Source organism: Paramaledivibacter caminithermalis DSM 15212 (assembly GCF_900142245.1).
Classification (GTDB): Bacteria; Bacillota; Clostridia; order Peptostreptococcales; family Caminicellaceae; genus Paramaledivibacter; species Paramaledivibacter caminithermalis.
Genome location: NZ_FRAG01000009.1, coordinates 57672 through 106495 on the forward strand (window position 1 = coordinate 57672; position 48824 = coordinate 106495).

Genomic DNA, 48824 nt, shown 5'->3' on the forward strand with positions numbered 1-48824 from the left:
TTCACGAAATTTGTGTTGGATTTCTTGTGGGACTTTGTTGTAGCATTATAGTTGCAGTCGTGTCAATATTTTTTGTAAAAGGAGAAGTGATATTAAGCTTTGTAGTAGGCATTTCTATGTGGGCAAATATGATTACAGCAGCAACGATTGGAACGTTGGTTCCATTGATATTTAAGAAAATCGGGGTTGATCCTGCCGTAGCTTCTGCTCCATTTATAACTACTACAATAGATATAACAGGTTTATCAATATATTTTACACTAACTACTATACTTTTGACAAAAATAGTATATTAACTATTTATAAACCCTAAGATATTTTAAAAGTAGAACTTTTGTTTATTTGTTTGGTGGGTTATAATAGTTAGGTTTTTTATAGTAAACAAATACAATACATTCTTTTAATGACAAAAATTTCTTGAATATATGCACCACCCCATTGTAGAAAATAATTATAAGGGCTCTAGATTATGAATAAGACCTATAGAAGGGGGTATAATGGTGTATAATAACAATCTTTGGGAACTATTTCTTATGACTGGGGATATTAATTATTATTTGGAGTTTAAAAATCATCAAGCTCAAGACATATTTTTGAATGATGAGGATGATGATAATGATAATGATGTTAATGACTTAGAAAATAATTCTTTGAGGTGATGTAATGATATATAAGACCGATGCAGTGGTCTTAAGAAAAAATAAGATATCTGATTCCGATGTTATCCTCACACTATTTACTAGAAAGCTTGGTAAAGTGAGGGCAGTTGCTAAGGGAGGAAGAAAACCTAAAGCAAGATTATCACCTGCTTCGCATATTTTTGTTTTTGGAGAGTTTATTATATCAAAGGGGAAGGAATTAGATAGGATTTCATCTGTAGATATACATGAATCATTTTACAAAATTAGAGAAGATTTATCGAAGCTCGCTTATGCCTCTTATTTTGCCGAGCTATGTGATTCTGTAATTGTAGAAGGAGCTACAAATAATAGATTAATGGATACCTTTTTAAAGGTTTTGAGTTTAATCACTTATAAGGGTGAAGATTTTGAGCTTATAAAATTAGCATTTCAGTTAAAGCTGCTAAATTATTCTGGTTTTAAACCAGAGCTAACTAGATGTGTAAGCTGTGGAAATATGACCTTCAAAAAGGTAGGATTTGATATATATCAAGGTGGATTAATATGTGATGATTGCTTTTTAAAATATCATAAAAATGCCATATTGATTAATCCAACCATGGTAAAGGTTATGAATTATTTACTTAAGGCTGATATAACAATTTCTGTTAAAATAAAGTTAAAGCCTTCAATGATAAACCAGCTGAATGGGATTATGGATAGATACATACAATTGCATCTTGAGAGAAGGACCTTTAAAAGTTTAGAATTTTTAAATACTATAAAAAAAACTAATTAAAGAGGTGAGCTTTTATGGAATTTACACTTGAACAAGTGGATGAGGTTAGGGAAAGAACTGGTGTTTCTTATGGAGAAGCTAAGGAAGCATTATTAGAAACAGATGGAGATGTTTTAGAAGCTATAATACTTATCGAATCAAATCATAAAAAAAAGATAAAAAGTAACATAAGCAATAGAGGGAATGAAGTTTTTGAAAAACTCAAAGAATTTGTAAAAAAGGGAAATGTAACAAGAATTATTTTAAAAAAGAATGGAGAAACCATAATGAATATTCCTGTTACGGCAGGAACTGTTGGGGCATTGATATTCCCTCCTGCAACGGTGACAGGCATTTTAGTTGCTCTTGCAACAGGATGTAGATTAGAAATAGTAAAAGAAGATGGTGAAATAATTGATATAAATGATATTACTGAAGATGCCTTGATTAATGTTAAAGATAAAGTTGAAGAGGCAAAGGATAAATTTACTAAGAGGAATAAGACAGACAAAATGGATGCGGAATAAATATAAATTAACTCATTTTACTGTTTACAAATTATATACAATATGATAAAATCAATAAAAAATATTGAGTGCGATGATGGAGAAGAGTAATTAGATTAATTATTATAGAGAGTCGGTGGTGCTGGAAATCCGATATAATTGTTTGATGAAGGGAGCTCCTAAGCAATACATTATAAAGTGAGCGTTTTAACGTTAACTAGGGTGGAACCGCGGAAGTAAACCTTTCGTCCCTTTTTTAGGGATGAAGGGTTTTTTTATTATTAGTGTAGTTTAAACATTTTTAAGTATAAATAATAAATTCAACTATTTTTTAGGAGGTATAAACATGGCAAAAAAAGAACGTAGTACTATGGACAAGATCGTTTCATTATCGAAGTCTAGGGGCTTTATTTTCTCAGGGTCTGAAATATATGGTGGACTTGCAAACACTTGGGACTATGGTCCTATTGGAGTGGAGCTTAAGAATAATGTTAAGAAAGCATGGTGGAAAAAGTTTATTCAAGAATCTGAATATAATGTTGGATTAGATGCTGCTATATTAATGAATCCTCAAACTTGGGTTGCATCTGGTCATGTTGGAGGATTCAATGATCCTCTAATGGATTGTAAAGAATGTAAAGCTAGATATAGAGCTGATAAGTTAATTGAAGATCATTTAGCACAAAATAATGAACCAGATGTTATAGTCGATGGCTGGTCTAATGATGAAATGGAAAAATATATCAAAGAACAAGGAATTAAATGTCCAGAGTGTGGTAAAGCAGATTTTACGGACATAAGACAGTTCAATTTAATGTTTAAAACCTATCAAGGGGTAGTGGAGGATTCCCAAGCAGAAATTTTTTTAAGACCTGAAACAGCACAGGGTATATTTGTGAATTTTAAAAATGTTCAAAGAACATCTAGAAAGAAAATTCCCTTTGGAATTGGTCAAATTGGAAAATCTTTTAGAAATGAAATAACTCCAGGTAATTTTACCTTTAGAACTAGAGAATTCGAACAAATGGAATTGGAATTTTTCTGTAAACCAGGTGAAGATTTAGAATGGTTTAAATATTGGAAGGAATTCTGTAAGAACTGGCTTTTAAACCTTAATATGAAGAAAGAAAATATTAGACTTAGAGACCATTCAGAGGATGAATTATCTCATTATAGTAATGCTACAACCGATATAGAATATAAGTTTGCATTTGGTTGGGGAGAACTATGGGGAATTGCGGATAGAACTGATTATGACCTTAAACAGCATATAAAACATTCTGGAGTTGATTTAAGCTATCAAGATCCAGTAACAAATGAAAAATATGTACCTTATTGTATTGAACCATCCCTTGGAGCAGATAGGGTGACGTTAGCATTTTTGATAGATGCTTATGAAGAAGAAAAACTTGAAGATGGAAGTGAAAGGGTAGTTCTTAAGTTTCATCCAGCATTGGCTCCATTTAAAGCAGCTATTTTTCCACTAACTAAAAAACTGAGGGAACCAGCATTAGAAGTGTTTAATAAGCTTTCTAAGAAATTTATGGTTGACTATGATGAAGCAGGAAGTATAGGAAAAAGATATAGAAGACATGATGAAATAGGTACCCCTTTATGTATTACTATTGATTTTGATACATTGGAGGATAATACTGTAACAGTAAGGGATAGAGATACAATGGATCAAATAAGAATAAAAATTGATGAATTAGAAGATTATATAAATAAAAAAATTGAATTTTAATAAAATAATTATGGATAGCATTTATGCTATCCATTTTTTAAAATAGAAAAGTTTTAAATCTTTGAACTTACAACCGAAAATTATTTATTAGACAAATTTATCATTATGACATACATATAGATTTTCCATAGTAAAACTTAACTTATACATATAAAAATACACAAAAATTTGCGAAAATAGGAGACAAATAGCACTGAATAGTATATAATATATAAAAAAAGTATAACACATAATCGAAAAACGAGGTGATTAGTATAGAATATAGTAGCCGACAAAGGAAGATAATAGAAATAGTAAAAGATAATGAACCTATAACTAGTGAAAAAATTGCTGAGATTTTAGACTTAACCAGAGCTACTTTAAGACCAGATCTTGCTATTTTAACAATGTCGGGAATTCTTGAAGCGAGACCTAAGGTAGGATATTTTTATACTGGTAAATCTGAAAATCAGGAAATATTTGATAAAGTTAAAGAAATAAAGGTTGGAGAAATAAAGTCTATTCCTGTTGTTGTAGATGAAAAAACATCGGTTTATGATTCTATTGTATCAATGTTTTTAAATGATGTAGGAACGATATTTGTTATTTCAGGCGGATATCTAACAGGTGTTGTATCAAGAAAGGATTTTATAAAATCTTGTATAGGGGGAACCGATATAAATAAGGTTCCAGTTGGAATTATAATGACTAGAATGCCAAATATAGTTTTGGCCTTTGAAGATGAAACTGTATTGGATGCTGCAAAAAAAATTATTGAACATGAGGTAGATAGTTTACCAATAGTTGAAAAAGAAATAATAAAAGGCAAAGAATATTTTAGAGTGATAGGCAGGATATCAAAAACAAATATTACTAGGCTATTCATTGAAATCACAAATATATAAACTAATAGTCTGACAAGTTATAGGAGGATATAGATATGAGTGATAAATTGTACATATATGTCTTATCGGATTCAATAGGTGAGACTGGTGAACAAGTTGCTAAAGCAGCAGCAGCTCAATTCAAAGATATAGACTATAGAATTAAACGATTTCCATATATTTCAGAAAAAGAACAAATACTAAATATAATACAGGAAGCTGCTGGTTTAAACTCCATAATAGTTTTTACAACAGTAATTGAAGAAATAAAGGAAACAATAATAATAGAATGTGAGAAGAAGGATATTGAATATGTGGATATTATGTCACCGCTGCTTGGTTCATTTCACAATGTTTTAGGCAATGAACCAGTCCATGTACCAGGTACGATGAGAAGATTGGATGAGAGGTATTTCAATAGAGTAGCTGCAATTGAATTTGCTGTCAAATACGATGATGGAAAGGATTCAAGGGGAATAAAGAAGGCGGATATAGTACTAATTGGTGTTTCAAGGACTTCAAAAACACCATTGAGCATGTATTTAGCCCATAAAAACATAAAAGTTGCTAATGTACCATTGGTACCAGAAGCACCATTGCCAAAAGAGCTTTTTGATATATCGCCTAAACGAATTATGGGTCTTACTGCTAATCCAATAAAGTTAAATGAAATAAGACAGGAAAGATTAAAGTCTTTAGGACTCAATAATAATGCTTCCTATGCTAATTTAGATAGAATTCTTGAAGAACTTGATTATGCAGAAAAGATTATGAAAAAACTTAATTGTCCAGTTATTGATGTTTCAAACAAAGCTGTTGAGGAAAGTGCAAGTATAATAATGGAAATTATGAGAGAAAACGACTTAATATAAAAAATTTATAGGGGGAATATAGATATGAAAAAATATGTATACTTTTTTGATGAAGGAAGTAAAGAAATGAAATCTATACTTGGTGGTAAGGGTGCTAATTTGGCTGAAATGAGCAAGATCGGATTACCAGTTCCAGCAGGGTTTACTATTACGACTGAGGCATGTAATAAATATTATGATGATGGTAAAAAAATAGATGATAGTGTGAAAGAAATGATTTTTAATAATCTTTGCAAGTTGGAACTAAAGACCAACAAAAGATTAGGAGATTATAACAATCCATTATTAGTATCAGTAAGATCTGGTGCAGTTATTTCTATGCCAGGTATGATGGATACAGTATTAAATCTTGGCTTGAACGATGAAGCCACAGAGGGCTTGAGTAAAATAACAGACAATCCAAGATTTGCTTATGACAGCTATCGTAGATTTATTCAAATGTTTGGAGATGTTGTATTAGGTATAGAAAAATATAAATTTGATAAAATATTGGATTCAGTAAAGGAAGTAAATGGTATTGAAGAAGATATAGATCTTACTGTTGATAATTTAAAGGAAATAGTTAAAAAATATAAGGAGTTAGTAAAGAAGGAGACAAGAAAAGAATTTCCACAGGACCCCAAGGAACAATTGATGATGGCAGTTACAGCAGTTTTTGAATCATGGAATAATGCAAGGGCAATTGTATATAGAAATATCAATGAGATACCTCACCACTTAGGTACAGCAGTTAATGTTCAATCCATGGTATTTGGAAATTTAGGTGACACATCAGGGACTGGAGTAGCATTTACAAGGAATCCTTCAACGGGTGAGAAAAAGATTTTTGGAGAATTTTTAATAAATGCCCAAGGAGAAGATGTGGTTGCTGGTATTAGGACACCAAAAGCTATTGAAGAGTTAAAAAATATTATGCCTGAGGTTTATGAACAGTTTATAGAAGTAACTAAAATATTAGAACGACATTATAAGGATATGCAGGATATTGAGTTCACTATCGAAAAAGGCAAGCTTTATTTATTACAAACAAGGACTGGAAAAAGGACAGCAAAGGCAGCTATAAATATTGCTGTTGATATGGTAGATGAAGGGTTAATTGATAAGGAAACTGCCATAATGAGAATAGATCCACAACAAATTGATCAATTATTGCATCCTACATTTAAGACAGAAGAATTAGAAAAAGGCAAAAACATAGCAAAGGGATTACCAGCTTCTCCTGGAGCTTCAACAGGAAAGGTATATTTCAATTCAGAAGATATTATAGAAGCTGCAAAAAGAGGAGAAAAGACAATTCTTGTGAGAATTGAAACATCTCCCGAGGATATAGAAGGAATGGTAAATGCTGAAGGAATACTAACAACTAGGGGAGGTATGACTTCCCATGCAGCAGTTGTTGCAAGAGGAATGGGTAAATGTTGTGTAGCTGGTTGTGGTGAAATAAAGGTTGATGAAAATAATAAATTATTCAAAGCTGGTGATGTAGTAATTAGAGAAGGTGAATACATTTCATTGAATGGTAATACAGGCATGGTATATAAGGGGATTATTGAAACACAGGAAGCTCAGCTGATTGGAAGTTTTGCTCAGATAATGAAATGGTCAGATGAGGTAAGAAGATTAAAGATTAGAACGAATGCCGATACACCAAAAGACTCTGAAACAGCAGTTAAATTTGGAGCTGAAGGAATAGGCTTATGCAGAACAGAGCATATGTTTTTTAAAGATAATAGAATCTTGGCTGTTAGAGAAATGATAATAGCAAAAACAACAGAGGATAGAGTAAAAGCCCTTAATAAACTTCTTCCATTTCAAGAAGAAGATTTTATTGGAATATTTGAGGCCATGGGATCTAGACCTGTGACAATAAGGTTACTTGATCCCCCGCTACATGAGTTTTTACCTCATAAGGATGAAGACATAAAAGAGCTTGCAGAAGAATTAAATATGGATATAAAAATATTGAAGGAAACTATAGAAGATTTAAAGGAATTCAATCCGATGTTGGGACATAGGGGGTGCAGACTTGCAATTACTTATCCAGAGATTTATGAAATGCAAGTAAGAGCAATTATTTCCGCTGCTATCAAGGTTATTAATGAAAAGGGTATAGAGGTAAAGCCAGAAATAATGATACCGCTTATTGGACATGAAAAAGAGCTTGAAATTATTAAAAACCTTGTTAATGAAACGGCTAAAGAAGTAATGAATGATGCTAAAACACAATTAAATTATAAAGTTGGTACTATGATAGAAATACCTAGAGCTGCTTTAACTGCTGATGCTATTGCCAAGCATGCTGAGTTTTTCTCCTTTGGAACTAACGATTTAACGCAAATGACCTTTGGATTTTCAAGGGATGATTCTGGTAAATTTATTAATGAGTATAGACAAAAAGAGATTTTTGAAAAGGATCCATTTGCTAAATTAGATCAATCTGGTGTTGGAAAATTAATCGAAATTGCTGTAGAGCTAGGAAAGACTGAAAGAGATGATATTAAGCTGGGAATATGTGGAGAACATGGCGGAGATCCAGAATCTATAGATTTTTGTCATAGGATAGGTTTGCATTATGTTTCATGCTCACCATTCAGAGTACCAATTGCAAGATTAGCTGCGGCACAAGCTGCTATAAGGAATAAATAGAGAACCAAGGATATAATTCCTTATAATATATTTTAAAAAGACATGATTTACCTAAAAAGGTTATCATGCCTTTTTTGTTTGTAATAAAAACTTAATGAAGATTTATGAAGGATTTTTCGTCAATATTGTTGTATATATACATATATATTTTAGAAAGAAAAATATTATATCATTTAAAAAAATATATAGTAGTTATTGTTTTTTTGATATATTGGGAATATTAAAAAGAGGGGTATTTTATGAATATCAGGGAGATAACTGAATCTATTGAACAAAATACTTTATCTGATTATGCATGCAAGTCAAATTACAGCAGGGGAAGAAAGTTTACTGAAGAAAAATGTGATGTAAGAACTGATTTTCAAAGAGATAGAGATAGGATAATTCACTCAAAGGCATTTAGAAGATTAAAACATAAGACACAGGTTTTTTTATCACCCGAAGGTGATCACTACAGGACTAGGCTTACACATACCTTGGAAGTTGCCCAGATTTCAAGGACAATTGCAAGAGCTTTAAGATTAAATGAAGACTTAACTGAAGCTATTGCCCTTGGACATGACCTAGGGCATACTCCCTTTGGACATTGTGGTGAACATGTTCTTAATGAGATACATAGTGATGGATTTAGACATAATGAACAAAGCTTAAGGGTAGTAGATAAGTTGGAGAAGAGAGGATATAAAAATACAGGCTTAAATCTAACCTATGAAGTAAGAGATGGCATACTTAATCATACAGGAGAAACTGATCCATCAACCCTAGAAGGACAAATAGTAAAGCTAAGCGATAGAATTGCATATATAAATCATGATATTGATGATGCTATTCGAGCTAGGGTATTAAAAATAGATTCATTACCTAAAAAATGTACCGAAGTTCTAGGTTTTACCCATAGGGATAGAATAAATACGATGATTAGAGATGTAATTAATAAAAGCTTTGAAAAAAACATTATAACAATGAGTGATGAAATCCATTATTATACAAATGAATTAAGAAATTTTATGTTTGAATATGTATATTTAAATAAAGAAGCAAAGAAAGAAGAGGAAAAAGCTCAAAGTTTAATCATAGAATTATATAATTATTTTTGCAAAAAACCCTTTAAACTACCTCGTGAAATATATGAAGAAATAAAAACTGCAAATGAAATTGAAGAAAAAGTAAAGGATTATATTGCAGGTATGTCAGATAGATATGCTGTAAATAAGTTTTTAGAAATATATGTTCCTAAGTACTGGGTTTAGCTCTAAAATAGAAGAGTATACCCTTAGTAAAAATCTTTATAAAATTACTTTTATAAAGATTTTTAGAAATAAGAAGGATATTAATAAATTATGTCGAATATTGGAACTATGGAAAAAAAATTAGATATAGATTATATATTAGAAAAATTAAATTTTTTGAAAGGAAATCATTAACTAATAGAGAAACATAATGTATAGGGTTTTTGTTAGGTGTGATTCAAATGTCAATGAGGTATTCTGAACAATTGATTGAAGAAGTTACTCAAAGAAATGATATTATTGAAATAATATCCGAGTATGTTAATTTAAAAAATGCAGGAAAGAATTATAAGGGGCTATGTCCTTTTCATAATGAAAAAACACCATCCTTTGTAGTTTCAAAAGATAAGCAATTGTATCATTGCTTTGGATGTGGTGAAGCTGGAGACGTTATAAGATTTATAATGAAGATAGAAAACCTCGACTTTATTGATGCCTTAGAATTATTAGCTGAGAAATGTAATATTGATTTATCAGAGTACAAAAATAATAGTTATAGTAGTGAAAAAATAAATAAAAGAAATCAATTATATGAAGTTAATAGAGAAGCAGCATTATACTTTTATAGAAATTTGATAAGAACTAAAAACGAAGGCATAAATTATTTATTAAATAGAGGTTTAAGTATAGATATTATTAAAAAGTTTGGACTAGGTTATGCTATTAATGATTGGGAAAAACTAAACAAGTATTTACTAGGTAAGGGTTACAAGCAAGAGACTATTCATGAAGCAGGTTTAGTTATAAGTAAAAATGGCAGAAGATATTATGATAGATTTAGAAACAGAGTTATTTTCCCGATAATTAGTACCACAAAAAAAATTGTTGGGTTTGGTGGGCGAGTTTTAGATGATTCGTTGCCCAAATATCTTAATTCGCCAGAGAGTGCTATATTTAATAAAGGAAGAACCTTATATGGTCTTAATCTAGCTAGGAATGAGCTTGGTAAAGAGAAAAGGCTTATAGTAGTTGAAGGATATACAGATGTAATCACTTTGTATCAATATGGAATAAAAAATGCAGTTGCAACACTAGGAACATCATTAACAAAAAATCATGCTGAGCTATTTAAGAGATATTGTCAAGAGGTAATTATTGCTTATGACTCTGATTCAGCAGGTGAAGCAGCAACAATAAGAGGTATGGACATATTGGATGAGGTTGGATGTAAGGTTAGAATTATAAGGCTTAGTGATAAAATGGACCCTGATGAGTATATTAGAAGCTTTGGAGCAGATACTTTTAAAGCTCAAATTAATAAAGCACAACCTTTGATTGACTATAAGCTTGATAAAATAAAAAGTGAGAATGACTTAAATACGAATGAAGGAAGGATTAATTTTTTAAATGAATCAATAAAGATAATTAAATCTTTAAAAAGCCCTGTGAAAACAGATATTTATGTAGAAAAACTATCTAAAGATGCAAGAGTAGCACCAAATGTTATAAAGTCGGAAATTTATGGTAATAATAGGGATAAAAAAAATCAATATAAATATAATAAAAACAATAGAGTTTTTGGATTTAAAACTAATAAAAAGCATGAAAAAAATTTTGAACCAGTAATAAAATTGGAAAAAAATGGTTCGATAGAAATAGAGAAAAACATCATATCTTTATGCTTATCAACCAAAACTAATTATAAAAAAATATCTTCAAAAATTAATGATAAAGACTTTTTAAATAATAATACAAAGAATATATTTTGTATAATAAGTGATATTTATGCAAATAATGAAAAAATTGATTTTATGTCCCTTGTTGATAGATTAGATATAGAGGATACAAAGCTGTTAAAAGAACTAGAGCAGCGTGTTGTACCTTTTGAAAATTTAGATAAAACTATAAATGACTTATTAATTTCATTAAAACATTTTAAAATAAAGAATGAGATTGAATTAACTAAGGAAGAAATTATGAAATTAGAAAAAATAAAATACAAGGATGAAAGGAATGTAATGAAGATAAAGGAATTATGGAAAAAATTAGATTTGTTAGGAAAAGAGTTAAAAAACATAGGGAAAAATCAAATAGATTTGAAGGGAGGGAAGTCATATGAGTAAACAAATTAAGAATAAAAAGATTGAGTCTGTAACTAAACTTGTTGAAAAAGGTAAAAATAAAGGGAATCTTACCTATACCGAAATAATGGATACTTTAGAAGATATTGATTTAGATAAGGATCAAATCGAAGAAATTTATGACTCATTGACTTCTATGGGAATTGAAGTAATAAGTGAGAAAGATGATATTATTATAGATGATGATGTTGACAATACACAAGTTAAAGAAGAATCTAATTTTGATTTAACTTTACCAAAGGGAATTAATATAGATGATCCAGTTAGAATGTATCTGAAAGAGATTGGTAAAGTTCCTTTACTTACTGCAGAAGAAGAAATTGATTTAGCAAAGAGAATGGAAAATGGCGATGAATTAGCTAAGAGAAGATTGTGTGAAGCGAATTTGAGGTTGGTTGTAAGTATAGCCAAGAGATATGTTGGTAGAGGCATGTTATTTCTGGATTTAATTCAAGAAGGCAATCTTGGACTTATTAAAGCTGTTGAAAAGTTTGATTGGAGAAAGGGATATAAATTTAGTACTTATGCAACATGGTGGATAAGGCAAGCTATAACGAGAGCTATAGCTGATCAAGCAAGAACAATAAGAATACCTGTTCATATGGTTGAAACAATAAATAAACTTATAAGAGTGTCTAGACAATTGTTACAGGAATTAGGAAGAGAACCATCTCCAGAGGAAATAGCTAAGGAAATGGATATGACAGTTGAGAAGGTTAGAGATATTTTAAAGATTGCACAAGAGCCAGTTTCGCTGGAAACACCTATTGGTGAAGAGGAAGACAGTCATTTAGGTGACTTTATACCTGATGATGATGCACCTGCACCAGCAGAAGCAGCTGCATTTTCCATGCTTAAAGAACAGCTAATCGAAGTTTTAGATACTCTAACTCCTAGAGAACAAAAAGTTTTAAAATTAAGATTTGGGTTAGAAGATGGAAGAGCTAGGACTTTGGAAGAAGTTGGTAGAAAATTTGATGTAACTCGAGAAAGAATTAGACAAATAGAAGCAAAGGCCTTGAGGAAACTAAAACATCCTAGCAGGAGCAAAAAGTTAAAGGATTACTTAGAGTAAAACCAAATAATATTTTGTTTATAAAGATTCGCTTAATAGCGAATCTTTATCGGTCTAACCAGTATTGTTGTTGATTGCCATATTGAATTTTTCGTTTTTTTTCTTCCTTTGGTTCTTTTTTATCTAGTTTATCTTGAATATAATTCATAATTTGGTCTGCTTCTTCTTCCCATTCATGGGTAGATCCACCCCAACTAAAGTGTACCATATTGGATTGTGGTACTTTGTTCTTTTTTTTATCTGTTTTTTTCTTTTTCATAAAGTCACCTCTATAGTTATTATTTATTCAAATTAAGATTTTTATTATTTATTTATAGATTTTCAAAAAATAAGGATAAAATATTATATAGGAATTTAAGTAAAGACTTTAATTTATACATATCCAAAACGCCCAGAAACGTTGCATATTTGTACATGTATAAATTAAGTTTTACTATGCAAATTTTATAGATAGAGATAAATAATTTAATTCATCTTAAGTTTTACTATTGGAAATATATATTTGATTTTAAACAGAAATGAGGAATAATAATGAAGCTTACTCCAAGATTAAAAATTATAGCAGATTTGGTTCCAAAGGGAAATGTAGTTGCAGATATAGGAACAGATCATGCATATTTGCCTGTATATTTAATTAAAAATAATATAGCTAATAAGGTAATTGCTATAGATATTAATGCTGGGCCTTTAGATAATGCAAAAAAAAACATAAAGAGATACAATCTACAAAATAATATCGAGACTAGAATCGGTAGTGGTTTACAGCCAATAAGACCTAATGAAATTGATGCAGCAATAATTGCAGGTATGGGTGGATTATTAGTAATAGATATTCTAGAGCAGAGCAAAGATGTGTTAGAAACAATAGATACTTTGATTTTACAGCCGATGGTTGCACAGGATGAGGTTAGAAAATGGCTTCATAAAAACAATTTTAAGATTGACAATGAAAAATTAGCTAAAGAAGGAAATAAACTATATGAAATTATGGTTGTAAGTAAGGGTGAGATGTATATACAGGATAGCATTTATTATGAAATAGGTATTAAATTGATAGATAATAAAGACCCTTATCTATGCCAATTCATTGACGAGAAGTTAAAGAAATATTATGATATATTAAAGAATGTAGAAGAACAAAAAACATTAAAGGCAAAAGAAAAATTATTAGAATGCCAAACAAAAATAAAAAAGCTTAAGGAAGTGAAGGAATGTCTGTAGAATGTAGGAATATAATAAACATTATGGAAAATATTGCTCCTGCTTTTTTAGCAGAAGAATGGGATAACGTAGGACTTCAAGTTGGAAATCCAAATAGAGCAGTCAAAAGAATAATGATATGCCTAGAATTAAATGGTAAAACTATGGATGAGGCTGTAGAAAAAGATATAGACATGATAATTACCCATCATCCATTAATATTTAAACCTCTTAGAAAACTAGTAACCTTAGATCCAATTGTTAGGATAGTGAATAAATTAATAAAAAATGATATTAATTTATACTGTGCCCATACTAATTTGGATATTGCAATTGGTGGAACAAGTGATTACTTAGCTCAATTATTAAACTTAAAGGATGTAAGTCCCCTTAGTATTACTCATAATAAAAAATACAGTAAACTTGTTGTCTTTGTTCCTGAAGATAGTATTGAAGATGTAAGAGAAGCTATAAGTCAGGCTGGTGCAGGTAATATTGGGAATTATAGTCATTGTACTTTTCAAACTAAAGGTATAGGTACTTTTAAGCCTTTAGATGGAGCAGTTCCTTACATAGGTAATATCAATGAACTAGAAAAGGTTAATGAATGCAGATTGGAAAGTATAGTAGCAGTGGATACTATAAATGATGTAATCAAAGCCATGCTTAAAGTACATCCTTATGAGGAAGTTGCATATGATATTATACCATTAGATAATAGGATAGAATCCTTGGGACTCGGTAGAATTGGATATTTAGAAAATCCTAAGAAATTAAAGCAGCTTGCATTAGAGCTTAAGAATGTTTTAAATGCTGATCAGATAAAGATGATTGGTGATGAGTCGATGGTTATAGAAAAAATTGCCATTTGTACGGGTAGTGGTAGTGAATTCATTAAGGATGCCTATAAAAATAAATGTGATTGCTATATTACTGGAGATATAAAATATCATGATGCCCAGTTTGCAAAAGAGTTAGGACTTAATGTTATTGATGCAGGACACTATGAAACAGAAAATATAATTTGCAGCTCATTAAAAGAAAGATTAATAACTGAGCTTGAAAAGAATAATTATAAGCTTGAAGTTATTATATCAGAGCTCAATATTAATCCTTTTAAGATTATATAAATAGAAACGCTGTAGGTTGAAAGTTGGGGGGGTTAAATTCAAATTTTTAGGTATCCAAAAATCTTTTATCTTATATATATTTACCTTGATAACCTATAACCTACAACTTTCAACTCCAAAGCGTCATCTGAGGCTTATTTGGTAAAATTTACACTTTGACACAAATCAATATCTATGGTAACATATATTTTGTCGTTAAAAATAAATATTACGAGTAAGTCAGATGGTCGCGTTGCCAATATTGGCAATGAGGAAAGTCCGAGCTCCATAGGGCAGGGTGCTGGGTAATACCCAGTGGAGGCGACTCTAAGGAAAGTGCAACAGAAATATACCGCCTATATAGAAGTTGGAGGATGGATGCTAGAGGTTAGATTTAATCTCTAACGTCCAACTGCTAACCTCTATTTGGGTAAGGGTGGAAAGGTGAGGTAAGAGCTCACCAGAGGCTAGGCGACTAGTCTGCTCTGTAAACCCCATCTGGAGCAAGACCAAGTAGGGACTAAAAAAGGTGGCTGCCCGTTGCCGTCCCGGAGGTAGGTCGCATGAGTCTACTGGCGACAGTAGACCTAGATAGATGACTATCTAATACAGAACTCGGCTTATAGACTTGCTCGTTTAAACCTGATAAACACTAGCTTAAAGGCTGGTGTTTTTCTAGTTATAGACTGTTTTTTGCAATGTCTATAGCCGAGTTCAATCAATTTCGTATGTACTTTGAACAAGTATATTCAATTATAATTTAATGATACTACAAAATATATTTATAGGTCAATGAAAAAAGGACATGATATTCATGCCCTTTAATTAATATTCTACATTGCAGCTAGTAAATCAGAAAGGTGAGAAGTATTCATTTTTGAATAGATAGATAAGGTATCAGCACTTTTATGACCAGTAAACTCCATAATTTTCTGTGATGCAATATTTTTCTTTGCTGCAATAGTACAGAAGGTATGTCTAAAGATTCTAGCAGTAATTTTAAAATCCTTATTTATACTTGCAAGATTTACATATTTATTAATTACGCTATTAAAGGCAGTCTTCGATAATTGGTTTCCTTGTCTAGATATAAATACATATTCTTTTGTTTTATCAAATGTAGCATTATATAGCTGTAATAATGCATCTACTAATTTAGGATGCATAGGGAGCAAGGAATAAGTATTTGTTTTTTCCCTATATATTTTTATCTGTTGGGTTGTAAAATGGATATCACTCCATTTTAGATTTGTAACTTCTGTTCTTCTTGCTCCTAAGTAGCGTAAACATGCAAAAATAGCTATGTCTCTGTATTTATTTCTATCATTTGTGTTTTCAATTACCTTAAATAAATGGTCAAGTTCATGCTCTTCTAAATAATTTGGAACAGATTTATTTTGAGATTTTTTATATTTTAGTTTGCTTGCTGGATTATAGTCAAGAAGTCTATCGTCGTATAAGAAGGAGTAAAAGGAGCGAAGAGAAAACACTCTTCTATCCATTGTGGCAGCTTGTATTTCCTTATGCTCAACTTGCTTTCTCAAGTGAGCTAAATATTGATTCAGGTCGCTTAGACGAAGTTGTTGAATGTATCTTACTCCAGTAAAATTTGATTTTACAAAATTTTTAAATATATTTAAATCAGTTGTATAGCAAACAATAGTTTGTTTTGAATTATTGTTTGCGTATAGATAATTCATAAAGAAGTTAATAGCTTGATTTATAGTAGTTTTTATATTAATGTTATTATTTATCACGATAATTCCTCCAATCTGTTAATAATGTCTTTTATTTTATTTGTTTTTATGGTATAATTTTGTTAATATATTATTATTTGATATTTTTAAAATTACATATTTTGTATATAAGTAAGATATTTACTGGCCAGCCCCTTACAATTTTAGTATAACACCTAAAATTTCATGTAGTGGAGAGTGGGTCTTTTTTTATACAAAAATTGATGAAAACATTGATTTTATGGGAATAAAAATTTTTATAATTTTCTACTTGACTTTCAATAGTGTAAATATATATATTTGTCTTTTTTTCAATTCATTGATGATTTTATATTATTTATAATTTCTCCAACATTTTGGCATATAGCTTTAGTGAAATTTCTAGAGCTATATGCTTTTTTATTTTAAATACTTGAAGTCAATATAGATAAATTTATATAAAAAGAGTATGTAAATATAATTTATTAATTGACTATGTTAACCATAGTATTAGGGAGGTATTTTATATGGTTTTTATATCAGGCATGAATATAGTGGCAGCATTTTTGATTATACATTGTGTAGTTTCCCTATTACCACAATATCAAGATAAACATTTAAAAGTGGCCAGAAGAATTTACTATTTAATTTGGATAGGGACTTATATTACTCAAGTTTTTGAATTGTGGGGATATCATGATTCTGTAATGAAAAATATAATAATGTATATTATTATTGCAGTAATCTTTTTTATAATAGCAATAATAATAGATTTCTTTGCAGTAAGAGCTAAGAATATTTGGGATATAATAGATAAAATTAGTAGGATAAAAAGAAAATAAACTTGACATTAACTAGAAAGATTGATTTTAATAATGAAGGATAAATTGGTTTCATAACTTTAAAAATGGTATCTAAAATTTTTATAAACTCATAGTAATTCTCCTTAAAGGCACTCACTAATAAAGTGAGTGTTTTTTCAAAAAAGACTTGAAATAAAAATAAATAATTCTGTTTAATGTTAGTACCTTAAAGGAACTTAGAAATTAAAGATTATAGAGGGAGGTAGTTGCAATGGAAACAACAATAATTAGCATTGACCATGGTAACAAACAAATCAAAAGTGAATATGGTATTAAATATGACACAGGTTATACAGTTATGGAAAAAGAACCTGTTACAAATAAGAATGTTCTTAAATATAACGGAGAATATTATGTGATAGGAGAAGGTAGGTTTTCAGTGATGAACGATAAGACGATAGATGATAAATTCTTTATACTATCATTGAAAGCGATAGCATTAAATTTGAAAAAATGGAATAAGCAACATGCAGATATTATTTTAAATGTTGGTTTACCACTAATACATTATGGAGAATTAAAAGAAAAGTACAAAAAATATTTTATGAGGAAAGATATAGAATTTGAATATGAAAATGTGCATTATAAAATAGACATTACAGATGTTTTTGTATGGGCTCAAGGATATGCAGCAATGATATCAAAATTTCACGATTATAAGAATACTCAACTGACAATTATAGATTTAGGGGGATATACAACTGACCTATGCAGAACAACAAGTAAAGGATTGCTGATAAATTCATCATGTAACTCAATTCCATTTGGCATTATTCATCTAATCAATGATATAAAGAAAGAATTTTTTCAAAAGGGAATAAATTTAACAGAAGAACAAATAGAAGAAATAATCAAAGGGGAAGCAGATACATTATTTATTAGTAAAGAACTTTATGCTTTAGTTAATAAAAAGGTGGATACTTTTGTTGTTAACTTATTATCTAAAATTAATGAATTAGGATATGTTACAACAATAAATCCTGTCCTTTTTGTTGGTGGGGGAAGTCAACTGCTAAAAAAACACATTGAGCAGAAAACAGATAATATTGGATATGCAGAATTCATGGACGAATTTTCAAATATATATGGATATTCTATTCTAGGAAGACAAGCACTACGAAGGGTGATTTAAATGAGTATACAAAGGATAAATTTAGCCTTCAATTTAGATGATAAAGACTCTGAAAAAGCATATAAAATAATAAAGGCTAACAAAGGAAATATGACTAATTTCGTTGTAAATATAGTACTTGCCGAAGATACTAGATTAAATGAAAAGAGAATAATTAAAGAAGCAGTTAGAGAGGTTTTGGAAGAGGTTAATTGGCAAATTAAAAGTGATAACAGTATAGAAGAAAACTTAGAAGAAAGCAACCTGCCTGACGATGTTCTTGATATTTTTAATAACTTATAAAATTTTGGAGTAGTGAGGTAAATCACTGCTCCTTTATATTTTTTAGAAATTATTGTTTTCCCCTATACACTAAAATAATCATGGTAACATTTTGACGCTTAAAAAAATGTCCTGAATCACATAAAATAAAGGGATTTAGAGATTTGACTAATATACATATTATATATTAACACATACTTAAACATTATGTAGATGCAGATAGGATTTTTTAGCTATTAAAAAAGATAGCCGATATGGCCATCTTAACTTAAATTATTTCAGGATTATCCATATATATTTGCCTTTTGATAAGTGTGTAGAGGTATTGTAAGCATAAATTGTGCTCTTTTTGAAGTTTCAGCCAAGTGGCTTCTCTAGAAATTCTTAGCAATGATTGCGTTAAGATAAATAATAATTGTTCTTGTTTGTCAGGAATATTTTGTGATTTTGTTATAATTGCCTTTGTTTTATTATATATAAGTTGGTCCAGCTTATGAAGTACTGGTGTGCAGTTAAGGCAATTCTCTATTGTTATTATATTAAATAATTGTAAATCTACTTTTAGTTTCTCCATATGCAACACATCCTTTCTTTTATTATTGAGGCATTATAAAAAATGATAAAAAATAAAGTCAAGAAAATTTTTGAAAAGAGTTCTTATGATGAACCTGATACTTTAGTAAAGAACTTTACATGAACGTTAAATTGGACTATAAATGGCTTTTAAACGTAAAATATGAAAAAAGTGATTTTAGAAATGGTTTCCATTAATATAGAGAGTTAAATAGAATAAATCTAAATCCCATTTTGGATTTTAGAATTGAAAATAGAAGTAAATGATATATTATAAAATTTCTATTTAATCATTGTTTATATAGTGATTTTATGATAATATTTTGGTTTTGCAGATAATGTGTTATAATCGTAGATGTTAAAACAATTGGGAACAAAATACATGATATAGATATATCAATTTAGGGGGATAAAATTGAACTATACAGAATATCATGCAAAATATTATGCAAATGAATTAATTAGAAGGAACTCATGTAGCACCGTAGAGAAGTTATCAATGTCATTGTTTGATGCTACCGTTGATTTAAATCCACACCAAGTTGAAGCAGCTTTATTTGCTTTTCGCTCTCCTATATCCAAGGGAGTAATATTGGCAGATGAAGTTGGTTTAGGAAAAACCATTGAGGCAGGACTTGTGATGTGTCAATATTGGGCTGAAAGAAAAAGAAAAATATTAGTAATTTGTCCATCTTCTTTGCGTAAACAGTGGAGTATTGAATTAAAAGAAAAATTTAATTTGCCTAGTACTATTTTAGAAACGAAAACATATAACGATGAAAAGAAAAATGGTAGTATTAATCCTTTTGAACAAGATAAAGTAATGATAGTATCAACACATTTTGCTAATAGAAAAAAAGAGGATATAAGACTTGTAAACTGGGATTTAGTAGTGATAGATGAAGCACACAAGCTAAGAAATGTTTATAAAAAGAATAATAAGATGGGAAATGGAATTAGGTGGGCTGTTGAAGATAAGAAAAAAATTCTTTTAACGGCTACCCCATTACAAAATTCATTGTTGGAATTATATGGGTTATCTGTATTGATTGATGAACATATTTTTGGCGATATAAAATCATTTCGCTCACAATTTATAAATCAGGGTGAAATAGCACAGTTAAAAGAAAGATTAAAAACATTTACTCATAGAACTTTAAGAAAAGATGTTCTTGAATACATAAAATATACAGAGAGGCATCCACTTACACAAAAATTCAGAGCAACAGATGAGGAATATGAATTATATGAAAAAGTATCGGAGTTTTTACAAAGAGAAGATACATATGCCATACCTAAAAGTCAAAGAACATTAACAACTTTGATTCTTAGGAAATTGTTAGCCTCTTCAACCGAAGCTATTATTGGTACATTAAAGACTATAAAAGATAGGCTTATCAAAATTAAAGATGGATTTGAGACAGAGAGTAACTTGTTTGAAGATTATATAGATGATGAAGATATTTTATGTCAATTACATGAGGATAATGAGGATAATGAAGATATTGAAAATGATAATATTGGATTACAACAAAGGATAATAAATATAGAAAAAATAGAAAATGAAATCAAAGAAATTGAAAAGTTTATTAGTTTAGCAAGAAAAATAAAAATAGATACAAAATCAAATGCATTGCTTAAAGCTATTGAAATAGGTTTTAATAAACTTGAAGATATGGGAGCTAATAGAAAGGCATTGATTTTTACAGAATCAAGAAGAACACAAGAATATATTAAAAATTTTTTAGAAAACAGTGGCTACAAAGATAAAATTGTAGTGTTTAATGGAACAAATACTTGTAAAGAAGCAAGAAATATTTATATTGAATGGCTTGAAAATAATAAAAATACAGGAAAAATTAGTGGCTCAAAATCGGCTGATAAAAGGGCATCTTTGATTGAATATTTTAGAGATAAAGCCGAAATCATGATAGCTACAGAATCAGCAGCTGAAGGGGTTAACTTACAGTTTTGTTCACTAATCATCAACTATGATTTACCTTGGAATCCACAACGAATAGAACAGAGAATAGGAAGATGTCATAGATATGGACAAAAACATGATGTTGTCGTAGTTAATTTTTTGAATGAAAGAAATGCTGCTGATAGAAGAGTTTATGAGCTTTTAGAGAATAAATTTAACTTATTTAAAGGTGTGCTTGGTTCATCAGATGAGGTTCTTGGTAGTTTAGAATCAGGAGTAGATTTTGAAAGAAGAATTTTAAATATATATCAAAACTGTCGAAATCCAGAAGATATAGAGAGAGAATTTAACTTATTACAAAAAGAAATGGAACAAACAATTAATTCAAAAATGGAAGAAACTAAGAAAAATCTACTTGATAATTTTGATGAAGATGTTCATTTAAGATTAAAAGTGCAGCTAGATAAAGCAAAATTGTTTCTAGATAGATATGAAAAATTATTTTGGAGATTAACAAAATATGAATTAAAAAACTTTGCGGAATTTGAAGATGAAAAATTAACTTTTAATCTTTACAAGAATATTAAAGGAGCATTTGTAAAAGGTAATTATAAATTAATTTCTAAAGATAAGAATAAGAAGAATATTGATGGTAATTACTTATATAGAATATCTCATCCAATTGGAGAATATGTAATCAATAATGCATTGAAAAGAGACTTAAAAAAATCAAAATTAATATTTGATATTACAAATCATAGAACAAAAATATCGGTTATTGAACAGCTAAAAGGTAAAAGTGGTTCTTTAATTTTAAGTAAATTTACTATAGATTCTTTTGAAAGAGAAGAATATTTATTATTTAATGGATATTTAACTTCAGGAGAAATACTTCCCCCTGAAGTATGTAAAAAGTTGTTTGAATGTGGCGCAAGTGTCGATAAATCAAATGTTACAAATAGTTATGAAGAGAGATTGTTAAATGATTCTAAGCAACATGCAAGAGCAATATTAAATGAAGTTATGGAGATTAATCAAAAATATTTCTTAGAAGAGCAAGAAAGATTTTATAAATGGGAAGAAGATATGATTTTAAGTGCTGAAAAAGCATTAGAGGACACAAAGGCTCAAATTAAGTTGTTGGAAAGACAAGCTAGAAGAGCTATATCATTAAAAGAACAAAATGATTTAAATAAAAAAATAAAAGAACTAGAAAGGTTAAAACGAAAGCAGAGAAGAGATATTTTTGATATTGAAGATGATGTTAAACAAAAAAGAGAAGAATTAATTGAAGCTCTTGAAAAAAGAATGGAACATAAGACCAATTTAGAAACATTATTTATTATAGATTTTGAAGTGAAATAGAAAGTGAGGAATACTTATGAGTGATAAACTAAATAAGTTTAAAGAATTGCTTAGAACAATGTTTGAAATGGATAAGGCTGATTTAGATTTTGGTATTTATAGAATTATGAATCAGAAAAGAGATGAGATTAACAAATTCTTAGATGAAGACTTATTACCCCAAGTAAAAGATGAGTTATCTAAGTTGGGAAGTAAAGATGTAGAAGATAAAAAGAAAGAATTAGAAAAATTAAAAATAACTTTAGAAGATGCTGGGGTAATTGCAGAAGAAACTCCAAAATATCAAACGCTTAAAAATGAAATAGAAAGTAGTATTGATATAGCTTCTTTAGAAAATGAAATATTCTCTAGTTTAACTAATTTCTTTAGCAGATACTATAAAGAAGGAGATTTTATATCAAAAAGAAGATATAAAGAAGGCGTTTATGCTATTCCTTATGAAGGTGAGGAAGTCAAACTTCATTGGGCTAATGCTGACCAATACTATGTTAAATCCAGCGAAAATTTTAGAGATTATACATTCAAATTAGATGATAGTAAAATTGTACATTTTAAAGTAGTAGAAGCATCTACTGAAAAAGATAATAACAAAACTCAAGATGGTGAAAGAAGATTTGTTCTAAATGAAGAAAAGTTTATTGATATTATTAACGGTGAATTAGTAATTTATTTTAATTTTGTAATAAGACCTAAAGGTGAGAAGAGAGAAAAAATTAATGAACAAACAATGAAAAAATTATTAGAAAGCATAACAGCTAATTCACCATATAAAGAATTTATTGGTTTATTTGTTAATAGACCTACTGAAAAAAATAAAAAAAGAACATTACTTGAAAAACATTTAAATGATTATACAGCTAAAAATACTTTTGATTATTTTATTCATAAAGATTTGGGTGGATTTTTAAGAAGAGAATTAGATTTTTATATCAAAAATGAAGTAATGTTTATTGATGATATAGAAGAAGATGAACAAAAGGTAATAAAATCTATATCAAAAGTGAAAGTAATAAAGAAAATAGGGAATAAAATAATTAAATTTTTAGAGCAATTAGAAAACTTTGAGAAAAAATTATGGGAAAAGAAAAAGTTTGTTATAGAGACTAATTATTGTATTACATTGGATAAAATTGATGAAAAACTTTATCCTGAAATTATTAATAATAAAGAGCAGATAAAAGAATGGAAAGAGCTATTTGCAATTGATGAGTTAGATGGATATAGTGAAGAATTAAACATTGATTTTCTTAAAAATAATCCATATCTAGTTTTAGATACAAAGTTTTTTAATATAGATTTTAAAGAAAAACTATTATGTAGCTTTGAAAATTTAGATAAAGAAATTGATGGTTTATTAGTCCATAGTGATAACTTTCATGCATTAAACCTGTTAAAAGAAAAGTACGAGCAACAAGTGAAGTGTGTTTATATTGACCCACCATATAATACTAATGCGAGTAAAATTGCTTACAAAAATGGATATGAACATTCAAGCTGGATATCTTTAATGGAAAGCAGATTAAATTTAGCTAAGGAATTTATGGCTCAAAATGGAATAATTCAGGTTGCAATTGATGATTATGAATTTAGATATTTAAATTTGTTAATGGAATCTGTTTTTGGTCGCAATAATATGATTTCTAATATTGGGATTCTTACAAATCCTAAAGGACGTGACCAAGAATTTATTGCTCAAGCTCATGATTATACTATTATGTATGGTAAAGACAAGAGATATTCAGAGACATACAACTTTGAGCTTTCTGAAGAAGATATGAAGGCTAAATACTCTAAAGGAGAAGGTAAAGAATCCTATAGAGAGTTACCTTTGAAACGAACTGGTAGTGGGAAATGGCGTGAAGATAGACCATATATGTTTTTTCCATTTCTTTATGATGAAAAGAAAGATGTAACATCAATTATTCCAAAGGAAGAATATGATAAGATTTATGACAAATATACAGACTCTTTTGATGATGTTTTTCTAATGGAATTAAAGAATAAATATGAAATGAAAGGTTTTATATTTATTTTACCAATGGACTCAAATGGTTCATATTTGAGATGGAGATGGGGATATGAGAGCTGTCGTAAAGGTATTGAAAAGGGCTCTTTATTTACGAAAAAGACAATTTCTGGGAAATATAATATTTATGAAAAAAATATGGGAGATGCTTATTATACGCCTAAATCACTATGGATAGGTGAAAAATATGATGCATCAAGTAAAGGAACAAATTTATTAAATTCAATAATACCTAATAATCCATTTGATTATCCTAAGAGTTTATATACAGTTGAAGATAATTTAATAATAGGAAGTAATGATGATTCATTAGTTCTAGATTTCTTTGCAGGTTCTGGAACTACAGGGCATGCTGTAATTAATTTAAATCGTGAAGGTAAAGGGAAAAGAAAATATATTCTAGTGGAAATGGGTGAATATTTCAATACTGTTACAAAACCTAGAATACAAAAAGTAGTATATTCAAAAGATTGGAAAAATGGAAAACCTGTATCGAGAGAAGGTTCTTCTCATATCTTCAAATATATAAAATTAGAATCTTATGAAGATACATTAAATAACTTACTTGTAAGAAATGATATAGATAGATTATTATTAGAATCAAACAAAGATTTTAAAGAAGATTATATGCTTTCATATATGCTTGATGTAGAAACAAAAGGAAGTAACTCTCTTCTTAATGTTGATAAATTTAATAATCCGTTTAGATATACATTAAATATAGAAAGAAATCTTGAAACAAAGAAAGTGAATGTGGATTTAGTTGAAACATTTAATTATTTGATTGGACTTAAAGTAAATAGAATAGAAAAAACTCAAAAGTTCAATGCTATATCAAGTAATAAAGGTGAAGGAACAAATAGCGTAAAGTTAGAGCAAAGTAAAGAAGGGGATTATCTATTCAAAGAGGTAGAAGGATATTTGCCATCAGGTGAAAAAGCATTAATAATTTGGAGAACATTAACAGGAGATTCTGTTAAAGATAATGCAGCACTAGATGCATATTTCTTAAAGAAAAGATACAGTACATTAGATATGGAGTTTGATTATATTTATGTAAACGGAGATAATAATTTACCTAATTTAAAAGTAAATGAAGACAAGTGGAAGGTTATTTTAATAGAAGATGAATTCCATAAAAGAATGTTTGAAGAAAAAGGACTTTAGGGGGTGAGCATCTTGTTAGAAGTAAAGTTTTATAATCAGTTAGTTCTCTACAAATATTTTTTAAAACTCTTTAATGTAGATGATTTTTCAAAATTAAAAGATGCTCTTAAAGCTCCTTCATTAGAAGAATTAGATGAAAATAACATAAGTAAGATTTATCATCAAATGGTATTTGAAAAATTATTCAGTTCTGAATTAAATAAGGATATATTGCTACAATATGACCAAAATATTGTAAAACATACTTTTAGAATAAGTAGAAAAAGAGAAGAGAAAATTAAGTGGAAATATTTTCAATACTTATCACTACTTTTTACAGAGATTTATTTAGATAGATATTTTAGTGATAAGTCTGCATTATTAAAGAGTTTAAATGAATTTGTAGATGAATTTAATAATGATTTGCCTAAAAAACAACATATAGAGAAATACACTGAACGAGATTTATCAAAATTAGCATTTTGGAATGCAACAGGGTCAGGAAAAACATTATTGATGCATATTAACATATTGCAATTTATGCATTATGCACGTAAATATGGTAAGTCAAAAGATATAAATAAAATAATATTATTAACTCCAAATGAAGGATTATCAAATCAGCACAAAAATGAATTTGAACTATCAGATTTAAAAGCCGAATTATTCAGTCAAGATTTATTTGGTTTTAGTATAAAGGAAGAAATTGATAAAATTCAAATTATTGATATTCATAAGATAAAAGATGAAAAAGGTGTAAAAACTTTTTCTGTTGAAGCATTTGAAGGGAATAATCTAGTCCTTGTAGATGAAGGTCATAGAGGTTCAAGTGGAGACGATTGGAAAGAAAAGAGAGATAAACTATGCGAAGAAGGTTTCTCATTTGAATATTCCGCAACCTTTGGTCAGGCAATAGGTGCAGCAACAGGCAAGAAAAAAGAAATTCTTAGACAAGAGTATGCAAAATGTATTTTATTTGATTACTCATATAAGTTCTTTTATGAAGATGGTTATGGAAAAGATTACAAAATATTTAATATGCAAGATGATAATGTAGAAGAGCAGCGAAATCTATATCTTACAGCATGTGTATTGTCATATTATCAACAATTAAAATTGTTTAAAGACAAAAGAAAGGAGTTTATTTCATACCGTATAGAAAAGCCACTATGGATTTTTGTAGGAGGCAAAGTTACAGCAGTTAGGACAGAACGAGGAAAAAAAGTATCGGATGTAGTAGATGTGTTATTGTTCTTGTCAGAGTTTATTAAAGAAAAAAAAAGAAGTATAGAGTATATTGAGCGATTATTAAATGGTAGGTCAGGTTTATTAAGTAGCGATAAGAAAGATTTGTTTGAAAATAATTTTGATTATTTAATTAACAAAGAAGTGACTGCTCAAAAGACCTATGACGAGATTTTAAAGGAAGTCTTCCTTACCATAAGTGCAGATGTTAACCTTCATATAGATAATTTAAAAGGTGCAGATGGTGAAATTGGGCTTCGTGCAGGTGATAATGATTATTTCGGAGTAATAAATGTTGGTGATGTAAATAATCTGCTTAAATTATGTGAAGAAAATGAATTATCTACAGATACTAGGGACTTTTCTGATTCGTTATTTAAAAATATTAATGATAAAGATTCTAAGATTAACATATTGATAGGCTCCAAAAAATTCTCTGAAGGATGGAGTAGTTGGAGAGTTAGCACAATGGGGCTTATGAATATTGGTAAAAAGGAAGGTTCTGAAATAATACAATTATTTGGTAGAGGAGTTAGATTAAAAGGTTATAATTTTAGTTTAAAGAGAAGTAGCGAGATTGATGAAATAAAAGAGAAAAGGCCAAAGTTTATAGATTATATAGAAACTCTAAATATTTTTGGTATACGTTCTGATTATATGGCGCAATTTAAAGAATACTTAGATGATGAGGGTGTACCTACAGAGGAACCTGTTAAAATTGTAATACCTACAATATCTACTTTTGATAAAAATAAAAAATTGAAAACTTTACAAGTGAAAAAAGGATTGAATTTCAAGAAGAATGGACCAAAGCCTGTTTTAGATATGCCTACTGCGTATATGCAAAATAACAAAGTTGTTCTTGACTGGTATCCACGAATACAAGCTATACAGAGTAGACAATTAAAACAACAATCTATTGCTAATATGGAGATGTATTATTTAGAGGATAAGAACTTAGCGTTTTTAGACTATGATAAAATATATTTTGAGATACAGAATTTTAAGAATGAACGTTCATGGTACAATCTTATTATTCATAAGGACAAAATAAAAGAAATATTAAAAGATAAGTCATGGTATAAACTTTTTATACCAAAAGAAGAACTTGAATTTTCAAGTAGAGGATTTAAAGATGTAGAAAAATGGCAAGAGATTGCAACTATATTAATGAAAAAGTATATAGATAAATTTTACAAAACTAAGAAAAAAGAATGGGAATTACCACATCTTGAATATGTTGAAGTAAATGAAAGTGATAAGAAATTGATTGAGGATGAATATAGGTTCGAAATTAATAGAGATGAGACAGCTTTAATTACTAAAATAAATCAATTAAAAGAAGCTATAGAACAAGGTAAGTTAAAAGACTTAGATTTTAAGAATTTCAATCAAGGAAGGTTTTATCCTTTTGCTTTTGAGGAACATTTATTTAATCCTTTAATCCATATAACTAAAGGAACTACAACTATTAAAGTAAAGCCAGTGCATTTAAATGAAGGTGAAAGAGATATAGTTTTACTATTAAAAGATTATTTTGAGAAAAATAATGATTTCTTCAAAGATAAAGAATTGTATCTTTTAAGGAACAAAGCTGGAAAAGATGGTGTAGGTTTCTTTGAAGCAGATAATTTTTATCCTGACTTTATTTTATGGATACTTTATGATAAGAGACAATATGTAACATTTATTGACCCAAAAGGACTAAGAAATCTAAAAGGTGAGACAGATGTAAAGATTGAATTTAATAAAACTATTAAAGATATACAAGAAAGATTAAAAGACCAAGATTCAAATATTACTTTAAATTCATTTATTATGTCTGTAACACCATATGAAGATATTAGTTGGTGGGGAAAGGGTATGACCAAAGCTGATTTTGCGAAGAAGAACGTATTATTCATAGCTGATAAAGAGAAGGCTATAGAGCAAATGCTAAGAAAAATAATTTCATAATTATACAATCTGCTAGAGAAATATCTTTAGCAGATTTTTCATTTTTTGGACCTGACAAGTCATGAAATGTGCGCTATTATTTATAATGTAAAGAATAATAAAGAAGGTGGTTTGTTGAATCAAGGAAAATTTATATCAAAATTTAAAATAGATTTAGAAAAAGAATTTGGTGCTGTAAAAATAAAGGATAACAATATCTTTTTAAGGATAAAGAATACAGAGGTATGTTGCAGTTTACAAGATGTATATAGGGATTATATTATATCGGGTGATTATAATAATGTAAAAGATAGGTATATAGAACTAATATGGGATGTAATATCTAAACAACATTATAAAATAAACCTAGATGTAATTTTTCCAGTTTTACGTCCTTGTACATTTGGTGGAGATAATGCTGGAAAATTTTACAGAGAGAAATTTGCAGAAGATATAATGATATATTTTGTAGAAGATAAAGATGAATTATGGAAGTATTTAACTTTGAAAGAAATAGAGGATAGTGGATATAGCGTTGAGGAGATAAAAAATAAAGCGTTTCAAAATATAAATAAGATTACCAATTCATTAAATGTCTTAGATGAAAATATTAGAATTTATTCGTTAGCATTTGATAATCAATTGGGGTCATCTATTATACTATCAGAAAAGTTTAGGAAACAATTAGATAAAATCGGTAAAGATTTGCTGGTTGCCATTCCAGCACAGGATGCTCTTTTGGTCAGCAAATATACTTATCAAAATCGTTATATAATGAAAAATCTAGTGAAAGTTGAAATTGAAGAGAAGTATAGGATATCAAATAAATTATATAGATATAAAAATAATAAAATAATGTTAGTTAAGGATAAAAATGTTAATTTACAATTGGTCAAATAATAATATATTACATTTATGCTGCAATTACATAAAATATGCTTACAATGCTTGTGTAAAGCCATATCATATAAATAAAAGAAGAGGTGATTTCAAATGAAATATACATTAAAAAATAAAATGATGGATATTATTTTAACCCTTGTAACTGGGGTGATTACGTTTTGGGTTCTTGTGCATATATCTTCCAGCTACATACCAGAGATTAGCGAATACTGGAAACCTGCAGCTATGGTAGTTGCTCCATTTGGATTAAAAGAAGTTATTGAAATTTTAAGAGAAAAAGATATTTCCTTAGAAACATAGTCACAGCTAAACTGTGGCTATTTTAAAAATAAGGAGAGTTTTTAGTATATGAGTGAACAAATCTATTTAATAAATGCAATGCTATCTATAGTATTGATTGTAACTTGTGCAATAATAGATAATAAATACATTAGTTCAAGAGATAGTAAAGATGCTAAAATTCAATTAGAAATTGATTTATCAAATCCATTCCAGTTACTATTACTGATTATAAGTTTGATGATAATTTTGTATATTAAGTATTTAACTATTATAATTACATTTTTATATGCAGGATGGATAATAATACAAATAATAAAATTCAAAAACCAAAACTAATAGCTTGAAACTAGATAATTAAAATAACTATAATCCATATATCACAGAATATGGAGGGATGTTATGAATTATACTAAAGATTATAAAGAAGTTACTTTATCTATTGGAATGGTGAAGTTTTTAAATAAGCTCATTAAATATCATACAAATATTTTGAAACAAGTATATGATATAACAAAAGAAGATTATTGTATAAATCAAATTGAAATATGTGAAATATTATTACTAAAGTTATTTTTATATACACTAAATCATAAAAAGGAAATCTCATTAACACTAAATGTTAAAGAAGCAAAACTTTTAAATGATATTTGTTTTAATTATTTTGAAATTAATTACACAATAGTTAAAACTGATGAAGTTATGTTGAAAGAATTAAGAAAATTTTATAAAGTTATAATCAATTAAGTGGAGGAGCTTAGATGCTTCTCCTTTTATATTTTAAGAACAAAGATTATGTGAACATATTATACAAATAATAACTATGTACGTCTTATATGTAAGTATATAAATATCTATAATGCTTATTCAGTTCATTTATGTACATTATATAAAATTATTGATTATTAGCAGAGGCTCTGATGAAAATTCAGAGTTTTTTATTTTACAAAAAAAGACAACGTAATAATTGGAAAATGAAAATGAAATTTCTTATAATGCATGCACTTTACCAAAAAGGGGTGTATGCATATGTTAGAGTTTTTAAATTTAATAAAATATAAAAAAATACAAGATTTATTTCCAGAGAACATAAATGAAAATTCAGAATTTAAATGCCAAATATGTGGTAAGAAAATGAGTACATTTCATTCTAATCATCTAAAAATACATAATATAATAAAAAATGATTATATAAAGAAATATGGATTTCCAAATAGGTATCATGAGCAAAAATATATATTAAATATGATAATAGATAAAATTTATTCACTGTATATATCCAATACAAAAAAATGGATATATTTAGATAGTATGAGTCGTAGTTATATTACTGTTCAAGAAAGAAAATTTCACAAAGGAGATGTTTTTAGGCATTTAAAAGGAGATAATACATTGGGAGTATTTTCTCTTGAAAAGTGTGCTAAATGGATGATATTTGATATAGATGCTTATTATTCTATATTAGATGCACAGGAGGTAGCATTTAGTATAAAACATTTTTTACAAGGATATATTCCAGCAGAACAAATTCATATAACCTATTCTGGAAATAAAGGATATCATATAGAATTATTTTTTGATAAATTTGTTGCAATATCTGATTTGATAGAGGTATTTTCAATAGTTCTAAATGAAATATGTATAGAGCGATTTGAAGGGGTAAATGTAGAGTTAAGACCAGAATTAAAAGGCGTTAATGGAAAGGGTATAAAACTACCATGTGGTATCAATCATGCAAATGAAGATGAATCGAAAAATTATTGTTCTTTTATGAATGATTTATTTAAAGAAGTAGAAAATGAAGTGGAGTACATATTAAATATTGAAAAAACGGACCATAGAATAATTGACCAAATCATTGAGGATTATAAGTTCATTGATAAAGTAGAGTATGGAGATAAATATTTATACAATAGAAAAAAAGTAAAGCATAAAGATAATGATGGAAATGGAAATACTTTTTTTAAATCTGAAGAAATGTTTATAAACAAAGATATTTGTGTTGAAAATTATAATCATATTACCATTCAAAAATATTTAAAAGAAGGTCTTTCACAACCAGGAACAAGGCATGATATTAGTTTTTTAATTGCTATATATCTTAAAGATAAAGGGTATTCTAGAGAAGAAAATGAAAAGAAATTATTGGAATGGAGCATTAAACAAGTAGAAAAAGGCATGTCTAAATCTTCTAATGTAGAGATAATGAGAGAAATAAAAAACATATCTAATTATGTATATAATCCTAAGAATAATTGTCATTTATCAAGATTCAAAAAAGACGTTTGCATAACAAAATCTGATTTATTGCTGTTTGAACAGTTAAATAAAAATTCCTTGGGAACAGGAAAGCGTGTAATTAATCATCAAAAAATATTATATGCCCTTATTGTACATAGTAAACGATATAAAGAAGATAATGGACAGTTTTATATGACATATACTCAAATACAGAAGTCAACGGGGATAGGGAGTAGAAATACTATTTGCAAATGTATTACAGATTTATATAAATGGGGATATATTACAATCATCTCACGAAATACAAAAATCAGAGAAAATTCTAAAAGAAATAAAGCAAATGTCTACTGCATTAATCAAAAGGATGTTGAATTAGATAGCAACATTTTTAAGTTATGCAATAATAAAGATTTATGTGATAATTGTTTTCTATGTATGATAAAGAAATGTTATAATACAGGGGATTTAAATAAAGTTGTTACTAGGCGTATAAAGGATAAAATAAAAAAACTTAATGATGATAATTGTGTTATGAATAATAAGAGTATAGATTAGGACTAGTATAACATATATTAATGCTTATTCAGTTCAGTTATGAACATTTGTTTCAAGGGTAGACTTAAATAGCATTAAAATTTCATACCTAATATAATAAAAGGAACTACACAAGATAGTTCCTTTTGTATTTAGAGATTTTCTAAAGAATCTACAGCTGCGATTATATCTTCTTTTTCTGTACTTAAATATTTTTGAGTAGTCGTAACGCTTGAATGACCTAAAAGTTCTTGAGCTATATTAATGGGATTAGATTTTACAATTTGGCTAGCAAAGAAATGCCTAAATTTGTGAGGATGGATTTCTATACCTGTTAAGTACTGGTATTTTAAAAATCTTTTATATAGACCAGAGCGAGTGAATTTTTCTCCACGCTCACTTAGAAGTAAATAAGTTGAATCCTTGAATTTATGTTTATTCCTCCACAATAGATAAGATTCTAATGCTTTTCTAATATCTAGGTGTAAAGGAATGAGGCGTTCTTTTCTATTTTTACCAATTACTCTTAAATTTGAACCTCCTATACGCTCTGTGATAGTTAAATCAGAAACTTTTATATTTATAGCTTCTGTAATTCTGACACCTGACTTGGAAAAAAGTTCAAAAATAAAAATATCTAGCACATTTCCTTCCTTGTATATAGCTCTTTTTATCTTTTTGAATTCCTTTAATGTGAATGTCTCTTTCTGAATTGAATTATTAAGTTTTATTTTTTTTAGAGATATTGCAGGATTTGTTTTAATAATGCTCTTGTTTTGTAAAAAAGTAAAATATTCCTTTATTGCAGCAATACGATTGTTTATAGTATTTGCTTTTAATCCTCTAGTTACCATGTAAGTTCGCCAGTCTTGCAAATCCATAAGAATAATATTGCTAGCAATAAATTCTTCATCAAATGTCTGCTGATAATAATTAATAAAATTTAAGATATTAAGCGTATAAGTTTTTAATGTACCATTTGATTTATCTTGGTTCTTTAAATATTCCATAAAATTATTCATATAAAATCCCTTTTCATTCATAAAAATTCCTCCTTCAAATAATTATAAAGAATTTTATTGAATGTATAGAGGGATTTTCAAGTAGTTTCAAGTAGTATTGGAGTATATAGCAGTAGCGCAATATTCATAAAAATAGCATAAAAATATTTTGTTCCGAATTTTTTTGTACTTAATTTAAATTTCAGAGGTTTCTAGAGCTGATAGTTTCGTTGCTAAAAAATATTGATTCGGAGACAAACATCTATTTGTTACCGAGGTTTTGTGGAAAAAAGAAAAATTTAGGAGTATAATTATGATGTAAGTATAAAATTTGTTAATATTTATTTTTAGATAATATTTTCGGTTACAAAGAAGGGATAAGTATGAATATATTATATACGATAGGTCATTCAAATTTAACTACAGAAAATTTTCTTAAATTATTAAGAAAATATGGTGTTAATTGCGTTGTAGATGTTAGAAGTACTCCATATTCAAAATTTACTCCACAGTTCAATGAAATTGAATTGAAGAATTTTCTTAATCAAAATGGTGTTTATTATATAGGTATGGGTAGAGAATTTGGAGCTAGGAGAAATAGTAAAAATTTATATACCATGGATGGATATTTAGATTTTGAAAAAGTAAAAAAGGATGCAGATTTTATTTTAGGAGTGAATCGTATAAAAAAAGGTGTAAAAAAGGGATATCATATTGCATTTATGTGTACCGAAAAAAATGCAATTGATTGTCATAGAAATATTCTTGTTGCTAAGTATTTTTATGATTTAGGGTATGACATAAAAAATATTAATCATAATGGAGATTATATATCTCAAGAGGAAATAAATGAACTGTTATTAGATATGTATTTTCCAAGAAGAAATGAAATTTCATTGTTTGACAGTGAAAATTTATCAGATGAGGAATTGCTAAAAGAAGCATATAAAAAAAGAAATAAGGATATTGGATATAGTATTAATAATGAAGAATAGGGAATGGTGAAATATGAGATTATATACAATTGGTTTTACTAAAAAATCTGCAAAAGAATTTTTTGAATTGTTAAAAAAGAATAATGTTAGAACACTGCTTGACATACGACTTAATAATTCTTCTCAACTTGCTGGATTTACAAAAGGTAGAGATTTAGAATATTTTTTAATGGAAATGGCAGGAATTAAATATATTCATGATGTTGATTTTAGTCCTACTAAACAAATATTAAATGATTATAAAAAGAAGATAATTACTTGGGGAGAATACGAGAAGTTATTTGAAAAATTAATTTTAAAAAGAAATATAAAAGACAAAGTTAATAAGTATTTTAATGGAAATTTAGATGGTGTATGTTTACTTTGTAGTGAAGCAACTTCTGAAAACTGTCATAGAAGATTAATTGCAGAATATTTAAAAAATAGTTTTGATTATATAGAAATTATTCATTTATAGTTGAAAAGAGGGGGGATAACGATGAAAAAAAGATTTGCATTGTTAGCAAAATCACCAAAATGTAAAAATTTATGTATAGCTGGAATAGATTTAGAGAAACAAGATTTTATACGTATTGTTTCACAAGAAGAAGAGATAGAATATGCTGTTAGACATAAAGATGCTATGTATGATGAAAGAACACCGATACAATTACATGATATAATTGAATGTGAATGTATTAGCAAGGATAATAATATTTATCAACCAGAAAACTACATAAATGATGACCAATATTACTGGGAAAAGATAGGGGTATTTGATTTAAGTACTTTACTAAACATGAAAATATTGAATAGAGAAAAATATATTTTTTATAATACTTCTAGGGCTATATTACCAAGTGAAATTAATAATATTACAATAGAACAAAGATATTCCTTAATGTTAATTAAACCACAAGAAGTATATATTACAGTTCAGGATAATCCTTGGAATGAATGGGGACACAAAAAAATACGAATGCATATAAAATATAAAAATAGATGGTATTATGATATTTCAGTTACCGACACTAAAATAACTAATGAATATGACAATTATAGTATTGGTAAATATAAACTAGATAGAGATGTTTTATTATTTATAAGTTTAGGTGAATTACATAAAGAAACACAAAGACACTATAAATTAGTTACTAATTGCATATTTATCTAAATTTAAAATTGATTTTACCTGCGTAACGTTATTGATTATGAATTATATTTTATAATTATATAGAATGTATATCCTGAATATTGTAAATTTGAAGAGCTAGAATATCTTTATTCTGGCTCTTATTAATATATAAATATTTTGATTATAAGATATTAAGGGATGAAAATAATAATAGATAAAAAAATGTAAAAAAAATTTTTACAAGGTATCATTTTTTACAATTGTGGTATATAATAATAGTAAGAAGATAGATATGTTTCAATGAAAGGAAGTGAAAGTGATGAATATAGTGAAGAAATATAATATGGAGCTGCTTTTTCAGAAGAGAGATAAAGTAGGTGAAAATATACTAAATTTTATTAAAGATAATGGTTATACCAAATCTGGTTTTGCTAAAATTACAAATATTTCAAGACCTACACTGGATAAATTAATTAATGGTGAAATAGACAGTATAACAACTTTTACTACTCATATACAAAAAATTATAGATAGCCAAAATATCAGTGAAATAGACTTATTAGAAGATAAACCTAAATCTGATAATACTCCTATAAATGCATTTTCTGATAATTCTCCTGAAAATCATGAAAGAAAGCCAGAAGCAAAAGAAATGTTTATGATACTGGACGATATAATAAGTCTTTATGAAATGTACTATAATAAGTAGGTGAATAATATGTCAGATATTATAACAAGTAAAAATTTGGATGATGTTATAGAAAGCAATAAAAAAATAAGAGATGATGTTATTCGTTTGGTAAATGAAACTAAGGTCAGATTTAATACTTCAGTAGTAACCAGTGCCGATAGATTTGCATTTAAGATTTTAAAAGAAAATAATTTAATTCAAATGCCTGTTGAAGATAAATATTTTGGTGGAGCAATTATAGTAAAAGGTAATTTAAGAATTCCTATAATAAATACAGCACAACCAAGAGTTTATCAATATTTTGTAGCTTGGCATGAAATATACCATTTGTTTTATGATAATAATATAAAAAATGAAACTCATGAAGTAAAAATAGATATGGAAATAAATGAAAGAATGGCTGATTATTTTGCTGCTAACATGATATTAGGAAATGTATATGATTATTATTATTCTTTAGAAGATGAAAATTTTATTGATAGAATAATAAAATGTATGGATGTTTATAAGGCTCCATATAAAGCTGTTCTTATTCAATTATACGAAGATGCACTTTTAAAATATAATGATAGTAATTTGAGAAAGAGCATATTGAACAATTTTGATAATCAACCAGAAAACTTAATAGGAAAATTTGAAGAATTAGGATTAGATTGTGAATTAGTTAAGCCATCTTTTATTTTTGATACAGGGGATTTAGAAAAGAGGATAGTCAAAAACATAAATGGAAATCCTGAAGTTACTTATCATGAAGATAATTATAAGCACTTTCTAAATATAAAGAGAACTGTAAAGAAGTTAGTGGAGGACTTGTCCTATGATAATAGATAGTATCAGTAATTTGAAAGAATTATTATTAGGCAAGTCTCTTAAAATTTGTATATTAGATAATAATTCTGTAGAGTTTTTGAATATAATAGAAGAATATGTAAGCAGCCAAAACATTTTTAATGGTTATGATTTAATTTTAGTGCCAGAATGGATAAGAGCAGAAATTGAAGATAGTGAGTATAGAAAAGCATATGTAAACAGATTATTAGAAATAGAAGATATTTATTTTTATTATGTTGATGAATTAGAATATTTAGAGCTAATAAATTATAAAGATGCAGATTTGTTTAATTTATTTTTATACTCTTGCGGTAGTGTTAAGCCCCTTGAAAGTTTTATAAAAAGATATATATTGAAAAATAAGCCTATTGAAGAGCTAGATGCTTATGAAACTTGGCTTAATATTTTATATAAAGAGGGTTTCAAAGGCCAAATTCTTTCAAGTGGAAGAGAACGAAAGAAAAATGCAGGAGAAATATCAATATGTGTTCTTTCATTGATTTTAGCATATTTTTATATAGATAGTGTAGAGAATATTACTATATTTACAAATGATAGAGATGCTTATGATTTCAATAAGTATGCAATAAATAAGCTGCATAGTCATAAAGATTATAAAAATATAGAACATAAGCCAATTACATTTAAATCAAATGACTTTTTAATTTATGAATTATTTAATAAAGGATTATTGACCATAGAATCTGAAGAGGACATGAGTAAATTTAGGAACGAAAGATGGATAAATTATGCAAGGAAAAAACATGATAATTCTATAGAAGAAGGGTATAAACTAGTTAAAAATGCAGAGTTTATGGAAATGATAAAAGATAATACGTTATACATAGTTTTTTAATACATAATAAATTAGGTTGGCTCAAAAGCTAACCTAATTTACTATGAAAGTTATTTTGATGCAAATGGTAGTTTCTGCACTTCTGTTCTAAGGTGATTTGTGTTCACGTGAGCATAAACTTGGGAACTATTTAAATCAGAATGACCTAGCAATTTCTGAATACTTAATATAGAAACTCCATTCAAAGCAAGGTGAGAGGCATAAGTGTGCCTAAGGGTATGTATGGTATACCCTTTCTTATCCAATCCCAAATACTTCATATAACGTCTAATAGTTTGAGATAGAGGGGTTGCACTTAAACGATTACCATATTGTGATATAAATACTGCATGATTTGTAATAGGAAGCCTAGTTTGTAAGTATTTCCAAAGTTCAGATAATAGCGGCTCTGTAATAGGTATTATTCGTTGTTTTTTTCCTTTAGCATGTTTAACTGTAATCATTTTTTCACCAAAATCAATATCTTCCCAATCTAAAGCTAAAAGCTCCTGACGGCGCATGCCAGTCATAAGAAACATCATAAGGATAACTTTATTCCTAAGTGCATTTTCTGGTGAAAGTTTTTCAGGCATTTTAAGTAATTGCTCTATTTCGGTTTCAGATAGAAATTTGGGTATTACATCTGGAGCCTTAGGTGCATGAATAGGTAACATAGGATTTTGAGTGAGATATCCTTGTTCTATTAAAAATTTATAGTAAGAAGATAGAGAATGAATTCTACGCCTTATAGTATATGTGGCATAGTTCTTTTCTGTTTTAAGATGGGCAACATATCTACGTAAAATTGCTGTAGTTACAGTATGTAAGCTAGGTTTTATACCTTTGGTTTTCAAAAAAGAAACAAATTGTTTAAAATCAGTATTGTAATTTTTTATGGTATGCTTTGATACATCTTTTTCTCCTTTTAAGTAGTCTAAAAATTCATCATAGTAATAGGTTATATCCATATGTACTCCTCCTTATAAAATGATATCACTAAATTAACTATATATTTTGGGTGGATACAAGCAGTACATAACTAGGTTATAGTACTACTATTTTCAGCCTTGTTTTTGTAACGAGGCTTGAAAGTCAGTAACCACGCCAAATAGTACATATGGTAATTGAAGGGAAGTTACCTCGGCTTATAGATTTGCTCGTTTAAACCTGATAAACACTAGCTTAAAGGCTGGTGTTTTTCTAGTTATAGACTGTTTTTGCAATATCTAGTTTAAACACAAGGGGACGGTTCTTTTGTGTCGTTTAAACAGTATATATGAAAATGAATAGAATAATAAAATTAAAGTTAATTAGGACATATTTAAAGAGAGATTAAGGAATATGGTTTGTATATAAAGTAATAAAGATATAATACTATATTAATGAATAAAGATTATATTAATAAGTAAAGGATAGGATTAGAAAGAATTCTTTTCTTTTTATGATTTTTAGAAGAATAATTGGAATTTAACTCTAACCTAAAAATTAGCTTTTAAGTAATAAATATTGCCATCAATAAAAGAGATATGTAAATATGGATCGGATAGAGATATAAAATTGAATACAGCATTTAAGGATTGGAAGATGGGTAAAATTACAGATACCAAAGCAGTTAAAAAACTTGGGATGGCTTGTGCAACCTTCTATAAGCGGAAGCTGATATAGAAATTACTTGTGTAAATAGATAGATATATAAATATATTGTGAGTACTATTTTCTAAAACAGTAATGGTTTGAGATTTAACGTTTAGATTTAGAAATCCTTTATTCACACAAATTTATTGAGGTAAGATTAAAATTTTTGAGCATTATTCACAACACCAGAGTTGACAAAAAACGAAATTTATGGTACAATATTCCACAAGAGAGGACTAAATTTAAATCGTTGTCTTTTACTATTTCTATACATTTGTTAAACAGCACTTTATTCTACCCTATAATTAACCAAAAACTGCAAATTATCTTATCTTAAGACTCCATGTCAAATTAAATAATCTGACTTAAAGCTATGCAGATTATTTAATCTGATATAGGATATATTATTAGGTAAAATGGTAATAATGAAAATAGAGAAAAGCCTCATGCAAAAGACTTTCCTCTAATAAAAAATAGTAACACCCAATTTAGCTATGATTATAACCAATTTTATACAGAGTATAACTAAATATCACGAATTAGGGAAAGCTAATATATATAATAGATGAGGCACAATTTCTAAAGAATTCAGTTCTGGATGATTTTAGACTAATATTCAATTTTGAAGTGGATTCTAAGGACTATGCTATTCTCATCTTAACAGCACAAATTCCCTTCATAACTCAAATTAGTAGACAGCCCCATGAAGCATTTTGCTAGAATGTGTCTTATTTCTGGTGCTAATCAGAAACTAAAATCTATCGATAGCGAAATAGTTTATCAGGCTCAAACCGAGATAAATATTACTGCTTAAAACATTCTTGGAGATAGATATGTGTCGAAGGGAATTCTTGCTTACTACCCATTTACAGATATTTGGGTACTTTATAGTCAAAACGATACATCTTATGAAATGTGCTATGGATATTAATTATACATAAATCTTCTAGACAATTATCAATCTTGTAAAATAGAAAATCCTATGACTGGTTCATTTAGTTAGACGACTTTAGATTTATTCTCGATAAAGATTATATTTACGATGCTAAGTTCTAAATTAAACTACTTAGCATCGTTTTTTTAGGATACAATAATTTGCATTTTTGATTATTTTCTTAGCAGCAGATTATTTAATCTGACTTTTATTAATCAATTTATATGAAAATTAGGCTAAAATAATTTAACTTTTTGGGGTGGAATAATTTGCTGTGTAACAATTAGAATCGTGGAATAAATATCTTCTGTTGATAAAAGTGATATTTTCTCACGATAATTGTATGCTAAAAAACTGCTATAAAGTAAAAATTAACTATAAGAACCGTTCATTGGTTAAATAAGAACCGTCCCTTTGTGTTACCTTTGTGTTACCCCCCTTGTGTTATTTGAGCAAAACATTGAAAAAAATGTAATTTTTATAAGTATTGACATTTTAATATAATTATTGTATTATACATGTGTTGTTTCCATTTTTTTAAAAATAGGATTTTGATTTAAAAAGGTCAAACTGCATTTAAGTAGGGGGGGGAGAATAGATGATTAAAAGGTTAGTTTTAGTTACTTTTGTATTAGCAACGGTTTTAAGTATGTGTGTTGTTGCTTTAGCTAAAACTGACGATTATGATTTATCTAACACGAAGAAAATCTATATGGTTACAGATGATGGATTAGTTGAAATATCAAAAGAAAAATATATAAAGCAAACTCAAGAAATGGAAAGACAATTCGGAATAGATAGTAGAAGTGATTTTAGTGATAAACAATCAAAGAATTTAAGTGTACAACCTAGAGGTTATGATGGTGGATTAACTGATGATTATTACAAATACAAAGAAGAAAAATCAGGTCAAAAAGCAAGAAGGGATTTAAGAGAAATAATAAGCAATATTCAAAAAAACAATACATCAAACAAAACAGAATTTTCAATTAAAGCTAGTACAACTGTAAGTTATGATGTTAGTACGAATCTATCTTCTGAGGAGCTAGTAGCTGTTAGAGCCAATATGTCTATTGGTTGGAGCAAGTCAAAAAGCTATGAAGAATGGCATAAGCTTACAATAAATCCAGGTGAATATGGTTGGGTTGAATTTGAACCTATTATGGCATATTCAAAAGGAATAGTTAAGAGATTTAGTTGGTTAGGAAAAGAGAAAAGCTCTAAAGATGTAACAATATATACTCCTATAGAAAAGAATGGAGACTGTTGGGGTTACGTACATCTTATGACAGATACAAAAAAACCAACAGAATAGTAATGAGGTGTAATCTTGAATAAAAATAATTTATTTTCACATTTATATATAATAATTGGACTTACATTATTGACAGTTATAATTATTTTTGGACAATATCTATCACTGTATAGATATAAATTTACATCAATAAGAGGGCATACTCCGTGGAGCATATATCCTAAATATGTATGGATTCCACCAATAACATTAATTTTCCTAGGATTTAGGGAGAGATTTTATAGTAAAAACAAATAAAATAATTACCTTTTTTAGCAGAAATTCCTAAAATAAAAAATGAGAAACAACAAAACTCAATAAATGGCTAGATTAGTCAAATTATTAAATGACCAATGAGGGTATCACCAATATATCCAATTTATCTTAACTTGAAAAAGATAAATTGGATATGTTGGTGATACCCTTACTACTAGTGTTTTATTGCTTCATGTAAGGAAAATGAAATGGGTCACATACCATAAGAAATATGTTGAAAGATTTTGGCAAAGGATTAATAGTATCATACAATAAAAATCAAAAAGATGATGAAATGACAAGGGTGACAATGGGACGTTTCGTTTGACACATGAAAAATGGTGATGAAAATGGGAAGAGAAAAAAGGAAAAGGAGTATAACAGGAATATATCATATTATGCTACGAGGGATAGATGGACAGAACATATTCATAGATGATGAAGATAGAGAAAAATTTATGAAAGTTCTATTCAAGGGAAAGGCAAAAGGACAGTTTTTATTATATGGATATTGTTTAATGAATAAACATGTACATTTATTAATTAAAGAGGATGAAGAAATAGGAACTAGTTAAAAAGGATAACCGTAGGTTATGTTCAGTGGCATAATAATAAATATGGAAGAACAGGGCATTTATTTCTGTATTTGTCAAGTGATTTTTCCTCCAAATTATATTTCAAAATTCTCCCACTGAAGGTAAAAAATTAATCTTGTTTCTGAATCCAATCTTTTGTTTCTTTAAGTCTATATGAATTATCATTCATATTTATTACATATGAATTATGTGTAGGTCTATCAATCATTGCAGCTGTAAGTACTGGATTTTTAAAAACTTCACTCCATCTATCAAAAGATAAATTAGATGTAATCATAGTAGATTTTCTTTTTGCTCTCAGAGACAGGTATGTAAATAATAATTCACTTCCTTCCTTATCAAAGGATATATATCCTAATTCATCAGCTATAACTAAGTCATACTTCTCAAATTTTTTCTCAAATGATCTAAGTCTTTTTTCACTTCTACATTCTTTTAATTCGTTTATTAACAATGGAACTGTAGAAAAATATACTTTATAACCCATATTACAAGCATGTATTCCCAAAGCAATAGACAAATGAGTTTTTCTTGTACCAGGGTTGCCTGCTAGAATAACATTTCTGTTTTCTTCTATAAACCTTAGAGTTTTGAGCTCTTTAAGTTTTTTTTGTGCATCTTTAGGTAAATATTCAGTTTTTAAATTTTCTAAGTATTTTTTATACGGAAAATTTATATTCCTAATCCTATTTTTGCGACCATTTTCTTTTCTTATATCGTATGCATCTCTAATTGCTTTATATATTTTCTTACTGTTTTTCTATCAACTCCTAACCTTCTACTAATTTCTCTCTGTGAAATTCCTTCTTTGAAATAACTGATAATTATTTCTGCCTTTTGATTCAAAGTAACCATTCCTGATTCCCCTCTATAGATTGTCTATAGAGAGTATTCTATTTTATAGTGGGGGATTTTTCAATTGTTTTAGTGGTACACTATTAAGTTATCATAAACATTTTCTGAAAAACAATACTCCTAATTCTAAAATTAGTTGGTATAATAATATCAAAAGTTATCATTGTATTCACAGTAATAAATGTGTAAATTCCAACCTTAATACAACTAAACTAGAATAAAATTGGATTATCTATTGAACTGAATAATAACTTTCGATATTATATTCTCATAAGTTATCATTTGTGGAGGTTGATGAAGTGGCTAATTTAAAGAGTGATGGTAAACCAAAACCACAAGAAGTACAACCAGTAAAAAAATCAAAGGATATTAAAAAGATTAGACAGTATCTTAGAGGGAAAAATAATAAGAGGGATTATGCAATATGGGTATGTGGAACAAACTTTTTGTTAAGAGCAACTGATTTGTTAAAATTAAGGTGGAATGATGTCTTAGAAGATGAAAATACTTTTAAAACACATCTAATCATTGGTGAACAAAAAATAGATAAAACTGCTAGAGGAAAAATAAATGATGATGTTAAGGAAGCTCTCAAACTATATAAAAATAATATTAGTGATTTTAATATAGAAAATTATATATTCACTAGTAGAAAAGGTGATAGTCATATTACAGTAAGAAGTTTACATAAAATTATTAAGACTACCCTTAAAGAACTAGGAATAAAAGGCAATTTTGGCACACATACTCTAAGGAAAACTGGTGCTTACAAGATATATGCAGATAATATAAAAGATAACCCTGCTATTATTAGTTATATTCAAAAGATATTAAATCATAGTAGTAAATCAGTAACTCTTAGATATATTGGAATTGAAGCAGAAGAAATAGATGATATTTTCGATAATATTAAGTGGTAAAAATAATCGATAAAAATGATTTTATTGTTAAAACATAGCATAATTAACAATTGGTATCAATTGATAATTATTTCTAACAACTAAAAAATTTCAATAGAGGTGTTTTATTATGACTAGTATAAAATCGGATGTCCCATTCTTATCACCTACCGAAAATTATGATTTTACTTTTATTGACTTATTTGCAGGAATTGGTGGAATAAGGATGGCATTTCAAAATATCGGTGGAAAATGTGTTTTTTCTTCTGAAAAAGATAAGTATTGTAAACAAACATATGAAGCAAATTATGGAGAAGTTCCTCAAGGGGATATTACAAAGATTGAAATAGATGAAATTCCAAGTCATGATATACTTACTGCTGGTTTCCCATGCCAAGCATTCTCAATTGCAGGTAAAAGAGGTGGATTTGAAGATACTAGAGGAACTTTATTCTTTAATGTTGCAGATATTATTAGAAAAAAAAGACCAAAAGCTTTCTTACTTGAAAATGTAAAAGGTTTAGTAAATCATGATAGAGGAAAAACTTTACGAGTAATATTAAACACATTAAGAGAGGATTTAGGATATTATGTACCTAATCCACAAATCTTAAATGCTAAAAACTTTGGAGTACCACAAAATAGAGAAAGAATATATATTGTGGGTTTTAGTGAAGATTTAGGCATAAATGATTTCATTTATCCTACTGGAAAAATGACAACTAAAAGAATTAAGGATATTTTAGAGGAAGAAGAAGTTTCAGTTAAATATTATCTATCCAATACATACTTGGAAACTTTAGAGAAACATAAAAAGCGACATTCTTCTAGAGGGAATGGTTTTGGTTATCAAATTTTAAGTCATGATGATATTGCCAATGCAATTGTTGTTGGTGGTATGGGTAGAGAAAGAAACTTAATTATAGATAAAAGATTAAGTGACTTTACTCCTGTTACTAATATTAAGGGTGAAGTTAATCGTAAATATATTAGGAGAATGACACCAAGAGAATGGGCTAGGTTACAAGGTTTTCCAGAAGAATTTAGGATTGTTGTATCAGATACTCAAGCATATAAGCAGTTTGGAAATTCAGTGGCAATTCCAGCTGTTGAAGCAATATCACAAAAAATGTTAGATAAATTAGGTATAGGGGGATAACGATTATGTGGTATGGGAATAAAGGTGAGTGGTCGGAGGTATATACTTTTCTTAAACTACTATCAGATGGGAGGTTATATGCTGGAGATGAAGATTTAAATAAGATAGAAGAAATATATTACCCTATCATAAAGATTTTAAGAAAAGAAAATGATAAAAATTTTGAGTTTCATAGGAATGGCAATATAAAAGTGGTTAGTGGAGAAACACAAGAGGTCTTACTTGAATTAGAAATAGAAGAATTTTTCCATAAATCTCAAGTTCTATTAGAGAAAATATACGAAAATATAAGAGGCAATTTCTCTGTTCCAGAAGTTGAAGAGTTTATGAAATCGATAAGGTGTACAAAGTTAAAAGCAGACAATAGTGATAAAACTGATATTACAATCGTTGTACATGATATTTTTACTGGATATAAGCCTACATTAGGATTTAGTATTAAGTCAAGACTGGGAAATCCTTCTACTCTATTAAATGCTTCACAAAGCACTAATTTTACTTTTAAATTAACTAAAAAAATATCTAAACAAGAAGTAAATATGATTAATAATATAGATAGAACAGTTGCTAGGTCTTATATAATAAAAAGGATAGAAAAAATTAAAGAACTTGGGTGTGACTTTGAATTTTATGACTTGAAAAGCAAGATATTTAAGAATAATCTTCAACTCATTGATACAGAACTACCAAAAATTATTGGTTATTTACTTATAGAATACTATTCTACTAATTATAATAGAATAAATGAACTAACTGAAAGAGTAAAAAACTCTAATCCATGTAAATATCAAGATATAGGAAATTATCCTTTTTATGAACATAAAATTAAAAACTTTTTAGTTGATGTTGCCTTAGGAATGGTACCTGCTACCCCTTGGAATGGAAATTTTAATGCTTCTGGTGGCTACATTATTGTAAAAGAAGATGGAGATATAGTATGTTATCATATATATAATTATAATAATTTCCAAGAGTATTTATATACTCATACCAAACTAGAAAAAGCGAGTTCTTCAAGACATGGATATGGTGTCATATATGAAGAAAATGGAGAGCAACTTATTGACTTTAATCTTCAAATAAGATTTTTATAAGATATTTAAATATAATAGATTTCGGTGTATTATCCTTATCATGGGGTAATATACCTTTTATATTGGGGAATATTTATAGCAATTCACCTCTTTGTATTTGTTACCAAGTTTTGTGTAAATAAGAAAAATTTGGAGGTATAATTATGATGTAAGTATAAAATTTGTTAATATTTATTTTTAGATAATATTTTCAGTTACAAAGAAGGGATAAGTATGAATATATTATATACGATAGGTCATTCAAATTTAACTACAGAAAATTTTGTTAAATTATTAAGAAAATATGGTGTTAATTGCGTTGTAGATGTTAGAAGTACTCCATATTCAAAATTTACTCCACAGTTCAATGAAATGGAATTGAAGAATTTTTTTAATCAAAATGGTGTTTATTATATAGGTATGGGTAGAGAATTTGGAGCCAGGAGAAATAATAAAAAATTATATACTATGGATGGATATTTAGATAATGAAAGAATGGCTGATTATTTTGCTGCTAACATGATATTAGGAAATGTATATGATTATTATTATTCTTTAGAAGATGAAAATTTTATTGATAGAATAGGTTGTTGAATAACTAAATTTGGAAATTAATAATTCGGCTAATTCTCTACATTATAAAATTAGAATCATTTTTATAAAAAATACTTTTGATAGCCAAAATACAGCATTTTGCTTTTGGTAAAAATAGTTATTCAACAACCTAATAGAATAATAAAATGTATGGATGTTTATAAGGCTCCATATAAAACTGTTCTTATTCAATTATACGAAGATGCACTTTTAAAATATGATGATAGTAATTTGAGAAAGAGCATATTGAACAATTTTGATAATCAACCAGAAAATTTAATAGGAAAATTTGAAGAATTAGGATTAGATTCTGAATTAGTTAAGCCATCTTATATTTTTGATACAGGGGATTTAGAAAAGAGGATAGTCAAAAACATAAAGGGAAATCCTGAAGTTACTTATCATGAAGATAATTATAAGCACTTTCTAAATATAAAAAGAACTGTAAAGAAGTTAGTGGAGGACTTGTCCTATGATAATAGATAGTATCAGTTTAGTTAAAAATACAGAGTTTGCGGAAATGATAAAAGATGATACTTTATACATAGTTTTTAATATATAATAAATTAGGTTGGCTTTTGAGTCAACCTAATTTATTATGAGTAAAAAAATTTAAATAATCTACAAAATTTAACAAAAAATACAGAAACTATATGTTATTATTATTTAGGATATATTTTTTCTGACTACCAAGACTAAAGAAAAGGAGAGTTTAGCAATGAGAAAGATTACGTGTATTGCAATATCAATGATTTTAGTATTTTCTATAGGGAGTTTTGCCTTTGCAGAAATGATAAAAGGTGGAAATGACATATATAAACCTGAATTATTCATAACTCAATGAATTATGATGAAAATTAATGTTAAAAGGTAAAATCTTATATCTGAAGTTCTGGTTTCATTAACAATAGAACCAAAGATTATAATTTTAATAAGATACCAACTCAAAATCTTATGTTGTAACCTAAAAAAGAGCAAACTAATCCCTTGGTTATTGCTTTAAGGTTTTCAAATTTGATTTTATAAATTATGCAAAAGTAATATTATCAATGTTTTTCATAATTATTTGAAATTTGTCTTTATAAGGATAACTACTACTCATTCTAAAAGTAGTCTTTCTTCCAGATTTAATATATCT

47 protein-coding genes, 1 other RNA gene and 1 other annotated feature (1 of these 49 only partly in view) are annotated in these 48824 nt (G+C 28.0%); of the genes, 41 read left to right on the forward strand and 7 right to left on the reverse strand.

Annotated features, from left to right (window positions below; all coding sequences use genetic code 11):
- The 11 genes from mgtE to rpoD all read left to right on the forward strand — a co-directional run.
- Positions 1-296, forward strand: the final stretch of a protein-coding gene (gene mgtE, locus BUB36_RS05345) for a magnesium transporter (protein WP_073147780.1). It extends 1090 nt beyond the left edge of the window; the window shows 296 of its 1386 coding nt (coding positions 1091-1386); its start codon lies beyond the left edge, outside the window; it ends in the stop codon at positions 294-296.
- A 201-nt stretch (positions 297-497) separates the two neighbouring features.
- The gene (locus tag BUB36_RS19610; RefSeq protein ID WP_165613035.1) at positions 498-659 is read left to right on the forward strand and encodes a hypothetical protein; all 162 of its coding nucleotides are present in this window, start codon (positions 498-500) and stop codon (positions 657-659) included.
- A 4-nt stretch (positions 660-663) separates the two neighbouring features.
- Positions 664-1419, forward strand: coding sequence for a DNA repair protein RecO (recO, locus tag BUB36_RS05350; protein ID WP_073147782.1), 756 nt, complete (start codon positions 664-666; stop codon positions 1417-1419).
- A 14-nt stretch (positions 1420-1433) separates the two neighbouring features.
- Positions 1434-1925 (forward strand): DUF4342 domain-containing protein, encoded by a 492-nt coding sequence (locus BUB36_RS05355; protein ID WP_073147784.1) that lies wholly within the window; start codon positions 1434-1436, stop codon positions 1923-1925.
- A 64-nt stretch (positions 1926-1989) separates the two neighbouring features.
- Positions 1990-2160, forward strand: a binding site (T-box leader).
- A 90-nt stretch (positions 2161-2250) separates the two neighbouring features.
- Positions 2251-3648, forward strand: a complete 1398-nt coding sequence (locus BUB36_RS05360) for a glycine--tRNA ligase (protein WP_073147786.1) — start codon at positions 2251-2253, stop codon at positions 3646-3648.
- Between the two features lie 245 nt (positions 3649-3893).
- Positions 3894-4532, forward strand: coding sequence for a helix-turn-helix transcriptional regulator (locus BUB36_RS05365; RefSeq protein WP_073147788.1), 639 nt, complete (start codon positions 3894-3896; stop codon positions 4530-4532).
- Positions 4533-4567: 35 nt separating this feature from the next.
- Positions 4568-5383 carry a pyruvate, water dikinase regulatory protein gene (locus BUB36_RS05370; protein ID WP_073147790.1) on the forward strand — a complete coding sequence of 272 codons (816 nt, stop codon included), beginning with the start codon at positions 4568-4570 and terminating at the stop codon, positions 5381-5383.
- 24 nt (positions 5384-5407) lie between these two features.
- Positions 5408-8029, forward strand: a complete 2622-nt coding sequence (gene ppdK, locus BUB36_RS05375) for a pyruvate, phosphate dikinase (RefSeq protein WP_073147792.1) — start codon at positions 5408-5410, stop codon at positions 8027-8029.
- A gap of 239 nt (positions 8030-8268) precedes the next feature.
- The gene (locus BUB36_RS05380; RefSeq protein ID WP_073147794.1) at positions 8269-9279 is read left to right on the forward strand and encodes a deoxyguanosinetriphosphate triphosphohydrolase; all 1011 of its coding nucleotides are present in this window, start codon (positions 8269-8271) and stop codon (positions 9277-9279) included.
- 221 nt (positions 9280-9500) lie between these two features.
- Complete coding sequence (gene dnaG / locus BUB36_RS05385; protein WP_084111744.1) at positions 9501-11381, forward strand: DNA primase; 1881 nt, start codon at positions 9501-9503, stop codon at positions 11379-11381.
- A complete protein-coding gene (gene rpoD / locus BUB36_RS05390) occupies positions 11374-12474 on the forward strand; it encodes an RNA polymerase sigma factor RpoD (RefSeq protein WP_073147796.1) in 1101 nt (366 codons plus the stop codon). Before dnaG ends, rpoD begins: the two co-directional genes overlap by 8 nt.
- A gap of 46 nt (positions 12475-12520) precedes the next feature.
- On the opposite strand, the gene BUB36_RS05395 is transcribed toward rpoD, so the two are convergent.
- Positions 12521-12733, reverse strand: coding sequence for a hypothetical protein (locus BUB36_RS05395; RefSeq protein WP_073147798.1), 213 nt, complete (start codon positions 12731-12733; stop codon positions 12521-12523).
- 272 nt (positions 12734-13005) lie between these two features.
- Here BUB36_RS05395 and BUB36_RS05400 point away from each other — a divergent pair, with 272 nt between their 5' ends.
- From BUB36_RS05400 to rnpB, 3 genes are all read left to right on the forward strand, one after another.
- A complete protein-coding gene (locus BUB36_RS05400; protein ID WP_073147800.1) occupies positions 13006-13695 on the forward strand; it encodes a tRNA (adenine(22)-N(1))-methyltransferase in 690 nt (229 codons plus the stop codon).
- Entirely contained in the window at positions 13686-14804 is a 1119-nt protein-coding gene (locus BUB36_RS05405; protein ID WP_073147802.1) for a Nif3-like dinuclear metal center hexameric protein, read from the forward strand. The genes BUB36_RS05400 and BUB36_RS05405 overlap by 10 nt, the downstream gene beginning before the upstream one ends.
- 211 nt (positions 14805-15015) lie before the next feature.
- Positions 15016-15422: RNase P RNA component class A (gene rnpB / locus BUB36_RS05410), an RNA gene on the forward strand.
- 194 nt (positions 15423-15616) lie between these two features.
- Here rnpB and BUB36_RS05415 read toward each other — a convergent pair.
- On the reverse strand, positions 15617-16540 hold the full coding sequence (locus tag BUB36_RS05415) for a tyrosine-type recombinase/integrase (RefSeq protein ID WP_073147804.1): 924 nt from the start codon (positions 16538-16540) through the stop codon (positions 15617-15619).
- A 485-nt stretch (positions 16541-17025) separates the two neighbouring features.
- On the opposite strand from BUB36_RS05415, the gene BUB36_RS05420 reads away from it, so the two are divergent.
- From BUB36_RS05420 to BUB36_RS05430, 3 genes are all read left to right on the forward strand, one after another.
- Positions 17026-17340 carry a hypothetical protein gene (locus BUB36_RS05420; RefSeq protein WP_073147806.1) on the forward strand — a complete coding sequence of 105 codons (315 nt, stop codon included), beginning with the start codon at positions 17026-17028 and terminating at the stop codon, positions 17338-17340.
- Between the two features lie 232 nt (positions 17341-17572).
- Positions 17573-18493, forward strand: coding sequence for a ParM/StbA family protein (locus tag BUB36_RS05425; protein ID WP_073147808.1), 921 nt, complete (start codon positions 17573-17575; stop codon positions 18491-18493).
- Positions 18494-18775: a hypothetical protein gene (locus BUB36_RS05430; protein ID WP_072724165.1), complete on the forward strand. Its 282-nt coding sequence runs from the start codon at positions 18494-18496 to the stop codon at positions 18773-18775.
- Between the two features lie 247 nt (positions 18776-19022).
- Here the strand turns inward: BUB36_RS05430 and BUB36_RS05435 are convergent, their stop codons facing one another.
- Complete coding sequence (locus BUB36_RS05435) at positions 19023-19328, reverse strand: hypothetical protein (protein WP_073147810.1); 306 nt, start codon at positions 19326-19328, stop codon at positions 19023-19025.
- Between the two features lie 390 nt (positions 19329-19718).
- Between BUB36_RS05435 and BUB36_RS05440 the strand changes: the two genes are divergently transcribed.
- The 8 genes from BUB36_RS05440 (at position 19719) to BUB36_RS05475 (ending at position 32946) form a co-directional block, all read left to right on the forward strand.
- Positions 19719-22616, forward strand: a complete 2898-nt coding sequence (locus BUB36_RS05440; RefSeq protein ID WP_330390427.1) for an SNF2-related protein — start codon at positions 19719-19721, stop codon at positions 22614-22616.
- A gap of 16 nt (positions 22617-22632) precedes the next feature.
- Positions 22633-25809 (forward strand): site-specific DNA-methyltransferase, encoded by a 3177-nt coding sequence (locus BUB36_RS05445; protein ID WP_073147814.1) that lies wholly within the window; start codon positions 22633-22635, stop codon positions 25807-25809.
- A gap of 12 nt (positions 25810-25821) precedes the next feature.
- A complete protein-coding gene (locus BUB36_RS05450; RefSeq protein ID WP_242655724.1) occupies positions 25822-28989 on the forward strand; it encodes a DEAD/DEAH box helicase family protein in 3168 nt (1055 codons plus the stop codon).
- A gap of 66 nt (positions 28990-29055) precedes the next feature.
- Complete coding sequence (locus tag BUB36_RS05455) at positions 29056-29868, forward strand: DUF1444 family protein (protein ID WP_131821214.1); 813 nt, start codon at positions 29056-29058, stop codon at positions 29866-29868.
- Between the two features lie 93 nt (positions 29869-29961).
- Positions 29962-30171, forward strand: a complete 210-nt coding sequence (locus BUB36_RS05460; protein ID WP_073147819.1) for a hypothetical protein — start codon at positions 29962-29964, stop codon at positions 30169-30171.
- Between the two features lie 48 nt (positions 30172-30219).
- Positions 30220-30489, forward strand: coding sequence for a hypothetical protein (locus tag BUB36_RS05465; protein ID WP_073147821.1), 270 nt, complete (start codon positions 30220-30222; stop codon positions 30487-30489).
- A 63-nt stretch (positions 30490-30552) separates the two neighbouring features.
- Entirely contained in the window at positions 30553-30897 is a 345-nt protein-coding gene (locus BUB36_RS05470; protein WP_073147823.1) for a hypothetical protein, read from the forward strand.
- A 282-nt stretch (positions 30898-31179) separates the two neighbouring features.
- Positions 31180-32946 (forward strand): TOTE conflict system archaeo-eukaryotic primase domain-containing protein, encoded by a 1767-nt coding sequence (locus tag BUB36_RS05475; RefSeq protein ID WP_073147825.1) that lies wholly within the window; start codon positions 31180-31182, stop codon positions 32944-32946.
- Positions 32947-33077: 131 nt separating this feature from the next.
- On the opposite strand, the gene BUB36_RS05480 is transcribed toward BUB36_RS05475, so the two are convergent.
- Complete coding sequence (locus BUB36_RS05480) at positions 33078-33968, reverse strand: tyrosine-type recombinase/integrase (protein ID WP_073147827.1); 891 nt, start codon at positions 33966-33968, stop codon at positions 33078-33080.
- A 341-nt stretch (positions 33969-34309) separates the two neighbouring features.
- On the opposite strand from BUB36_RS05480, the gene BUB36_RS05485 reads away from it, so the two are divergent.
- From BUB36_RS05485 to BUB36_RS05510, 6 genes are all read left to right on the forward strand, one after another.
- Positions 34310-34921: a DUF488 domain-containing protein gene (locus tag BUB36_RS05485; RefSeq protein ID WP_073147829.1), complete on the forward strand. Its 612-nt coding sequence runs from the start codon at positions 34310-34312 to the stop codon at positions 34919-34921.
- A 13-nt stretch (positions 34922-34934) separates the two neighbouring features.
- Positions 34935-35378: a DUF488 domain-containing protein gene (locus BUB36_RS05490; RefSeq protein ID WP_073147831.1), complete on the forward strand. Its 444-nt coding sequence runs from the start codon at positions 34935-34937 to the stop codon at positions 35376-35378.
- A 21-nt stretch (positions 35379-35399) separates the two neighbouring features.
- Positions 35400-36074, forward strand: coding sequence for a dual OB domain-containing protein (locus BUB36_RS05495; RefSeq protein ID WP_073147833.1), 675 nt, complete (start codon positions 35400-35402; stop codon positions 36072-36074).
- A gap of 280 nt (positions 36075-36354) precedes the next feature.
- Entirely contained in the window at positions 36355-36744 is a 390-nt protein-coding gene (locus tag BUB36_RS05500) for a helix-turn-helix domain-containing protein (RefSeq protein WP_207550765.1), read from the forward strand.
- Between the two features lie 9 nt (positions 36745-36753).
- Positions 36754-37557: an ImmA/IrrE family metallo-endopeptidase gene (locus BUB36_RS05505; RefSeq protein WP_073147835.1), complete on the forward strand. Its 804-nt coding sequence runs from the start codon at positions 36754-36756 to the stop codon at positions 37555-37557.
- On the forward strand, positions 37544-38413 hold the full coding sequence (locus tag BUB36_RS05510) for a hypothetical protein (RefSeq protein WP_073147837.1): 870 nt from the start codon (positions 37544-37546) through the stop codon (positions 38411-38413). Before BUB36_RS05505 ends, BUB36_RS05510 begins: the two co-directional genes overlap by 14 nt.
- A gap of 50 nt (positions 38414-38463) precedes the next feature.
- On the opposite strand, the gene BUB36_RS05515 is transcribed toward BUB36_RS05510, so the two are convergent.
- Positions 38464-39360, reverse strand: coding sequence for a tyrosine-type recombinase/integrase (locus BUB36_RS05515; protein ID WP_073147839.1), 897 nt, complete (start codon positions 39358-39360; stop codon positions 38464-38466).
- A gap of 538 nt (positions 39361-39898) precedes the next feature.
- On the opposite strand from BUB36_RS05515, the gene BUB36_RS19615 reads away from it, so the two are divergent.
- The 4 genes from BUB36_RS19615 (at position 39899) to BUB36_RS05535 (ending at position 43085) form a co-directional block, all read left to right on the forward strand.
- The gene (locus BUB36_RS19615; protein ID WP_165613033.1) at positions 39899-40057 is read left to right on the forward strand and encodes a hypothetical protein; all 159 of its coding nucleotides are present in this window, start codon (positions 39899-39901) and stop codon (positions 40055-40057) included.
- Between the two features lie 1502 nt (positions 40058-41559).
- A complete protein-coding gene (locus BUB36_RS05525) occupies positions 41560-42276 on the forward strand; it encodes a hypothetical protein (protein ID WP_073147841.1) in 717 nt (238 codons plus the stop codon).
- A gap of 15 nt (positions 42277-42291) precedes the next feature.
- Positions 42292-42513 (forward strand): hypothetical protein, encoded by a 222-nt coding sequence (locus BUB36_RS05530; protein WP_073147843.1) that lies wholly within the window; start codon positions 42292-42294, stop codon positions 42511-42513.
- A gap of 347 nt (positions 42514-42860) precedes the next feature.
- A complete protein-coding gene (locus BUB36_RS05535) occupies positions 42861-43085 on the forward strand; it encodes a transposase (RefSeq protein WP_073147845.1) in 225 nt (74 codons plus the stop codon).
- 130 nt (positions 43086-43215) lie between these two features.
- On the opposite strand, the gene istB is transcribed toward BUB36_RS05535, so the two are convergent.
- Both istB and BUB36_RS05545 read right to left on the reverse strand, forming a co-directional pair.
- Complete coding sequence (gene istB / locus BUB36_RS05540) at positions 43216-43851, reverse strand: IS21-like element helper ATPase IstB (protein ID WP_084111748.1); 636 nt, start codon at positions 43849-43851, stop codon at positions 43216-43218.
- Positions 43818-43961, reverse strand: coding sequence for an HTH domain-containing protein (locus BUB36_RS05545; protein ID WP_073147847.1), 144 nt, complete (start codon positions 43959-43961; stop codon positions 43818-43820). The genes istB and BUB36_RS05545 overlap by 34 nt, the downstream gene beginning before the upstream one ends.
- Before the next feature lie 299 nt (positions 43962-44260).
- Here BUB36_RS05545 and BUB36_RS05550 point away from each other — a divergent pair, with 299 nt between their 5' ends.
- From BUB36_RS05550 to BUB36_RS20350, 6 genes are all read left to right on the forward strand, one after another.
- Entirely contained in the window at positions 44261-44881 is a 621-nt protein-coding gene (locus tag BUB36_RS05550; protein ID WP_073147849.1) for a tyrosine-type recombinase/integrase, read from the forward strand.
- A 109-nt stretch (positions 44882-44990) separates the two neighbouring features.
- Positions 44991-46019: a DNA cytosine methyltransferase gene (locus BUB36_RS05555; RefSeq protein WP_073147851.1), complete on the forward strand. Its 1029-nt coding sequence runs from the start codon at positions 44991-44993 to the stop codon at positions 46017-46019.
- Between the two features lie 5 nt (positions 46020-46024).
- Positions 46025-47113 (forward strand): HpaII family restriction endonuclease, encoded by a 1089-nt coding sequence (locus BUB36_RS05560; RefSeq protein ID WP_073147853.1) that lies wholly within the window; start codon positions 46025-46027, stop codon positions 47111-47113.
- A gap of 213 nt (positions 47114-47326) precedes the next feature.
- Positions 47327-47686 carry a DUF488 domain-containing protein gene (locus BUB36_RS05565; protein ID WP_073147855.1) on the forward strand — a complete coding sequence of 120 codons (360 nt, stop codon included), beginning with the start codon at positions 47327-47329 and terminating at the stop codon, positions 47684-47686.
- Positions 47687-47791: 105 nt separating this feature from the next.
- Positions 47792-48172: a hypothetical protein gene (locus BUB36_RS05570; protein ID WP_165613036.1), complete on the forward strand. Its 381-nt coding sequence runs from the start codon at positions 47792-47794 to the stop codon at positions 48170-48172.
- A 232-nt stretch (positions 48173-48404) separates the two neighbouring features.
- Positions 48405-48530, forward strand: coding sequence for a hypothetical protein (locus tag BUB36_RS20350; protein WP_278247805.1), 126 nt, complete (start codon positions 48405-48407; stop codon positions 48528-48530).
- Positions 48531-48824: the final 294 nt, after the last annotated feature.

Bases quoted from the DNA above. Each gene is read 5' to 3' on its own strand.
- BUB36_RS05405 (WP_073147802.1), top strand. From the start codon at position 13,686: ATGTCTGTAGAATGTAGGAATATAATAAACATTATGGAAAATATTGCT.
- BUB36_RS05380 (WP_073147794.1), top strand. From the start codon at position 8,269: ATGAATATCAGGGAGATAACTGAATCTATTGAACAAAATACTTTATCT.
- BUB36_RS19610 (WP_165613035.1), top strand. From the start codon at position 498: ATGGTGTATAATAACAATCTTTGGGAACTATTTCTTATGACTGGGGAT.
- BUB36_RS05535 (WP_073147845.1), top strand. From the start codon at position 42,861: ATGGGAAGAGAAAAAAGGAAAAGGAGTATAACAGGAATATATCATATT.
- BUB36_RS05470 (WP_073147823.1), top strand. From the start codon at position 30,553: ATGAATTATACTAAAGATTATAAAGAAGTTACTTTATCTATTGGAATG.
- BUB36_RS05465 (WP_073147821.1), top strand. From the start codon at position 30,220: ATGAGTGAACAAATCTATTTAATAAATGCAATGCTATCTATAGTATTG.
- BUB36_RS05565 (WP_073147855.1), top strand. From the start codon at position 47,327: ATGAATATATTATATACGATAGGTCATTCAAATTTAACTACAGAAAAT.
- BUB36_RS05560 (WP_073147853.1), top strand. From the start codon at position 46,025: ATGTGGTATGGGAATAAAGGTGAGTGGTCGGAGGTATATACTTTTCTT.
- BUB36_RS05480 (WP_073147827.1), bottom strand. From the start codon at position 33,968: ATGAATGAAAAGGGATTTTATATGAATAATTTTATGGAATATTTAAAG.
- BUB36_RS05515 (WP_073147839.1), bottom strand. From the start codon at position 39,360: ATGGATATAACCTATTACTATGATGAATTTTTAGACTACTTAAAAGGA.
- BUB36_RS05460 (WP_073147819.1), top strand. From the start codon at position 29,962: ATGAAATATACATTAAAAAATAAAATGATGGATATTATTTTAACCCTT.
- BUB36_RS05400 (WP_073147800.1), top strand. From the start codon at position 13,006: ATGAAGCTTACTCCAAGATTAAAAATTATAGCAGATTTGGTTCCAAAG.
- BUB36_RS05485 (WP_073147829.1), top strand. From the start codon at position 34,310: ATGAATATATTATATACGATAGGTCATTCAAATTTAACTACAGAAAAT.
- BUB36_RS05360 (WP_073147786.1), top strand. From the start codon at position 2,251: ATGGCAAAAAAAGAACGTAGTACTATGGACAAGATCGTTTCATTATCG.
- BUB36_RS05475 (WP_073147825.1), top strand. From the start codon at position 31,180: ATGTTAGAGTTTTTAAATTTAATAAAATATAAAAAAATACAAGATTTA.
- BUB36_RS05525 (WP_073147841.1), top strand. From the start codon at position 41,560: ATGATTAAAAGGTTAGTTTTAGTTACTTTTGTATTAGCAACGGTTTTA.
- BUB36_RS05495 (WP_073147833.1), top strand. From the start codon at position 35,400: ATGAAAAAAAGATTTGCATTGTTAGCAAAATCACCAAAATGTAAAAAT.
- BUB36_RS05425 (WP_073147808.1), top strand. From the start codon at position 17,573: ATGGAAACAACAATAATTAGCATTGACCATGGTAACAAACAAATCAAA.
- BUB36_RS05435 (WP_073147810.1), bottom strand. From the start codon at position 19,328: ATGGAGAAACTAAAAGTAGATTTACAATTATTTAATATAATAACAATA.
- recO (WP_073147782.1), top strand. From the start codon at position 664: ATGATATATAAGACCGATGCAGTGGTCTTAAGAAAAAATAAGATATCT.
- BUB36_RS05510 (WP_073147837.1), top strand. From the start codon at position 37,544: ATGATAATAGATAGTATCAGTAATTTGAAAGAATTATTATTAGGCAAG.
- BUB36_RS05490 (WP_073147831.1), top strand. From the start codon at position 34,935: ATGAGATTATATACAATTGGTTTTACTAAAAAATCTGCAAAAGAATTT.
- BUB36_RS05555 (WP_073147851.1), top strand. From the start codon at position 44,991: ATGACTAGTATAAAATCGGATGTCCCATTCTTATCACCTACCGAAAAT.
- BUB36_RS05500 (WP_207550765.1), top strand. From the start codon at position 36,355: ATGAATATAGTGAAGAAATATAATATGGAGCTGCTTTTTCAGAAGAGA.
- BUB36_RS05505 (WP_073147835.1), top strand. From the start codon at position 36,754: ATGTCAGATATTATAACAAGTAAAAATTTGGATGATGTTATAGAAAGC.
- BUB36_RS05355 (WP_073147784.1), top strand. From the start codon at position 1,434: ATGGAATTTACACTTGAACAAGTGGATGAGGTTAGGGAAAGAACTGGT.
- BUB36_RS05370 (WP_073147790.1), top strand. From the start codon at position 4,568: ATGAGTGATAAATTGTACATATATGTCTTATCGGATTCAATAGGTGAG.
- ppdK (WP_073147792.1), top strand. From the start codon at position 5,408: ATGAAAAAATATGTATACTTTTTTGATGAAGGAAGTAAAGAAATGAAA.
- rpoD (WP_073147796.1), top strand. From the start codon at position 11,374: ATGAGTAAACAAATTAAGAATAAAAAGATTGAGTCTGTAACTAAACTT.
- BUB36_RS05445 (WP_073147814.1), top strand. From the start codon at position 22,633: ATGAGTGATAAACTAAATAAGTTTAAAGAATTGCTTAGAACAATGTTT.
- BUB36_RS20350 (WP_278247805.1), top strand. From the start codon at position 48,405: ATGAGAAAGATTACGTGTATTGCAATATCAATGATTTTAGTATTTTCT.
- BUB36_RS05430 (WP_072724165.1), top strand. From the start codon at position 18,494: ATGAGTATACAAAGGATAAATTTAGCCTTCAATTTAGATGATAAAGAC.
- BUB36_RS05420 (WP_073147806.1), top strand. From the start codon at position 17,026: ATGGTTTTTATATCAGGCATGAATATAGTGGCAGCATTTTTGATTATA.
- BUB36_RS05545 (WP_073147847.1), bottom strand. From the start codon at position 43,961: ATGGTTACTTTGAATCAAAAGGCAGAAATAATTATCAGTTATTTCAAA.
- BUB36_RS05395 (WP_073147798.1), bottom strand. From the start codon at position 12,733: ATGAAAAAGAAAAAAACAGATAAAAAAAAGAACAAAGTACCACAATCC.
- BUB36_RS05455 (WP_131821214.1), top strand. From the start codon at position 29,056: ATGTGCGCTATTATTTATAATGTAAAGAATAATAAAGAAGGTGGTTTG.
- dnaG (WP_084111744.1), top strand. From the start codon at position 9,501: ATGTCAATGAGGTATTCTGAACAATTGATTGAAGAAGTTACTCAAAGA.